Origin of the sequence: Klebsiella ornithinolytica (assembly GCF_030505655.1) — a bacterium.
Classification (GTDB): Bacteria; Pseudomonadota; Gammaproteobacteria; order Enterobacterales; family Enterobacteriaceae; genus Klebsiella; species Klebsiella ornithinolytica.
Genome location: NZ_CP130153.1, coordinates 1,426,962 through 1,484,632 on the forward strand (window position 1 = coordinate 1,426,962; position 57,671 = coordinate 1,484,632).

Below are 57,671 nucleotides of genomic sequence, written 5' to 3' on the forward strand. Positions count from 1 at the left end.
CCTGGTGATGCCGCGCGTGCTTGGTCGCCTGCCATATGGCCCGGATACCGTACCGGTACGCAGTTTCAACTATGTCGAAGAAGTGAAAGGCCCGGATCACAACAAATACCTGTGGACGAATGCGTCTTTTGCCTTTGCGGCCAATATGGTGAAAAGCTTCATCAATAATGGCTGGTGCGTGCAAATTCGCGGCCCGCAGGCCGGTGGCGCAGTGAAAGAGCTGCCGATCCACCTGTATGATCTCGGCACCGGCAACCAGGTGAAAATCCCGTCCGAAGTGATGATCCCGGAAACCCGCGAGTTTGAGTTCTCCAGCCTCGGCTTCATTCCGTTGTCATACTACAAAAACCGCGACTACGCATGCTTCTTCTCTGCCAACTCCGCCCAAAAACCCGCTCTGTATGACACTGCCGATGCCTCGGCCAACAGCCGCATTAACTCGCGTTTGCCATACATCTTCCTGCTGTCGCGCATCGCGCATTACCTGAAGCTTATTCAGCGTGAAAACATCGGTACCACCAAAGATCGCCGTCTGCTGGAGCTGGAGCTGAACACCTGGATTCGCGGCCTGGTGACGGAGATGACGGATCCGGGCGATGAGCTGCAGGCGTCTCACCCGCTGCGCGATGCGAAAGTGGTGGTGGAAGACATCGAAGATAACCCGGGCTTCTTCCGCGTCCGACTGTTCGCCATCCCGCACTTCCAGGTGGAAGGGATGGACGTCAACCTGTCGCTGGTTTCCCAGATGCCGAAAGCCAAATCGTAATTAAGGCAGGAAGCCGATGAAAACGGAGCAACCGTTATGGGGAAGAGGGATTATGGTCTCGCCCCAGCACTTCCAGCAACAGGCCGCATATGCTGCCTGGTCTGCCGAAGGTATCGCGCAGATGAGTCTCAGCCACCCCTGGGGGGTGATTGAGGCTGCATTTGAACAAAACATGCTGAAGCTGGGCCGTTTACAGGCCAGCAGGCTGCATATTCGTTTTCAGGATGGCACCCTGGTTGATAGTGATAATGCTGACGGCCTGCCTTCGGTGCTATCGCTTGAAGGGGAATCGCACGAAACCATCGTGGTACTGGCGTTACCGCTATGGCGCGCCAACGGCGGTAACTGCCTGAAGCCAGACGAGGCAGCTGAACGTCCGGTTCGCTATCGTCAGCGCTGGCATGATGTCCGCAACCAGTTTGGTGACGATAATCGCCAGATTGCGGTTCTGCAGCCTGAACTCAGTTTGCGCTTTGCCCATCAGAATAACAGCGACTATCTGACCTGCCCGGTGGCGCGTCTGCAGCAGGACTCACAGGGAGTCTGGACGCTGGATGACAGCTTTTTACCTCCGTTACTGAGTGTACGAAGTAGCCGTTGGCTGATGAAGCAGCTTGATCAACTGATGACTCAGCTTCGGGCGCGTCTGATACGTCTGATGGCCATGCGTCGTGAAAGTAACGAACGAATGGCCGACTTTGCTGTGGCGGACGTCTCCCTTTTCTGGCTCCTCAATGCGCTCAACAGCGCAGAACCGGTGCTGGCACAGTTCCAGCGTTTTCCACAAAGCGCCGTCGAGCGCCTGTTCCCGGAGCTGGCTCGTCTGGCGGGTGGCCTGCTGACCTTCTCCCTTGAGCACCAGGTTAGCGCAATCCCGGCTTACCAGCACGAACATCTGAATGCGGTTTTCCCGCCGCTGTTCGACCTGTTAAGCGATTTACTGGAAGCCAGCCTTCCATCCCGCGTGGTGTCCATTGAGCTGACGCATGACAAACGCCTGCGTCAATGGCTGGCTCGTCTGCAGGATCCTCGCCTGCTTGAAGGGGCGGATTATTACCTGTCCGTACGCTCGCCTGTTCCGGTGGCACAGCTGCAGGAGCAGTTCCCTCGCCAGTGCAAAGTGGGCAGCCCTGATTATGTCACAAACCTGGTGAATGCCTCCCGACAGGGCATCCCGCTCAAACCATTGCATCACGTCCCGGCAGCCATTCCTTTGCGTCTGGAAAACCAGTATTTCTCGCTCGATTTATCCCATCCGGCGGCACAAGAAATGCTGGAGAGCGGCAGTTGCATGTTCTACACCCCGGGCACGCTCGGTGAACCTGAACTTGAACTCTTTGCGGTACTGAGAACATGAGTAAAACCAAGCGTGGAGTGATCGCGCCCATTGATATTGATGCCCTGTTGCAGGACACGTGGCTACAGGTAGTCAGCCTGCGCCATGGGCCAACGTTCCAGGAGGGAGAAGGTTGGGTGCTGTGGGAGCGCTGCGTTGCAGATGTCGAGCGCGTTCAGCTGGTGCTGAAAGAGAAGGGGCTGGATGACGCAAGCTGCCAGCATATCCTTACTGCCCAATGTGCGCTGATCGATGAGGCTGTTAAAAGTCGTGGCCTGCAGGATGATGCCTGCGTTCAGTGGTATGACATTCCACTGCAGGGGCATTTTCTGGGCACGATGGAAGCGGGCGATACGCTGTGTGACCGCATGCGTGACGTATTGTATGCACCCGCATCAGAGAGTGCCGTTTTAACCTGCTTCCAACGGGTCATGATGCTGGGCTTTCTCGGTAGCTACCGTTCGTTGAACGATCCGGAGCGGCAGAAGCTGGTGAAAGCGCTCAGCGAACACGTGGCGCCTTTCACTTATCCGCAAACGCATCCGGTACTGGCTGAAAGCCGCAGCGGGCGAGGAGTCGGTAGCTGGTTTTCCTCATGGCCGGTTCGCATTGCCGTGAGCGTCATCGTGGTCGCTGCGCTGTGGTGGGGGCTGAACAACTGGCTGGATCAGATGCTGGCAACCCTGTTGCCTGGGGCGGTGAAATGAGTCCTGCGCAACAGCGGTGGCTTGCTCTCTGGGCAGCGCTTTTAACAGGGACGATCTGCCTGAGCTTTCTGCCTCTTTCGAGACTGGTTTCGATCCTTATCCTGCTGGTCGTCTGGGGGGGGATAGCGGCGCTGCTGTATGTGTCCTCTCGTCGTTCAGAACAAAATCATACTGCATGTCTCGATAATCTGCCGGAGGTGACATACCGCCAGCCTGTTGTGCTGGTTTGTGGTGATGTTCCCTGGACATGGCAAGAGGCGTCGCAGGTGCTGACCGTGACGCATGGCTGCTGGATCCGCGTTGAAGAACATCAGGATGTTGAGCAGGTAGCACGCCAACTGCTGTGGCTGCGTCCTGACTGGGGGCGTCAGCTGTCGGTGATGGTCAGTGTTTACCCGCAGAAACACGCAGACAGCGAAGCCCTGACCAGTCGTCTGTTGGTCCTGCGCTGGCAAATCAGCCGGCTGCGTAAAGAAACGGGTCATTCTGTGCCGCTGGTTCTGAATGGTCAGGTTGGCAGCGCGATGACGAATGATCTGCTCTGGCAGGCGGCTATCCCGGGGGAAGGGGTGAGGATCTGGCGTGAGTCTTCAGCGCCGAGTTCAATCGTTGCATGGGTCACCACCGGTGGGTCGCCTGCGATGCAGCAACAGGTGCTGATGAACAGCTTGATGAACTGGTTCCATCAGCACGTCAAAGCTGTCTTTATGGATGAAAACCCTGACGTTCCTGCCATTGCTCCTACCGCGGTGCTGTGGGGAATGGGACCGATCCTTGCCGGAAGTCTGGCGACATCTGCCTGGACGGCGTGGCTTTCCCGTCACACTGCGATGCAGCAGGTGGCCGGCTGGCAGCCGGTGGGCACGGACAGTACGGTTATCTCCCCGTTCCCGGATTTTATTCTGCCGCTGCTGCCAGAGGGGCGAGGCCTGACGCCGCGTGGGCGAGCCTTCCGTTGTGCACTCTGGATTTTCACGCTGGCAGCCATTGCTGCGCTGCTCAGTAGTGGCTGGAACAATCGCCAGCTGCTGCAGCGTGTGAGCTTCGATATTGCCCGCTATGACCGTATCCCGATGCATGATTTGGGACCAAAAGCCGATGCTGTTGCCGTCCTGCGTGACGATGCGGCAGAGCTGGATGACTGGGCGCGCAATGGCATACCGGCGCGGATGGGCCTCGGTCTGTATCAGGGAGAGCGTCTGCGAATGCCTGTGCTGGATGCGATCCGTTCCTGGGTGCCACCACCACCGCCACCTGAACCGCAGCCAAAACCCAAACCGGTACCGAAAATTGTCCGCCTCGACAGCATGTCGTTGTTCGATTCCGGCAAATCTGTGTTAAAGGCTGGCTCCACCAAAATGCTGGTCAACTCCCTGGTCGGCGTTAAGGCAAAGCCGGGCTGGCTGATCGTGGTCGCCGGTCATACCGATAACACCGGCACTCCACAACTGAATCAGCCGCTTTCTCTGAAACGTGCCGCAGCTGTGCGCGACTGGATGCGTGACACCGGCGACCTGCCGGAAAGCTGTTTTGCAGTGCAGGGCTATGGCGAAAGTCGTCCTGTCGCAACTAACGACACCGCGGACGGGCGCGCGCTCAACCGTCGTGTCGAAATCAGTCTGGTACCGCAGGCGAACGCCTGTCAGCTACCGGGCGAACCCACAGCGTCATCGCAGGATGATGACGTTTCTCAACATTAATGGAGTAAATCCGATGGCAATTCCTGTTTATCTTTGGCTGAAAGACGACGGCGGCGCGGACATCAAAGGGTCTGTGGACGTGCAGGACCGCGAAGGCAGCATCGAAGTGGTGGCACAACAGCATAACCTGTACATCCCGACCGACAACAACACCGGCAAGCTGACGGGTACCCGTATCCACACCCCGTTCCTGTTCACCAAGGAAATCGATTCGTCCAGCCCGTATCTGTACAAGGCGGTGACCACCGGTCAGACCCTGAAATCCGCGGAATTTAAGTGGTACAAAATCAACGACGCGGGCCAGGAAGTGGAGTACTTCAACACCAGACTCGAAAACGTGAAAGTGGTGAAAGTGAACCCGGTGATGCACGACATCAAGGATCCTGCTTACGAGAAGCATAACCACCTCGAACAGATCGAACTACGTTACGAAAAAATCACCTGGACCTACAAAGACGGCAACATCATTCATTCCGATTCCTGGAACGAACGCGCCACTGCGTAAGTCACGAGCGGGCAGAGCTTCTCTGTCCGCTTTTTTGTCTTTGCTGAATGTCTGCCGCCGACGGGCGTTGAGCAAAGAACCCACAATCTGCCAGCCGACCGTATGCGCTTTGGTCCCCTTCTCGGGAAACAGCGAGGGGCGGTAGCGTGTCCAGGAACCGACAAAGAGAGAGACTCATGGAAAATCCAGCCATCCTGCTGCGACGTCTGAACCCTTACTGTGCCCGTGCGATGGAAGGGGCAGCCTCGCTCTGTCAGACCCGCGCACATGCGGAAATTTTGCCGGAGCACTGGCTGCTGAAACTGCTGGAGCAGGGCGAGGGTGACCTCACCGTGCTGGCTCGGCGTTACGAATGGGATATGGAGGCGCTGTGGCAGGATTTGCTCGTCTGGCTGGACAAACAACCGCGCTCAGTGCGTCACCGACCGCAGCTCTCGGAAAACATCCAGACGCTGATGCAGGAAGCCTGGCTGACGGCCTCTCTTAATGGAGAAGAGCAAATCCGTAGCGTGCATCTGCTGATGGCGCTGGTCGAAAAGCCCAAACTGGCCCACTGTGATGGCCTGTGGCCATTGCTGACTCTGGGCCAGAGTCAGCTGGATCGCCTGCGTCCGTTACTCGATGCACAGTCCGACGAACGTCCGGACGTGCAGCAGGAAGCTGAACTGGCGCAGAGCCATGGCGGGGGAGTGGCGTTTGTCGGGCGCCCGGTTGGGGCAGAAGTGAAAGAGGGCGAGTTGTCCCCGGCGCTGCAGAACGCGCTGGATAAATTCACTCTCGATGTCACCGCCAAAGCGAAGGACGGCAAAATCGACCCGGTGTTTGGCCGCGACACGGAAATCCGCCAGATGGTCGACATTCTCTCCCGTCGTCGCAAGAACAATCCGATCCTGGTCGGTGAACCCGGCGTCGGCAAAACCGCCCTGGTGGAAGGTCTCGCACTCAGAATCGCCGAAGGCAATGTACCGGAAGCGCTCAAACCTGTTGTGCTGCGCGCGCTTGACCTTGGCCTGCTGCAGGCGGGGGCGGGCGTGAAGGGCGAATTTGAACAGCGGCTGAAAAACGTCATCGATGCCGTGCAGCAATCACCGGTGCCGATTTTGCTGTTCATCGACGAAGCGCACACTATCATCGGCGCGGGCAACCAGGCGGGGGGCGCAGATGCCGCCAACCTGCTGAAACCGGCGCTGGCGCGCGGCGAACTGCGTACCATCGCCGCCACCACCTGGTCTGAATACAAACAGTATTTCGAGCGTGACGCCGCCCTGGAACGTCGCTTCCAGATGGTGAAAGTTGACGAGCCCGACGATGACACCGCCTGCCTTATGCTGCGCGGCCTGAAGTCCCGCTATGCCGAACACCACAACGTGCACATTACCGATAATGCGGTGCGCGCCGCCGTCAGCCTTTCACGGCGCTACCTGACGGGCCGCCAGCTGCCGGACAAGGCCGTTGATCTGCTCGACACCGCCAGCGCCCGGGTGCGCATGAGTCTCGATACCGTACCGGAACCGCTGACCCACATTCGCTCGCAGATTACCTCGCTTGAAATGGAGAGGCAGTCGCTGCTGGAAGACATTGCGCTGGGTAGCCAGACGCACGGCGAACGCCTGGCCGCCATTGAGCAGGAAGAAAATGACCTTATCGTCGCGCTCGACGAACTGGAGACCCGGTACGGCGGAGAGCTGAAACTTACCGAACAGCTGCTGGAAAGTCGCCAGGATATCTCGCGCCAGAGCGAGATTCAGGCGCTGCAACAGCAGCTGAACGCCATGCAGCACAGCAACCCGCTGCTTTCTGCCGATGTGGATGTGCGCACCGTGGCTAACGTGATCGCCGACTGGACCGGCGTACCGCTGTCCTCGCTAATGAAAGACGAGCAGACTGGGCTGCTGACCCTGGAAAATGAAATCGGCAAACGTGTGGTCGGACAGGACGTGGCGCTGACTGCCATCGCGCAACGCCTGCGAGCAGCGAAAACCGGCCTCACGTCTGAAAACGGCCCACAGGGTGTGTTCCTGCTGGTCGGTCCGAGTGGTGTCGGTAAAACCGAAACCGCGCTGGCGCTGGCCGACGTGCTGTACGGCGGCGAAAAATCCTTAATCACCATCAATCTTTCCGAATACCAGGAGCCGCACACCGTTTCTCAGTTGAAAGGCTCACCGCCGGGCTACGTCGGTTATGGCCAGGGCGGCATCCTGACCGAAGCCGTGCGCAAACGCCCGTACAGCGTGGTGTTGCTGGATGAAGTGGAAAAAGCGCACCGCGACGTGATGAACCTGTTCTATCAGGTGTTCGACCGCGGTTTCATGCGCGACGGCGAAGGCCGTGAAATCGACTTCCGTAATACGGTGATCCTGATGACCTCCAACCTTGGCAGCGACCATCTGATGCAGCTGCTGGACGAACATCCGGAAGCGACCGAAGCGGATCTGCATGAATTGCTGCGCCCGATCCTACGCGATCATTTCCAGCCCGCGCTGCTGGCCCGTTTCCAGACGGTGATTTACCGCCCGCTTAATGAGCCCGCCATGCGCACCATCGTGGAAATGAAGCTGTCGCAGGTCAGCAAGCGCTTACATCGACACTACGGTCTGACCACGCACATCGAAGAGAGCCTGTACGACGCGCTGACCGCCGTCTGTCTGCTGCCGGATACCGGTGCACGTAACGTCGACAGCCTGCTCAACCAGCAAATTCTGCCGGTACTGAGTCAGCAGCTGCTGACCCACATGGCCGCCAGACAGAAACCACAGTCGTTATGCCTTAGCTGGAGTGAGGAAGAGGGTATCGGGCTGGAGTTTGACCGTACACAAGGAGTGCACGCATGAGCAGTAATCCCCCGATCAGATTCAGCCACAACCATCACCTGCTGTCGGTGAAGGGATGTGAGGCAGAGCTGGATGTGCTGGCCTTTGAAGGTGATGAAGCTCTGAGCACACCGTTCAGCTACCGGATTGAATTCACCAGCTGTGACCATGCCATCAGCAAAGAGATGATGCTGATGAAACCGGGCTCGCTGACGCTGCAGGCTCCGGTGAACCAGGGCTTTGGCATCAAAATGCAGCAGGCGGTCCGGGTGATTCAGGGCGTGGTGAGCGGGTTTGAGCGACTCAGCACCTCGAAAGACGAGACCTGTTATGCGCTGACGTTACAGCCACGCCTGGCACTGCTGGGGCGCTCGCACCAGAACGCGATTTACCAGGATATGTCGGTCCCGCAGATTGTGGAAAAAATCCTCCGCGAGCGCCATGGCCTGCGTGGTCAGGATTTCCTTTTCTCGCTCAGCAAAGAATATCCGCGCCGCGAGCAGGTGATGCAGTACGGCGAGGACGACCTGCATTTTATCACCCGTCTGCTGGGTGAGGTGGGTATCTGGTTCCGCTTCACCACCGACACCCGGCTGAACATTGACGTGGTGGAGTTTTACGACAGCCAGCAGGGATATGAGAAAGGCCTGACGCTACCCTCGGTTCCGCCGTCTGGCCAGCATTCAGATGGCGTGGATTCGGTGTGGGGGATGGAGAGCCACCACCACGTGGTGCAGAAGCAGGTCAGCACCCGCGATTACAACTACCGCCAGGCCACGGATGACATGAACACCCTGGTGGACGCGACCCGTGGCGACAATACGACTTACGGCGAGGCATACCACTATGCCGACAACTACCTGACCCAGGGCAGCGCATATGACCGCAATCCTGCCCCGGAGTCCGGGGCGTTTTATGCCCGCATTCGTCATGAGCGCTACCTGAATGGCCAGACGCAGATTCATGCCATCACCAGCTGCCCGACCCTCTCTCCGGGTCAGGTACTGAAAGTCACCGGCGGGTACGAAGTGGCAGACGTGTTTGCTCAGGGAGTGGTCATCACGGCGATGCACAGCCATGCGCGGCGGGATGAAGATTTTGGCGTCAGGTTTGACGGTATCCCGGACAGCACCGATTTTGGCTTCCGTCCTGACCCAGGCTCACGTCCGGTGATGGCCGGCACGCTGCCGGCCCGTGTCACCAGTACCACCGAAAACGACACCTACGGCCATATCGACAAAGACGGCCGCTATCGCGTCAACATGCTGTTTGACCGTGATAACTGGGAGACGGGGTTCGAGAGCCTGTGGGTGCGTCAGTCGCGCCCCTACGCAGGAGATACTTACGGCCTGCACCTGCCGCTGCTGGCGGGCACCGAAGTGGCGATTGGCTTTGAGGACGGCAACCCGGACAGGCCATATATCTCCGGCGTGCTGCATGATTCGGCGCACGGCGACCATGTCACCATCCGCAACAATAAACGCAACGTGCTGCGCACCCCGGCGAACAACAAAATTCGCCTCGACGATGAGCGCGGGAAAGAGCACATCAAGGTCTCCACCGAATACGGTGGCAAGAGCCAGCTGAACCTCGGCCATTTAGTGGACAGCGAAAAGCAGCCGCGCGGGGAAGGCTTCGAGCTGCGCACGGATTCATGGGGCGCCATCCGGGCGCAGAAAGGGATATTCATCAGCGCTGATGGCCAGGCGAAGGCGCAGGGCCAGGTGCTGGAGATGGATGCGGCACTGAGCCAGCTGCAGCAGGCGCTCAGCCAGGCCGAAGCCCTGAGCAGCGCCGTGGAAACCGCCAGAGCCGAACTGGCCGATATCCGGACCCAGAAGGCGCTGCTGGAGCAGGCGCTGACCGGGTTGAAACAGTCGGCGTTGTTACTTTCCGCCCCGGCAGGAATTGCCCAGAGCACGCCGAAAAGCGTGCAGCTGTCAGCGGGTGAGAATGTCATCAGCACCAGCGGCGGGCACACGGATTTCAGTGCGCTGCAGAGATTCACCGTGGCCGCCGGGGAGAGAATAAGTCTGTTTGCGCAAAAGCTGGGTATCAAAATGTTTGCCAGTAAAGGAAAGGTGGAGATACAGGCGCAGGGCGATGAGATGACGCTGGATGCGCTAAAAGATATCCGCATCAGCAGCAGCGAAGGCAAGCTGGTCATCAGCGCGAAGCAGGAAATCATTCTCACCAGCGGGGGCGGCTATATCCGCATTGCGGATGGCGTTGTGGAGTGTGCGGCCCCGGACAAAATCATCCAGCGGGCGGCGGTGTGGCAGAAGTTTGGCGGGCAGAGTATGAGCCAGGCGGCGCAGAGCTGGGAGAGCAGCGAATTCGAAATGGGGCCTGAAGTACGGTGGCCCTATTCTGAGAAACCTGTCGCGGGTCAGAAAATCAGCCTGACGCACAGCGATGGCACCGTGCAGGAGTTAATGACCGCTGCATCTGGTCGCGGGGAAAAACAGAGCTTAGTGGATCCTGCGTCAATGCAGATAAACCTGAAGGATGAGGACTAACGGATGAGTGAGACCGCTGAAAATAATAATGTCCTGCTGGGCTACGACAAGTTTGGCCATCCCCTCTATAAGGTCATTGCCACACCGAAAGACAAGGAGCAATGGCTCAAACTTTACAAGATGCCGGACAGAGTCATCCCGGTTGTGTTTTTACCGGGGGTGATGGGGAGTAATCTGATGAACCCCGATGACAATCAACCCGTCTGGACCGTCAACGGAATTACAAGCATGTTACCCTGGATAGGAAGAGGGCCAGCGAAAAGAAAAAAATTACTGGATCCCAGTAAAACCGTTGTCGATCCCAGTGGGAAGATTGAGACTGAAAGTCCTGAAGAGTATCTGCTTTTTAAATCCCGCCGGGAGCGGGACTGGGGCGAAGTGGGGGCGATGAGCTACGGCACCTTCCTGCCCTGGCTCCAGGAGGCGCTGAACGATAACCAGGCAATGTTAAAAAATAAGACCAGCAAAAATGGGCGACTGACCTTGCGTGAGAGGCTGCTGGATAAACCATTGGGGGCAGAAATCGGTGAGGGTAACCTGACCCCAGAGGAAGTGGCCTTAAGCTATCAGTACCTCTTTCCGGTCCATGCGGTGGGTTACAACTGGCTGCAGTCGAATGTGGATTCTGCAAAAGCACTGGCTAAGCGTATTGATAATATCATTACCGGTTACAAAGCCAGTGGACGCAAATGCGAAAAGGTGATCCTGGTGACCCATTCTATGGGGGGACTGGTTGCCCGTTACTATTCGGAACTGCTGGACGGTGATTACGGGCAGAAAAATATCCTGGGTATTGTACACGGGGTGATGCCGGATCGTGGCGCCCCGATGGCCTATAAGCGTATGAAAGCGGGAGAGGCAGGGACAGTTGGTTTAGTGATTGGCAGCAGCGGCGCGGAAATGACTCCTGTACTGGCACAATCGCCGGGTCCTCTACAACTCCTGCCTGGCAAGGGATACGGGATGGGCTGGTTTCACGTTGAGGGCCTTCAGCAGCCGTTGCCCCAGACAGATCCATACACGGAAATCTACACTCAGCGATCGGCGTGGTGGGGATTATGCGAGGAACGCTTTATTAATCCGGAAAATAAAAATATGGATAAAGTTCAACTTGATAAAGATTGGTTGTCCTTTAAAAATACGCTTTTTACAGACGTCCAGACTTTCGTAGAGGATCTTAATGGTCATTATCATGATAATACCTTTGCCTTTTATGGAAATGACGGGAAGAAATATCCTTCTTATGCAGAACTGCACTGGAAGGACATAAGTGGAAAACATACCCCGGAAGCCTACCGCTCGCAGGTCAGCGAACAGGGAGAAGTCTTCTACCCGGCAGACAAATTTAACCAGACCATCCGCTATGCAACGCTGGAAACACCCGACCAGGGTTATGTTACCCGCAAATATGAATTATCGCCCCCGGCGGAAGACGGCGACGGTACGGTACCGGTCAGAGCGGCCGTGATTAATTCTCCTAAGTTAAAGGCCCAGCTGGGGGTGGGCGTTGACCATGAGGGAGCGTATAAATCTGACAATACCATGGATGCGCGCTGGTTTACCCTGCGGTCAATTATCAGAATTGCACAGCTGGTGAAAAATACAGGGCTTGCTTACCATGAATAAGATAAAGAAAAAGGCAATTATCGTCGCCGCTTTAATCGTAGCGGGATATGGGCTGTATCAATATTTCCGTCCTTATAATCCTTCGCCACAAACACTGACGTCATCACAGCAGGAAGCCATGAACAAGATAAACGCTGAAATGAAACCCTACTGCGTAGGGCGTTATATGCTCGATCTGCCATCATCCTTTACGGCTTATAATGACTCTGCTCCGTTGGATGAAAATATCTGGGCAGCGGTAATATCCAGACCAGAAGATATGTATAAAACCTATCTGGTGACAAAGAAAATGTATCGTCCTGGTTTTGTACAGTTGCTGGCGAGACGGGAGGGGGAGTTACGTGAAGGCCATACTATCAGAAGTGAGAATATGCCATTTTTGAAAAAAATCTGGCAATTGCAAAATGGTTTGGATGGTGTGATTTTTGAAAGAAATACGAATGAAAGCGCTGCGGATGCAATGCGTGTTCTGGAAGGATATCTTTATACCAACGGCGTGGTTATCAAGCTACAGAAGCAGACAGTCAATGATTCAGCTTCACGTTATGAAAGGCAACGCAATGGAGACCCAATTCAGAACTATGTCGCAAGAGATGTCAGCCAGATGCAGTCACTGATAGCGAGGATTAGCGGCAGAGATAATGACGTTATTCCGACAAAGCCCGGTTCCTGTATCACCCATGCGTTTATTGCCACCGACCCGACGGCAAGAGATCGGGAGGACATTAACATAGGACTGATAAGCAATACTCTCGACAATATACGCGTTGTGGTTTCCAATGATAACTTTACGCGTGAAGAAAACACGGTGCTGGACAGAATGGGAGAAATAAAAAGCAATATTTCCCGTTCACGGGGAGATATAGAAAGAAAAGGGGCCTTTAGTGTGAACGGACTGCAGGCGCAGGAGTTTCTGGCAACAGGCTTGCAGGAGGACAACGATGAGCCACGATATCAATTTGAAATGTATATCAATGAAATGACGGCCAGTTATAAGGCCCCGGGCTTTATGCTGACCCTGGATAATCAACGCATGCCACCAACCTCCTACAGCAAGGAGGAAATTATCGCCTTCTGGGACGAGATCAGCCGCAGCGTACGCGTGCGCCCCGGAGCATTTTAACCGACAGGAAAGGATGGCAGATAAATAACAGGGAGGCTTAACAATGGATAAGTTCAGGCGGAAAGCCATTATTTTTGCTGTTTTGGTCGCGCTGGGGGGCGGAGTATATCAATATTTCCGTCCTTACAACCCTTCGCCACAAACACTGACGTCATCACAGCAGGTCGCCATGAATAAGATAAACGCTGAAATGAAACCTTACTGCGTAGGGCGTTATATGCTCGATCTGCCATCATCCTTTACGGCTTATAATGACTCTGCTCCGTTGGATGAAAATATCTGGGCAGCGGTAATATCCAGACCAGAAGATATGTATAAAACCTATCTGGTGACAAAGAAAATGTATCGTCCTGGTTTTGTGCAATTAATCGCTTTACGTGAAAAGGTGCTACAAAACAGTAAAACCATAGACGCCCAGGATATGCCCTTTTTAAAAAAAGTCTGGCCGTTACCGGATGGTATGGATGGTGTAATTTTTGAAAGGAATGAAAACGAAAGCGTTGCAGATGCCATGCGAATCCTGGAAGGATATCTGTATACCAACGGCGTAGTTATTAAATTCCAGAAGCAGACCATTAATGATTCGAGCTCTGTATATAATAAGCAACGAAGGGGGCGACCAGCCAGAAACTACGTCGCAAGAGATGTCAGCCAGATGCAGTCACTGATGGCGAGGATTAGCGGCAGAGATAATGACGTCATTCCGACAAAGCCCGGCTCCTGTATCACCCATGCGTTTATTGCCACCGACCCGACGGCAAGGGAGCGGGAGGATATTAACATAGGACTGATTAGTAATACTTTCGACAATATACGCGTTGTGGTTTCCAATGATAACTTTACGCGTGAAGAAAACACGGTGCTGGACAGAATGGGAGAAATAAAAAGTAATATTTCCCGTTCACGGGGAGGAATAGAAAGAAAAGGGGCCTTTAGTGTGAACGGGCTGCAGGCGCAGGAGTTTCTGGCAACAGGCTTGCAGGAGGACAATGATGAACCACGATATCAATTTGAAATGTATATCAATGAAATGACGGCCAGTTATAAGGCTCCAGGTTTTATGCTGACCCTGGATAATCAACGCATGCCACCAACCTCCTACAGCAAGGAGGAAATTATCGCCTTCTGGGACGAGATCAGCCGCAGCGTACGCGTGCGCCCCGGAGCATTTTAACCGACAGGAAAGGATGGCAGATAAATAACAGGGAGGCTTAACAATGGATAAGTTCAGGCGGAAAGCCATTATTTTTGCTGTTTTGGTCGCGCTGGGGGGCGGAGTATATCAATATTTCCGTCCTTACAACCCTTCGCCACAAACACTGACGTCATCACAGCAGGTCGCCATGAATAAGATAAACGCTGAAATGAAACCATACTGCGTCGGGCGCTATATGCTCGACCTGCCATCCTCCTTTACGGCTTATAATGACTCTGCACCGCTGGATGACAATATCTGGGCAGCGGTGACTTCCCGTCCTGAGGATACATATAAAACCTACCTGGCGACCAAGAAAATGTATCACCCGGGTTTTGTGCAGTTAATCGCTTTACGTGAAAAGGTGCTACAAAACAGTAAAACCGTAGACGCCCAGGATATGCCCTTTTTAAAAAAAGTCTGGCCGTTACCGGATGGTATGGATGGTGTAATTTTTGAAAGGAATGAAAACGAAAGCGTTGCAGATGCCATGCGAATCCTGGAAGGATATCTGTATACCAACGGCGTGGTTATCAAACTACAGAAGCAAACGGTAAATGATTCGAGCCCCGTATATAATCAGCAACGCAATGGTGATCCGATCCAAAATTACGTCGCAAGAGATGTCAGCCAGATGCAGTCACTGATGGCGAGGATTAGCGGCAGAGATAATGACGTCATTCCGACAAAGCCCGGCTCCTGTATCACCCATGCGTTTATTGCCACCGACCCGACGGCAAGGGAGCGGGAGGATATTAACATAGGACTGATTAGTAATACTTTCGACAATATACGCGTTGTGGTTTCCAATGATAACTTTACGCGTGAAGAAAACACGGTGCTGGACAGAATGGGAGAAATAAAAAGTAATATTTCCCGTTCACGGGGAGGAATAGAAAGAAAAGGGGCCTTTAGTGTGAACGGGCTGCAGGCGCAGGAGTTTCTGGCAACAGGCTTGCAGGAGGACAATGATGAACCACGATATCAATTTGAAATGTATATCAATGAAATGACGGCCAGTTATAAGGCTCCAGGTTTTATGCTGACCTTGGATAATCAACGCATGTCACCAACCTCCTACAGCAAGGAGGAAATTATCGCTTTCTGGGACGAGATTAGCCGTAGCGTACGCCTGCGCCCCGGAACGTTTTAACCGGTCAGAAAGAATGGCGGATAAATAACAATTTTCGCATTGCTGATGGTGTTGTGGAGTGCGCAGCGTCGGACAAAATTATCCAGCGGGCGGCGGTGAGGCAGAAGTTTGGCGGGCAGAGTATGAGCCAGGCGGCGCAGAGCTGGGAGAACACTGATTTTGTCATAACGCCTGAATTCAGGTGGTTATCGGATGACTCACCTGCGGCCGGCCTGAAGCTGGGTTTAGCAGGCGGCGATGGCACGGTGCCGGTAGAGTCGCTGAGCGTCATTTGCCGTAACAGCGAAATTAAAAGCATTCTGGCAACCGGGTTGAGCACCAGGGGGCCTACGACGTCAGTAGCCTGAAGGATATAAAAGACAGGCCAGCCCTGCTGTTTACCCTCAGGGCTATTGTGAAAATGGTTCAGGAGATCCCGATCCCATGAAGGCGATTCGGCAGCTTACAGCGTTATCTCTTATGGCGGGCAGTATATTTTTCATTGCCCAGGCTATGGCATCCACGCCAGTGCAGAAGGACAGTCCAGTGATAAATACTTTGTTTGCGCAAACCAAACCGCAGTGTATCGGGCGCTATGTTATTGATGTTCCAGATTCGTTTAACAATCAGATTCACGATATGATTTTTATCGATGATTTTAAAATTGAAAGCAAAACTCTCTACCCGCCCGCGTTTAAACAGCGGATGGAGTTAAGAGAGCAAGAGCTGAATGGTGCAATAAATAAACCAGGGAATAAACAAGAAAATGAACCTTACATCAAACAAATTATTCGACTCGAGGGTAATAAAGGCGTGATTTTTGATCGAAATGATTCAGGCTCTGCGGATTCATTCCGACATCTGGAAGCGCATGTTTATGTAAATGGTATTGCTTTTATTATCACTGCCAAGATTTTAGACTTGTCTGCTACTAAGTATGCGGAGGAGAAAAAAACATATCTCAATGCTGGTTTCTCCGAGCTGGAAACAAATACCAAGCCTGCCAAACTGGCAGCCATGCAGTCTCTGATATCACGGCTTAGCGGCAGAAAAGATGAGGATATTCCGTCGGCTAAAGGCGTGTGTATCCCCAATGGATTTATCAGGGATGATGGCGGGAAGCATAAAGAAAGTCTCACGTTCCGCTATGAAAATGATGACTTTGTTTTTGGTGTTGATATGGATAACACAATAAAGGGTTCAGAAGACACGTTGTTTAACCGCAGCGCGCAAATTAATGAAGCGCTTAAGACCTCCAATCAGTACACCATAAAAAAAGTAGCGCTCTCACCGAACGATATTCCAGCAGAGTCATGGCTGTTTGGTGGAACTCAAACTATCAGAAATACGGCAACGGGAAAGGATGAAAAGAACATATTCTATAATTTTATGCTTTATGCTAATGAACGTGATGCCACGCCGGATAAACCGAATCTTAATATTGGGTTCGGTAGTGAGTATAAAAAAACGCGCTACAGCGAAGCGCAGATGATTGAAATCTGGGACAGACTAGTAAATTCACTGCGTTATATATGTCTCTGATGAAATTGATCATGTTTTTCACATATTTCCACCCTATTTAAAAAAGGACAAATAATGAGCGTCGGCTATTTTTTAAGAGTGGGTGATAGCACCACCTGCGGTGGAAAGATCCTTACCGGCGATTCAACGTTTCAATGGTACGGTGTTTCTGCTGCCAGAGAAGGAGATATGGTTAACTGCGGTAAGCACTCCGGAACTTACAAAATATTAGGAGGCGTTGCCGATTCATTCGATGGAGGTCAGACCCTGGCGGGGTCACTTGACAGCTTTAGCTCCTGCCCGTGTCACGCAAAATTTATCTCCGGTATTCCGGATAGTTACGCTAAGGCGGATGCAGGAGGAGTGGAAAAGTCATCTCCGCAGTAAAAGAGGCTAAAATCTGTAATGGATAATTTATGGATTTAAGCGATAAAACAGGGGGGGAAATTGGCGGTGGCGTCGCAGGTGGGTGGTTAGCAGGTTTAGCAGTAGCGCCACTTTGCGGCCCGGGAGCTCCAGTTTGCGCAAGTGCGCTAGTATTATTAGATAACGCTGCGGGCGGTATAGTAAGTCGGTAGTGGCAGACAGCCTGGATGAGGAAATTGAGGAGTTTACAGCGTGGAAGATAAACTAATATTCTTCGACTTGTGCGGTGCACTATCAGATATCTTTGTCGATAACGAAATCGATTTTAAATATATTTCCTCGGTAGCTAAAGAATTCCCTGTCGATACAGTGGAAGAAATCTTGTTTGAATGGGTTGCCCCTGTTTGTTATACCAACCTCCTTACGCCAGCACCTTCTGTATGGTGCGGGTTTGATAAAAAAACGTTATGGATTGACATTTGTGAGTATCATAATAAAAAAGATTTTATTGCAAAGTACAAACATAAATTACTCGTGCCTATTCTTAAAATAACTTACCGGAAAGAATGGACAGCCCTGAAGCATGAAATGCTAATGCGATAAATAATAAATTATATGTAACTCATTATTTAATTCAATACATTAGCGAGAATCCTGACGCTCAGCTTATTAGGAATATTGCTCGTGGTTTTTTTAACTTCACCTTTGGTTTTTGAATAAAACACACAAATATCGAGTTTCACTATGGCATGGCCTATACCTGATATCCCTGAGAAAAAACCACTACCAGTACCAAGATATTGGCTCTGGATAATAGTGTTGATATTGATGTTAATTGCGGGTGCTATTTCCAGTTTATGGGTCTGGAATAAGGCGACTTACGCTGAAGTTTTCTTCTACGGTGCTCTGCCCGCCTTGTTGATTTGGTTATGCGTATTCGGGGTGCAGCTTAATCGCTACGAGCAGTCTGTCGTAGCCAGCCGAGCCTGGAATTTAGAAACGGAACAAACTAAAGCCGAATGGCGCAGCTGGAGTCGACAGCAGCTTGCCGTGGTTGGCAATGTTTTGTTTTCCCCCGAAGAGAAAGGAATGAAGATGCTATTGGGCGAATTGGAAAAGGTTCCAGCATTTCCTAAAAAGGCTCGGGCATTATTCAACTCCCGGCATAGCTTTCAGGATTTAATGAAAGAAACAGACCGGAAGCTGGAAAGACAGTACCCTGGCTATCGCCATTTTTTACACTCTGTTTATGTTTACCAGTCGCCAGATTGGGTTGACGAAAAACGCATTGAGTTGATTTCTCAACAATGGGATCTCATACCCAATTTAATCTACTCCATGAAGACTATAGATTCTTTCTATAATGAAAAGAATGTTGATGGGCTGATATTAATGCTTTGTCTTCAGGACTGGCCTCATCGACGCACAGGGCAGTCAAGTGAGTTTATTTCTGCTCAGCTTATTACGTCATCTGATTATGCTCGTCAGCATTCATTGTCTGTTATCGCTGGCATAACTCGTACGATGCCATTGGAAGCGGGGAAGCTTAACAATGAGTTAGATATGTTATTCGAATATGTTCAGCCCGATAAGCAGAGTCTGGAATACGTTTGGCTGTTGGGAGCAACTGAAAAAACAGCCACAGAAATAATGCAATATGCAACTCTTCATCACTGGCCGCTGCCGGAGAAAAGACCTCTGCATTCTATCGATCTCTCCTTTGGGCCTCCCGGAGAGATGGCCTTGCCACTTTCCCTTGTGATGCTGGCCGAGGCCGCCAATAAAACGGGTAAGGATCAGCTGTTGGTGAATCAAACACCACAGCAAACAGGGACACTTTGCTTGATTACCAGGGAGCTTTACGCATGACCGAACAAAAAATAATGCCAAATGCACGCTACGGTTCATGGGGATACTTCCTGCTGATTATCGGCCTGGCGGGGATAAGCGCATTTTTAATTTTTATCAATCAGGAGAGTTTGAACAACCTCGGGGTTTCAACCCAAAAAATCTGGACGATCTGGGGAGCCGTGTTCGCTGTCTTGTTCTTTGGGCTGATTGCTTCACCTGTCTGGTGGCGATGGAAGCAGAGAAAAAATCAGGCTGTCTTTAAGCCGCAGGTGTCAGGCGAGAAGCCAGCTCCTTCCTCAGTTGTGGTCAGTGACAGCGGTCCATTATTCTCCAGTCTTAAAAATCATCTTCGAACTCGTTACAGATTTTTCTGGCGCAACAAAGTCCGTCTGCTGCTCGTCACCGGCGACGAAACTGCCATCAATCAGTTAGTACCCAACCTGCGGGCCAGCCGGTGGCTGGAGGGTAACCGTACGGTCCTGATTTACGGCGGCAGCCTTGCGGCAGATATCGACGCGGAAAAATATGCATCACTTCGCAAATTGCGTCGTGGTCGCCCTCTGGACGGCATCGTGCGCGTGATTGGAGAAGGTCAAAATCTGACACCACAGGCAAGCGACAGCGACCTGCGCTGTCTGGAGAAAATCAGCGAGTTGCTGCGCTATTCCGCCCCGGTTTATATCTGGCAGCTGTGCGACAGTGCCTGGCCGCAGGACGGGCGTAAAACTCAGCCGGTTGGCGTGACATTACCGCTGCGGGCCATGCCGGAAGATGTCACCGGGCAGCTTAACAAATTGCTGCCACAGCTTCGTGAGCAGGGGCTTTCTCAGGTTGCGGATAATCGTGATTACGATTTTATGCTGCGCCTGGCTCAGCTGCTTGAGCAGGGCGGCAGCGAAGGCTGGAAAGCGCGTTTAGCACCGTGGTTGTACAGCGCACAGCAACGTGTTCCGCTGCGCGGCCTGATGTTCAGTCTGGCTTCTGCATTACCAGCGGATGGACAGAGCGTTGAAAGCGCTATTTCGTCAGTACACAAACAGGCTATGACGTTACCAGCCAGCTGGCAGGGTGTGATCGACGACTGCACTCGTGTTTGCGGTCGCCGTGTTGGCATGGCCTGGGAACAGACGCTGGCATGGGTGATGATAGCGGCGGTTGGTATCTGGGGGGCGGGAACGCTGCTCTCCTTTGCCCTGAACTACAGCCAGATTTCTTCCGTAGCGAATAAAGCCCATGATCTTGTCGAGCATCCTTCCGTTTCTGATTATCAGCTTACTGTATTGCACGAACTGCGTAACGATGCCGGTCGTTTGCAAAATCATATCCAGAATGGAACACCCTGGTATCAGCGCTTTGGTCTCGATCATAATCAGCAGCTGCTGAGTGCGATGCTGCCGTGGTACGGCGTGGCGAGCAATCGGCTGATCCGCGATCCGGCTAATACTGCTCTTACGCAAAAGTTGAACGCGCTGGCAAATTCTGCACCGAACAGCGACCTGCGCGCTCAATTGGCGAAACCAGGTTATGACCAACTGAAGGCCTGGCTGATGATGTCTCGTCCGGATAAAGTCGATGGTGCGTTCTATGCGCAAACCCTGAAAACCGTGCAGCCGACTCGGATGGGTATCTCCACCGGACTGTGGCAGAGCCTGTCGCCGGATTTATGGGCCTTCTATATCTCCGAATTACCAAAACAGCCGCAGTGGAAAATCACGCCAGATTCGCAGTTGGTAAGCCAAAGCCGTCAGGTGTTGTTGCAGCAGATTGGCCGCCGCAATGCAGAAAGCACGCTGTATGAAAATATGCTCAAATCCGTGCGGCGTAACTTTGCCGATGTATCGCTGGAAGACATGACCAGCGGCACTGATGCCCGCCGCCTGTTCACCACTGATGAAGTGGTACCGGGCATGTTCACCCGTCAGGCGTGGCAAGGTGGGATTCAGCAGGCTATCGAGAAAGCGGCGAATTCCCGACGCGATGAAATTGACTGGGTATTAAGTGATTCCCATAAGGCCGTCTCCGCTGACTTGTCGCCGGAAGCCCTGAAAGCACGTCTGACGCAACGTTACTTCACCGACTTTGCCGGCAGCTGGCTGAGCTTTCTCAACAGCCTGCACTGGAATCCGGCAAACAACATTGCTGACGTTACCGATCAACTGACGCTGATGAGTGATGTCCGTCAGTCGCCACTGATTGCCCTGATGAATACCCTCGCCTGGCAGGGACAGACCGGCCAGCAAAGCGAAGGCCTTTCGGATTCCATCATCAAATCGGCTAAAGATCTGGTAGGCGGGAAAGACAAACCTGCGATTGATCAGTCTGCGGCAGGGCCGCAGGGGCCGCTGGATGACACCTTTGGACCACTGCTTCAGCTTCTGGGTAAAAACAAAGCCAGTAACGTCATGTCGGCGGACAACTCCCTGAGCCTGCAAACCTATCTGACCCGCATTACCCGCGTGCGTTTACGCCTGCAGCAGGTGGCAAGCGCCTCCGACCCGCAGGAGATGATGCAGACCCTGGCCCACACCGTGTTCCAGGGTAAGAGCGTCGATCTGACCGACACCCAACAATACGGCAGCCTGGTGGCGGCAAGCCTTGGCGAAGAGTGGAGCGGTTTTGGCCGCACGATGTTTGTCCAGCCGCTGACCCAGGCCTGGGAAACGGTTTTACAACCCTCTGCGGCCAGCCTCAATGACCGCTGGAGCCGCTCCGTGGTGGCGAACTGGCGAACGGCTTTTGACGGTCGTTTCCCGTTCTCGGTGAGTAAAAGTGACGCTTCATTACCGATGCTGGCGGAGTTTATTCGTAAGGACAACGGGCGCATCGACCGCTTCCTGACCTCGGAGCTTAACGGCGTGCTGCACAAAGAGGGCAGCCAGTGGGTGCCGGATAGCGCGCACAGCCAGGGGCTGACCTTTAACCCGGCCTTCCTGAAAGCGGTTAATCAGCTGAGCCAGCTCTCCGACATTCTGTTTACCGACGGTAGTCAGGGGATAAGCTTCGAGCTGCAGGCCCGCCCGGCAGCGCAGGTGGTGGAAACCCAGCTGACGATTGATGGGCAGCAGCTGCACTACTTCAATCAGATGGCCGACTGGCAGTCCTTCCGCTGGCCGGGAGATTCGTACAAGCCGGGAACTATGCTCACCTGGACCACGGTCAACGCCGGTGCGCGCCTGTTTGGGGATTACAGCGGCACCTGGGGCTTTATTCGCTGGCTGGATCAGGGTAAGCGTCAACAGCTTGACCGCAGCCAGTGGATGATCAGTTTTACCGCCCCGGACGGTCGAACCCTGCAGTGGGTGCTGCGCTCGCAACTTGGAAAAGGCCCGCTGGCGCTGCTTGCCCTACGCGGCTTTACGCTGCCAGATCAGATTTTCAGCGTGGATAGCGCCGCTATGGCCCAGGCGCTGATGGCCAATACGGGGAACAGCGACATGGACGGAATGGAATAATGAGCACTTTGCCGAATCTGGTTGCCGCCTGTCAGGCGGATGAAGCCCTGCTGCGAGAGCAGGCACAATCACACACTGAAAACTGGCAATCCTGGCTTACTCCTGTCAGCGATGCGAATCCGACCGGGGAAGATCCTGGGTATGACGATGATTTCCAGCGTATTCGTGAGGAGGTTAACAAACTCTCCGGCATTGATACCGGACTGATTTGTCAGTTGGCGGAAAAGTTGCTGACCAGCGCGGCTAAAGATATCCGGGTTGCCACTTACTACTGTTGGGCTCGTCTGCATCAGGATGGTGAAGCAGGTTTTGTCGAAGGGCTTGAACTGTTGGTGGGATTACTGCAGCGCTATGGTAGGCAGCTTTACCCGCAGCGTGACCGCAGCCGTAAAGCAGCACTGGAGTGGTTGGCGGGTACCCGTGTCCTGGACAGTCTTTCACTTTACCCGGAAGTCGTGCGTGAAGATGCACAGCGTACCGCTGGGGCGCTGTTGCTCGTCAGTGACGGCCTGGAGACTGAGCCGGAAGCATCACGGCCGGAGCTGAATGCGCTGTACAGTGCACTGGAATCCCGTCTGATGAAGTCTGGGGGCGTGGATGCTGTGGTCCCGCAGAACGTTGGTAACAAGGCCCAGTCGCCAGCTTCATCATATACGACAGAACATGACGCGCCTGTCCTGAACCGTATCACCTCAGGCCAGGATTTGCTGGCCCAGGCCCGTACCCTGACGGGCTACCTGCGTGAACAGCCGGATGGCTGGCTTGCTGCTCACCGGCTGATGAAAAGCCTGCGTCATGACACCCTGAGCGCGATACCGGCACCGGATGCAGAGGGTAAGACTCGCATCGAACCGCCCCGGGCAGATCAGCGTGCCATGCTTAAACGGCTGTACCTGCAGCAAAGCTGGCTTGAAATTCTGGAGCAGGCGGACAGCACCTTCTCGCGTGGCGCTAACCATCTCTGGCTGGATTTGCAGTGGTACACGCATCAGGCCCTGATGAAATTGGGCCGGGATGTGCTGGCCGACATCATCGCCGCCGACCTGAAAGGCCTGCTGCGCCGCCTCACCGGGCTTGAAACCCTGGCCTTCAACGACGGTACACCGTTTGCTGATGAGGTCACGCTGAACTGGATAAACCAGAGCGTGCTGGACGATATGGTCGGCTGGCGGGATGAACCGATTATTGCTGCCAGTGAGACGGATAACGACATTTTGGCCCTTGAGCCGGAAGCGCTGGAGAAAGCGGACAGCGAAGGGCTTGATACAACGCTTCGCTGGTTGCAGACACGTCCGGGTATGGACTCCATAAAAGACAAATGGCTGCTGCGTCTGCTGATGGCTCGTGTGGCAGAGCAGAAGGGCAAAAATGAACTGGCGTTACATTTGCTGGGTGAACTCGATGGTGCGTCACAGTCCATTACCCTCACGCAGTGGACACCTGCGTTGTTGTTTGAAGTGAAATCCCGTCGCCTAAGACTGCTGCGCATGAAAGCCGCCCGCAGTGAAACCGATAAATCACGCCTTCAGACGGAGATGGAACTTCTTTTGTCCGGTCTGATTGCGCTCGATCCGGCCAGCAGTGCAGTGCTATGCGGGTAGCTATCCCACTTAAAATAAAGAAAAAAAACAGGTATTTATGGATGATTTAACCCTACGTTATTACGACGCTGAAATGCGCTACCTGCTGGAAGCTGGTGAAGAATTTGCCCGTGCTCACCCCGAGCAGGCGGCAATGCTCAATCTCGACAAAGCGGGCGCACGCGACCCATATGTGGAACGCCTGTTCGAAGGCTTTGCCTTTCTGATGGGCCGGCTGCGTGAAAAGCTTGATGACGACCTGCCTGAACTGACCGAAGGGCTGGTCAGCCTGCTGTGGCCGCATTACCTGCGCACCATTCCGTCAATGTCGGTGGTGGAGTTCACTCCTGACTGGCGTGAGATGAAAGAGCAGATGCGCATCGTCAAAGGCTTTGAGGTGAACTCACGGCCGATCGGTGAGAAGGGCACGCGCTGCCGGTACACCACTACCCAAGAAATCACCCTTCAGCCGCTGTCGCTGGATCACGCCCGCCTGTCGACTGACCCTGACGGACGTTCGGTCATCAGCCTGCGCTTTAACTGCAGCCATCTCGCCGACTGGAGCCGTGTCGATCTCAGCCAGCTCCCGTTCTATTTCAACGCAGACGCACCGCTGGCCTGCGCTATGCATGAAGCCTTTACCATGAACACGGCGCGCCTCTGGTTGCGGATGCCGGGCGACATGGACAGAAGACCGCTCGACGGGTATTTCAGCGCGCTGGGTTTTGGCGATGACGACGTTCTGTGGCCGAAAGGGAACAGCAGTTTTAGTGGTTATCAACTGCTGCTGGAATATTTCACCTTTCGCGAGAAGTTCATGTTCACCGGCCTGCGCGGGCTGGAGACTGTGGAATTCCCGGCTGAGCTCCCATGGTTTGAAATCGACGTGGTACTGGCTGAGCGCTGGGCGCATGACTTCAGCTTTACCGAAAAGCACCTGCGCCTGAACTGCGTGCCGGTGATTAACCTGTTCCCGCTGGAATCCGACCCGCTGACGCTTAATTCATTGCAGGCCGAATATATGTTGCGTCCAATGCGCGTGCAGGATGGCCATACCGAGATTTACGCCGTGGATTCGGTGATGTCATCAAGCCAGCATACCTACGTGCCGTTTTCGAGCTTCCGCCACAAAGGCGGAATGATGCGCCATGAAGCACCGGAGTATTACTACCACACGCGCGTGCGCCGTGGCCCGTCCGGGCTGCATAACACCTGGCTTATCCTCGGCGGTGAAGCCTTTGATAACCACACGGTACCGGAAGACGAAAGCCTGTCGCTGACGCTCACCGGCACCAACGGCCAGTTGCCCCGACGAGCACTGCAAAGCACGGTGCTCGATACGGTGATGAAAACCACCTCGGCCAGTATCGCCGTGCGTAACCTGTGTGCGCCAACGTTACCCTGTTATCCACCGGCGCAGGACCGTTTCCACTGGCGCGTGCTGAGTCACCTCGGCAGCGGATTTCTGTCGATGATGGATAATGCCGACGTGCTGCGAGGCACCCTGGCGCTGTATGAATGGACCGACAGCGAGATGAACCGCCGCCGGCTGGAAGCCATCATTGACGTGACGCACAGCGAAACAGAGCGCTTCGAACAGGGCTACCTGGTGCGCGGCGTGCAGATTGAGGTGACGCTGGACAGTCACGGCTTTGCCGGACGCGGCGATATCTGCCTGTTCGGCGAGATGCTGAGCCGCTTCCTGGCGCTCTACACCGATATCTATCTGTTTAACCGCCTGATTATCATTCTGCAACCAACCGGAGAGCGCCTGGAATGGGAAGAGAAGCACAACCGCCGTATTCCCGGCTGACTCCGCGGCTGGAGGCTGACCTCAACCGGATTAACTTTTACCGTTTCTGCCAGCTGCTGGAAAAACGGAATCCGGAGCGGCCGCTGATGGGCTCAACCAGCCATCCCGGTGACGATCCGGTGCGGTTTGCGCCGCATCCCGGAATGGGCTTCCCGGCGAGTGAACTGAAGGCCGTTGAATATGACGAGGATGATGACAGCAAGCTGCCGCGGGTACGCACCACCTTTATGGGGATGTACGGTGTTGACTCCCCGCTGCCGACGGCCTATCTCGATGACATCACTCAACGAAGGGAGGGCCATGAGGCGCTGCAGGGCTTCCTCGATATCTTCAGTCACCGCATCCTGACGCAGTTTTACCGCATCTGGCGTAAATACTCTTACCCGGCCACGTTTGAACCCGGCGGCACCGACACTATTTCACAGTCACTGCTTGGCCTTGTGGGGCTGGGCATTCCAGGCACGGCAAATCATATTGCCACACCGGTGTCGCGCTTTCTGGCGCTGCTTGGCGTGCTGAGACAACCGGGCAAAACCCAGGAAGGCATGCAGGCGCTGGTGACTCTTCTGGCCCCGAATACCAGCGTAAAGGTCAGCCCTTATTGTCTGCGACCTGTGGAAATTAGTCAGCCATTAGGTTTTTACGCTAATGATGACTTTCTGCTCGATGGCAACACGCCATTGGGGGATGAAGCCATGGATGCCAACAGCCAGCTGTTGATAGCGCTGTCGACAAACAATGAACAGGAAGTGCAGAGCTGGAAGCCGGATGGGCTGTTGTATCAGGACTTTCTGGTGATGCTGCGAGTGTATTTAGGCTGGCGTTTTAAGGCAAAAATCCGCCTGACGGTCAGTACCCGCCTCCTGACGCCTCCGCCGCTCGGCGACGGGGTATTCTGGTTGGGGATGAACGGCGTGCTGGGCGCTGAGGGAGATGAACTCCCTGAAGATATTCCTGAAAGCTTTACGACGGAGCTGGGCTATTACAGCGGCCTGCAGTCCGCAATACCAAAACAAGGAAACCGACGTGTTACGTACAAGTTTGACTAAACCCGCTCTCTGGCTGCTACCTCTGGTGGCGATCGGCCTGACAGGATGCGGCCTGACGCAAAGCGTCACCGACGGCACTAAATCTGCATTCACCTCCGTCTTTTATAAGAAAATTAAAATACTGCATCTGGATTTTACCGCGCGTGAAGCGCTGAATACCGACGCTCGCGAGAATAATTCGCTGTCAGAATCGGTCGTTGTTCGAATTTATCAGTTGAAGGACCGTAAAACCTTCGACAAGACCGTCTATCAACAACTGCTGAAGGACGGGGATACTGTCCTTAAAGCCGATTTGCTCGCCAGCCGCGATGTGGTGGTAAAACCCGGGGGCGACGCAAGTCTTGATATGCCGATGGAAGCTGATGCTCAGTTCGTGGCGGTGGTGGGGTTGTTCCGTTATCCGGATATGGAGAATAACACCTGGAAATTGGTCATTGAGCGAGAAGAGCTGGATCCGGATAAGCCTCGCATTCTGGAAGCCGGTAATAACCATCTGGTATTACAGCCGGTTAAGGACAAGTGATGTCTCAGGGACACAATACGCCTTCGCTGTATGAAATGCTGACAGGTAACTTCACCGGTGGCCTCGATCTCCATCAGGTCAACGAGCAAAACCAGGTGATTTTGTCGGTACTCGACAATATGCAGCGCATTCTCAACTGCCGTGCCGGGACGCTGGCGCATCTGCCGGACTACGGTCTGCCGGATATGACCAAAATCCTGCAAGGGATGCCAGGGACCGCGCATCAGCTGTTGAAGACCCTCTCCGACGTGCTGCTCAAATATGAGCCACGCCTGAAAAGCATTAACGTCATCCTGCTCGACCAGCACATTCCCGGTGAGCTCCGTTACGCCATTGATACCGAACTGAAAGGTCTCGGCCTTGTGCGCTACGGTACCGATTTCATGCCGGAAGGCCGGGTGCTGATTCGCCACCTCAAACAGCAAAACTATCTGGACACCAAAGCCCATATGCAGGGCTCTTTCATCTGACGAAGACTACAGGGACAGCATGTCAGCCAAAGCACGATTTCTAAAAAAACTGCAGGAGCAGCATCCCCGCAGTCGCGCGTTTGACAGCAAAAGCGAAGCCGATATTGCCGAGTTTTGTGAACGAATGGGACAACTTCAGGAAACAATGGAAAGCTGGCTTACCGATACGGGGATTTCCGCAGAGGCCGTTTCCGTGTTGCTGGTCGAGTTTTTGATTGGTGGCAGGGCGTTCAACGTGCCGGGGATCCACCTGCGGTATGAAAACCGGATGATGAAGTTCACGCCGGTGTTTTTGTACGGGCAGGGGGTTGTCGGCTGTGTGGAAGTGACGCTCTGCGCGCAGGGGCAGATAACCTCAATGTACCGCCTGTTTATGCGCTCAAGCGACGACGTGAGCTGGACCTGCAGCGTCAGCGGTAATATGGCGGCACCTCGCGTCACCTTTAACGAAGATGTCTTTTTCGACATGATTGGCGCGCTGCTGCCTGATTAATCCCCGCCTTTTTCTTATCCTCAGGGATGAAACCACTATGCACGATGTACAACCCCGCCCGGTGAAAACCGGCAGTGACCCACGTCAGCTTCCCGACTTTATTGCGCTGCGCGAAGAGATGGCCAGGCTGACGCATCCGGCGCGCCCGGATGTGAACTGGCCGCAGGTGGAGACGCTGTGTCTCTCTCTGTTTGAACTGAACGGCGTCGAGTTGCAGACCGGCGCGTGGTACACGCTTGCCCGCAGCCATCTGGCGCGTATAAACGGCCTGAATGAAGGGCTGACGATCCTGAATGCGCTACTGATCCACCAGTGGGCACAGCTTTGGCCGCAGTCGGTACATGCGCGTGTGGAGATCCTTAACGGTCTTTTTCAGCGTCTACAGAAGCTGTTCCGCACTTTTACGCTCGGGCACGGAGATCTACCGGCGCTGATGCAGGCCGAAGGACTGCTGCAGGGCATGAATGACATTCTGACTCGCCAGGAGCTGAAGCATGCCTGTCAGACGGGACCACTGATGCAGCAGATAAATAGCGTACTGACCCGTCTGGAAAACAGTTCAACACCGGACAGCACGCAGCCTGCGGTTACGCTTCCGCCACAGGCGCTGGCCGCAGTGCCTGCAGAAGCAGAAGCTCCCCCCGTCAGTCGCCTCGTGTACGTCAATCGCCCTGAACCTGAGGTGAGCGTACAGGTGGTGCGCGAAACACCGCCACCGCCGAAGCGCTGGCCGGTGTTTCTGGCGGGGGCTGGTTCCGCTCTGGTGGTCTGCGCGATTGCATTAGCAGGCTGGCACTATGCGCATCGGGTAGATGAGTCCGCAGGGGCGCTCGTTGCTTCCGTTGCTTCGCTGCCTCAGGCGCTGAACAGCAAGCAAATTCAGGCGATACAGCAAGATAAAGTGAGGCCAGACCTGGCAGCCTGGCTGAAAAGTGCGTCGTCGCAGCTCGACAGGCTGGCTGTGCTGCCGCCTGACTGGGCGTATCACTATGGTAACGGGCTGCTGGCACAAGCAAAGGCGCTGTGGCCTCAGAAGCCAGAAGTGGCTGAGCTGCAGCTGAAATGGCAGCAGCGGCAGGCCGAAAGCAAGCTTCCGCCAGACTCCCTCACCGGATGGCATAACGGTATGCAGCAGCTGCAGGCGCTGACTGACAAACTTAACGGCCTCGACGGGCAAAAGGGGAAATACATTACCGTCAGCGAACTGAAATCGGTGGTGTATGAAATGACCAGGAGCTTCAGCCAGACGGTTCCTCTGGAGGAACAGCTGCGCCTGATGCAAAGCCAGCAAGGAGACGCCGCGCTGGCGACGCAGCAGCAAATCCAGCGCCACCTGAATGGAGTGATTCAGGTGTATGGTGAACAGGGCAGTAAAGAGGGGTTTTAGTGAACGTCTGGCAACACCAGAATGGTGTCCCCTGCAGGAATCGAACCTGCAACTAGCCCTTAGGAGGGGCTCGTTATATCCATTTAACTAAGGGGACGAAGCGGCGGGAGTATAGCGTTTTTTTCCTTGTTCGTTAAGCATCTATGGGTTGACTGCTTAAACTCTCGCCACTTAAGGGTGTTTTTTCGCCTTGAGCCGCTCCTTTTTGTCGTTGCTCATGTCGTTACGGATCTGCGCGTGGCTGAGCAGCGCAAAAATAAAAGTGCCGCCGCAAATGTTGCCAGCCAGCGTCGGCAGTGCGAAAGGCCAGATGAAGTCTTGCCAGGGCAGCGAGCCGTTGAAGACCAGGTAGAAAATCTCAACGCTGCCGACAACGATATGGGTGGTATCGGCGAGCGCAATCAGCCAGGTCATCATAATGATCACCACGATTTTGGCCGCGCCGGCGGCGGGAAACATCCATACCATGGTCGCCACCAGCCAGCCGGAAATAATCGCATTGGCAAACATTTCAGACGGCGTATTTTCCATGACCTTTAAACTGATCTCCTGGAACGCGCCGCGGGTGGCATCGTCAAAAATCGGCATCATATTAAAGGCCCAGGCCGCAATTGCCGTACCGACCAGGTTACCTATAAGCACCACGCCCCATAGACGTAGCAGGAGGCCAATATTCCCGGGCGTCGGCTTATGCATGATAGGTAATACCGCGGTGACGGTATTCTCGGTAAACAGCTGCTGGCGAGCCATGATGACAATAACAAACCCGAAGGTATAGCCCAGATTCTCCAGTAAATAACCACCGGGAAGTTCGCTCAGGTGAACATGGAAAATCCCTTTCGCCACCATCGAGGCCCCCATCGACAGGCCGGCGGCTACCGCTGACCACAGAAGAGCAAGGGCATCGCGCTCCAGCTCTTTTTCTCCCTCCTGACGGATCTCTTCATGGGTGGCCATCGCACGTGAGGGCAGGCGCTTCTCGTTGACCTCAATCGGTTCGCCATCCTGTTTTTCATCGCTTTCAACCTCCACCTCTTCGCTATGAGGACGTTCGTGAGGTTTGGGATCTGTCGTCATGGCATTTCCTCCTGCATTTTTTCGTTCTCATAAGCGTAGAGATGTTTCACCCGACCGGCCCGGGATAACCTCCTAAATTTTTCCTAATGGCAAGAATAGCAATACGGATATTGCAAAATATGTATAGAATCAGGGCGCAACAATTATGCCAAAGAAGGCTATGCTGAAAGCAGGCACCAGATTGCAATTTGCTTCGGGCGATATCGTAATGGAGGCAGCAGTCCCCGGATAACCCACAGCAATAGCCAAAATTAACAGGGAGACACCTATGAATTTTCGCCTGTCGGCGCTTGCGCTTGGCGCCACATTGCTGGTGGGATGTGCCAGTTCCAGCTCTGGCGATCTGCCGCAGGGGCGTTCAGACCCGCTTGAAGGGTTTAACCGTACGATGTTCGACTTCAACTTTAATGTGGTGGATCCGTACGTGCTGCGTCCGGTTGCCGTCGCCTGGCGTGATTATGTCCCGCAGCCGGCGCGCAACGGGCTGAGTAACTTCACCAGCAACCTTGAAGAACCGGCGGTGATGGCGAACTACTTCCTGCAGGGCGATCCCTATAAAGGTATGGTGCACTTTACCCGCTTCTTCCTTAACACCCTTCTCGGGATGGGCGGTCTGATTGATGTCGCTGGGATGGCCAACCCGAAACTGCAGCGTGTTGAACCGCACCGCTTTGGTAGTACCCTGGGTCATTATGGCGTGGGTTACGGTCCTTATGTACAACTGCCGTTCTATGGCAGCTTTACGCTGCGTGATGAAGGCGGTGACATGGCTGATGGTCTGTATCCGGTGCTTTCCTGGCTGACCTGGCCGATGTCCATCGGTAAGTGGGCGGTTGAAGGGGTTGAGACTCGCGCTCAGTTGCTGGACTCCGATGGCCTGCTGCGCCAGTCTTCCGACCCGTATATCATGGTTCGCGAAGCCTACTTCCAGCGTCATGACTTTATTGCCAACGGCGGTAAACTGACGCCGGTCGAGAACCCTAACGCTCAGGCGATTCAGGGCGATCTGAAAGATATCGACTCGCAGTAAACGCGATTAAATATGACAATAAAAAAGGGTGAACTTGCGTTCACCCTTTTTTTATACTGCCAGACCGATCAGAAACGGTAGTTGAAGTTTGCGCCGTACAGCCAGGCTTTGCCTTCAGAACGGAAGGTGTAAGGACCTTCTTTAATTTCTACGTGCTGACCGTGCATGTATGAAACCCCCACGTCAACCGAAGCATCTTTGTTGAAGGCATAGGTGGTACCCGCGCTCAGCCACAGACGATCCTGATCCGGGATGGAGATAGAACGGGTGCTTGCCGGTACCGGGCTATCATCGAAGGCGATACCGGTACGGAAGGTCCAGTTATCGTCGTAGTAATAGGTGGTACCCAGCGCGATGCGGTAGGCATCTTTAAAGCTCTCATCTTTATAGAACAGCGTTTGGCCATCGGAACCAGTAGCTTTCAGCTCCTGGAACTGGCTCCAGCTGGTATAAGCAAGGCTATAGTGCACGGCCCATTTTGGCGCGACGCGGTTGTAACCTGACAATTCCCACATTTCTGGCAGGTTCAGCGTCAAAGAGCCCGGGATTGTCGAACCGCCGGTTGGGTAAGGGAAGCCCGGGACAGCCGTATTCATATTGCTACGATAATCACCGTCGAAATCGATTTTAACTTCAGACCGGTAGGTTAGGCCGTAGCGGTTGTTTTTGTCCACTTCATACAGAATACCCGCGTTCCAGCCAAATCCCCACTTATCACCTTTCAAGCGAGCAATCTGTTGATCCGCTGGAATCGCTGCGAGCTGCTGCGCTTTGGCAATCGCAGCTGGCCGCGCAGCAGCTGGTAAATTAGGCACCTGCTGCATAATCTGGCCCGCAGCGAGCATACCGGCATCGCCAGCATAACGTTCAATTTTCGCCTTGGCGTAGACTGCATCAAAGCCAAGACCAAAACTCCAGTGGTCGTTAAGGCGATAAGCACCGCTCAGGTTCAGGTTGACAGTTGTCAAATCTGTTTGGCCGCCCATGGTCCCGGCAGCATAATCGTCGGCGTACTCGGTAGCCAGACCGTAGTTAGAAGTAATTGAAGCCCCCCAGCCAAACCGATCGTTAATCGGGGCAACGTAATGTAAATTCGGCACCCATGCGGTTGGCGCAATATTATCGGCATTCAGACTTTTGCCAGATGGCGACTTGCCAGAAATATTCACATCGGGATCAATAAATATCGCGCCCGCAGACATCGTTGGGCGATCGAACATCATGATCAATGCTGGGTTACGGCTGGCATTGCCCGCGTCGTCAGCAATTGCACCTTCACCGGAATAGGCGCGGCCCAGACCTGATGAAGAGAATTCATTTAACTGAAAGCCTGCTGACCAGGCCTGTGTTGAAACAAGTGCTACAGCCACTGCGAGGGCAGATTGGGTAAAGCGGGTTTTCTGGCTCATGCCCATAACCTCATTGAGTTATTTTTATTTAAACTATGTTACATGCCGTAACAGAAGCGCGAAGTGTAGGGTCTGCTTTACGACAGAGAAATCAGACCAGTGCGCTGAGTATAGGTCTGACCAGATGAGATGTTGCAAGTTTGTTTATGAGATTTTTCAGTTGTGATACGAAAAAAGCGATCCAGTTAGCAAAATTGGCCTCGTTCGTATTATCTAAACAGGGCATTTTTTGTTTTGGATCATTTTTAAGTGTGATTTCGGTCACTTAGGACTTTTGTCGCCATTAACGACTGGAGGCCGGGAGGCGCCGCGCGTAAAATAACCTCATCAATTGTCTGGCACCTTGAGTGCATATACAGAGGAAATCTACGATGAGTAAATGTAGTGCTGATGAAACCCCGGTTTGCTGCTGTATGGATGTTGGCACCATTATGGACAACACCGATTGCACCGCCTCTTACAGCCGGGTTTTTGCCAATCGCGCCGAAGCGGAACAAACTCTCGCCGCGTTGACTGAGAGAGCACGTGGCGTGGAATCTGAACCGTGCAAAATTACCCCGACCTTTACCGACGTTGAAGGCGGTGTGCAGCTGGATATCGATTTTGTCTTCTGCTGTGAAGCCGAAACGCTGATTTTCCAGCTCGCTCTGCGTTAATTTCTCCTCAACGCCCCTCTCGTCAGGGGCGTTATCTCCTCCCTTCTATGTGTTTTGGCTCCCACTTTTTCTCTTCGCCGATTGGCTTAATGTAAAAAATTAGTTAAAACTGTTATCAGGTCAGACCACTTGGTTTTATCGGTTAACAGGGGAAAGTCATGAGTCAGGCATTACCGCTTGTCACCCGTCAAGGCGATCGCATTGCCATTGTCAGCGGTTTACGTACGCCGTTTGCCCGTCAGGCCACGGTATTTCACGGTGTTCCCGCCGTTGATTTGGGAAAAATGGTTATCAGCGAAATGCTGGCTCGTAGCGATATTCCCCCGGAAATGATTGAGCAGCTGGTATTTGGCCAGGTGGTGCAGATGCCAGAAGCGCCAAATATTGCGCGCGAAATTGTGCTTGGCACCGGCATGAGCGTACACACCGATGCCTACAGCGTAAGTCGCGCCTGCGCCACCAGTTTTCAGGCCATCGCCAACGTCGCGGAGAGCCTGATGGTGGGAACGATCCGCGCAGGTATTGCCGGCGGGGCAGACTCTTCATCCGTTCTGCCGATCGGCGTCAGTAAAAAGCTGGCCCGTACGCTGGTGGATGCCAATAAAGCGCGCACTCTCGGACAGCGCCTGAAGCTCTTCTCCCGTTTACGCCTTCGCGATCTTTTACCGGTCCCGCCTGCGGTTGCCGAGTATTCGACCGGGCTGCGGATGGGGGATACCGCTGAGCAAATGGCAAAAACATGGGGTATTACCCGTGAACAGCAGGACGCGCTGGCACACCGCTCGCACCAGCTAGCGGCGAAAGCCTGGGAAGAGGGGAAGCTGGCTTCTGAAGTGATGACTGCGTATGCGCCGCCGTTTCGTGAACCGCTGGAAAACGACAACAATATTCGTAAAAATTCAACCCTGGCTGATTACCAAAAGTTACGTCCGGCTTTTGACCGCAAGCATGGCACGGTCACTGCGGCAAACAGTACGCCGCTAACCGACGGTGCCGCGGCGGTGATCATGATGACCGAGTCTCAGGCCAAAGCGCTGGGCTTAACCCCGCTTGGCTACCTGCGCAGCTACGCCTTTACCGCCATCGATGTCCGCCAGGATATGCTGTTAGGGCCGGCGTGGTCAACGCCGCTGGCGCTCGAAAGGGCGGGGCTGACCCTGGCTGACTTAACGCTTATCGACATGCATGAGGCCTTTGCCGCGCAGACGCTGGCGAATCTTCAGTGCCTGGCCAGCGACCGCTTTGCTCGCGACGTGCTCGGGCGCTCGCAGGCGACCGGGGAAGTCGACGAAAGTAAATTCAATGTCCTCGGTGGTTCAATTGCCTACGGGCATCCTTTTGCAGCCACCGGCGCGAGGATGATTACCCAGACGCTACATGAACTGCGGCGCAGGGGGGGCGGATTTGGCCTGGTGACCGCCTGTGCGGCGGGTGGTCTCGGCGCGGCGATGATTCTGGAGGCGGAATAATGGACATGGCATCGGCATTTACCCTCGATATTCGTCCGGACAACGTTGCCGTCATCACGATCGATTCGCCCGGTGAAAAGATGAATACCCTGAAGGCCGAATTTGGCCAGCAGGTGCGGGCGATCGTTCGCCAGATTCGTGATAATAAAACCCTCCGCGGCGTGGTGCTGATTTCCGCAAAACCGGACAATTTTATCGCCGGCGCGGATATCAATATGATTGCCCGCTGCGCCACCGCTCAGGAAGCGGAAGCGCTCGCCCGCCAGGGGCAACAAATTATGGCGGAGATCCATGGCCTGGCGATTCCGGTCATTGCCGCTATCCACGGCGCCTGCCTGGGCGGCGGCCTTGAGCTGGCGTTGGCCTGCCATGGACGGGTATGCAGCGATGACGAGAAAACGCGTCTGGGTCTGCCTGAGGTCCAGCTGGGGCTGCTGCCGGGATCCGGCGGTACTCAGAGATTACCCCGACTGATCGGTGTCAGCGGCGCCCTGGAGATGATTTTGACCGGCAAGCAGCTTCGCGCGCGCCAGGCGTTAAAAGCGGGCCTGGTGGATGAGGTGGTTCCGCAATCAATTCTGCTGCAGACGGCGGTGGAACTGGCGCTGAAAGGGCGGCCGGCGAGCCGCAGTATGCCGATCCGTGAGCGGGTGCTGGCCGGACCGCTGGGCCGTAATCTGCTGTTTCGGCTGGTGGGGAAAAAGACCCGACAGAAAACCCAGGGCAACTATCCTGCCGCCGAGCGCATTCTGCAGGTGATTGAAAATGGATTAGCTCACGGCTGTAGCAGCGGCTATGCCGAGGAAGCACGTGCCTTTGGTGAGCTGGCGATGACCTCGCAATCTCAGGCGTTGCGATCGATATTCTTTGCCAGCACGGATTTGAAAAAAGATCGTGGTGCCGATGCGCAGGCCGGGCCACTGAATCGCATCGGCATTCTCGGTGGCGGTCTGATGGGCGGCGGAATTGCGTATGTTACCGCCTGCAAAGGCGGGCTTCCGGTGCGTATCAAAGATATTCAGGCTCGGGGGATTAACCATGCGCTGAAATACAGCTGGGATCTGCTGGACAAGCAGGTGCGCCGCCGCTACCTGCGCGCCAGTGAACGGGATCGTCAGCTGACGTTGATTTCCGGCACCACGGATTATCAGGGATTTGCCCATCGCGATGTGGTGATCGAGGCCGTCTTCGAGGATTTAGCTCTTAAACAGCGGATGGTGGCCGAGATCGAAGCACACTGTAGCCCGCAGACGATCTTTGCCTCCAATACCTCTTCGCTCCCTATCAGCGACATTGCGGCGCAGGCCAGTCGACCGGGACAGGTGATTGGCCTGCACTTCTTCAGTCCGGTCGAGAAAATGCCGCTGGTTGAAGTGATCCCCCATCAGCATACCGATTCGCAGACGATTGCGACGGTAGTCAAGCTGGCCAAAATGCAGGGGAAAACGCCGATCGTCGTGGCGGATAAAGCGGGTTTCTACGTCAACCGTATTCTGGCGCCTTACATCAACGAAGCGATGCGCTTACTCGTGGAAGGTGAGCCCCTTGATCATATCGATAAATCATTGGTGAAATTCGGTTTTCCTGTTGGGCCGATTCAACTGCTGGATGAAGTCGGAATTGATACCGGGACCAAAATTCTGCCGGTACTGGAAGCCGCGTGGGGAGAGCGTTTTAGCCCGCCTGCAAACATCATTGATGCGATCTTGAATGACGATCGCAAAGGTAGAAAAAATAGCCGCGGTTTCTATCTTTATGAGACAAAAGGGCGTACAAGCAAAAAACGACCCGATGCTGCGGTCTATTCGCTGCTGGGCGTTTCTGCCCCGCAGGCGCGCTTATCCGGCCAGCAGATAGCTGAGCGTTGCGTCATGATGATGCTTAACGAAGCCGCACGCTGCTTCGATGAGCAGGTCATCCGCGGCGCCCGCGATGGCGACATTGGCGCGGTGTTCGGTATTGGCTTCCCGCCGTTTCTTGGCGGCCCGTTCCGTTATATGGATCAACTCGGGGCGGGTGAAGTTGTTGCCATCTTGCAACGTCTGGCCGCTCAGTACGGCCCACGGTTTACCCCATGCGAGAATTTATTGCGCATGGCCGGGCAGGGGGCAACCTTTTGGCCCACTGCTGAACGGACGACCTAAGTTCTGGTCAAAGAAGATAAATCCGGCGATGAATGACGTGGTCTGTTGGCTGTTTTGTAAACAATCATTGACTATACTTACGCCATTGAGGTAAAAAACAGCGTTTCATTCGTTGGATGAATCAGGCACAATGCCCGGCCACCGGGTCGACTGCGTGCTATCCACGCAGGTAAGACTGCGGTGCTTCTGGTTAACAAAAGCGGTGCAATATGCAAGTTTTTATCATGCGTCACGGCGACGCTGCCCTCGATGCAGCCAGTGACTCGGTTCGTCCCTTAACCGTTTGTGGTTGTGATGAGTCCCGTCAGATGGCAACCTGGCTGAAAGGTCAAAAAGTGGATATTGAACGGGTTCTTGTCAGTCCTTACCTGCGTGCTGAACAGACGCTGGATGTGGTAAGAGAGTGCATGGACCTGCCTGAAAATGTCGACGTGATGCCGGAGCTCACGCCGTGTGGCGATGTTGGCATGGTCAGTGCCTGGCTTCAGACGCTGAACAATGAAGGTGTTTCAACGGTGCTGGTTGTTTCGCACCTGCCGCTGGTGGGGTACCTCGTCTCAGAGCTGTGCCCGGGAGAAACTCCCCCGATGTTCACCACTTCGGCTATTGCCTGTGTCACCCTTGATGCAGATGGCAAGGGCGAGTTCAACTGGCAGATGAGCCCCTGCAACCTGAAGATGGCGAAGGCTATCTGACTCCCCCCGGAGCGTCCGTATTACGGAAGCTCCGGCGGCTGCCACTCTTCAACTTCAATCAGCACCAGCAGTGCGGCGTCTCCGCCGTACTCTTTTGGCGCCTGATGAAAAGCCATGATGTGCGGATGTTGCGCAAGCCAGAGCGGCGTTTGCTGCTTGAGGATGTGTTTCCCGTGCCCGTGCATCACGCAGGCGCAAAAGACATGTTCGCGACGGCAGGCGGCGATCAGCGCCCCCAGCTCCTGCTTCGCCTGCTGCTGGGTCAACCCGTGCAGATCGAGAAACAGCTCCGGCGAATAATCCCCGCGGCGCAGTTTTTTCAGTTCAAAGTGGCTCACGTCCGGGCGAACATATTTGACCGCTCCTTCGGTATTCAGCAGCGGCTGAAACTCATCGGAAAAATAGTGGCTGTTATCGGCCTGCTCCTGAAGTAAGCGCTTTGGCGGTACTTCGGTGATTTTCTTGCGCAGCGGGCGGTGCACGATGGTGTCCTGCTTAATCTGACGCGTGCCGGTCATTAACTGGCGGAACAACGCCTGATCCTCGTCGCTTAGCGATGTTTTCTTTTTCATTGCCCACTCTCATCATTTCTTTTCGCTAGTTTACCCGACTCGGCCTCTGTTCAGGCAAGCAAAACGTATTTTTCCCCGTCCGCCTGACGTAAGAATGCTGATTTATCGCCGTCTTCGTGGCAAACTAGCCGCCGAATTTACAGTAGAGCGTGTCCTGGAGGATGGCGTGGATAAAATTTTTGTTGATGAAGCGGTCAATGAGCTGCATACCATTCAGGACATGCTGCGTTGGGCGGTCAGTCGTTTCAGCGCGGCGAATATCTGGTACGGACATGGCACGGACAACCCGTGGGATGAGGCGCTACAGCTGGTATTGCCCTCGCTCTACCTGCCGCTGGATATTCCGGAGGATATGCACTCCGCGCGTCTGACTTCCAGCGAAAAACACCGCATTGTTGAGCGCGTGATTCGCCGGATCAACGAACGTATTCCGGTTGCCTATTTGACCAATAAAGCCTGGTTCTGCGGCCATGAATTTTTCGTGGACGAACGTGTGCTGGTGCCGCGTTCCCCGATCGGCGAGCTTATCAATAATCACTTCGCCGGCCTGATTGACCATCAACCGCAGCACATTCTGGATATGTGCACCGGCAGCGGCTGCATTGCGATCGCCTGCGCTTACTCTTTCCCGGAAGCGGAAGTGGACGCGGTGGATATCTCCGTTGATGCGCTGGCCGTTGCCGAGCAGAACGTTGAAGCGCACGGCCTGATCCATCAGGTGACGCCGATTCGTTCCGACCTGTTCCGCGACCTGCCGAAAGTGCAGTACGACCTGATCGTCACCAACCCGCCGTACGTTGATGAAGAAGATATGTCCGACCTGCCGGGCGAATATCGTCATGAGCCGGTACTGGGTCTGGCTTCCGGCAGCGATGGTCTGAAGCTGACGCGCCGCATCCTCGGTAATGCGCCGGATTATCTCAGCGACGACGGTATTCTGATTTGTGAAGTCGGTAACAGCATGGTACATCTGATTGAGCAGTATCCGGACGTACCGTTTACCTGGCTTGAGTTTGAAAATGGCGGGGATGGCGTCTTCATGCTGACCAAACCGCAGCTGATCGCCGCCCGCGCGCATTTCGGCATTTATAAAGACTAAAAAACAACACGCAAACATGACGGAGCCGTGATGGCAGGAAACACAATTGGACAACTCTTTCGCGTCACAACCTTCGGCGAATCGCACGGTCTGGCGCTGGGCTGCATTGTTGACGGAGTGCCGCCGGGCATTCCGCTGACTGAAGCCGATCTGCAGCACGATCTGGATCGTCGTCGTCCGGGGACCTCACGCTACACCACGCAGCGTCGTGAACCGGATCAGGTGAAGATCCTCTCCGGCGTATTCGAAGGCGTGACGACCGGGACCAGCATTGGTCTGCTGATTGAGAATACCGATCAGCGTTCTCAGGACTATGGCGCGATTAAAGACGTTTTCCGTCCAGGGCATGCTGACTATACCTACGAGCAGAAATACGGCCTGCGCGATTATCGCGGCGGCGGACGTTCCTCAGCGCGTGAAACCGCGATGCGGGTGGCGGCCGGGGCGATTGCCAAGAAATACCTCGCGGAAAAATTCGGCATTGTGATTCGCGGCTGTTTGACCCAGATGGGCGATATTCCTCTGGCAATCAAAGACTGGGAACAGGTTGAACAAAACCCGTTCTTCTGCCCGGACCCGGATAAAATTGAAGCGCTTGATGAACTGATGCGCGGTCTGAAGAAAGAGGGCGACTCCATCGGAGCAAAAGTGACCGTGGTCGCTGATGGCGTGCCACCGGGACTCGGTGAGCCGGTATTCGACCGTCTGGATGCCGACATTGCCCATGCGCTGATGAGCATCAATGCGGTGAAGGGCGTGGAAATTGGCGATGGTTTTGAGGTGGTGAAACTGCGCGGTAGCCAAAATCGCGATGAAATCACTAAAAATGGTTTCCAGAGCAACCATGCGGGCGGCATTCTTGGCGGTATCAGCAGCGGTCAGCAGATCGTCGCGAATATCGCGCTGAAGCCGACCTCCAGCATCACCGTACCGGGTCATACGATTAACCGTCACGGTGAAGAAGTCGAGATGATCACCAAAGGGCGCCACGATCCTTGCGTGGGCATCCGTGCGGTGCCGATCGCGGAAGCAATGCTGGCGATCGTGCTAATGGATCACTTTATGCGTCAACGCGCGCAAAATGGCGACGTGACGACATCAATTCCACGCTGGTAATCGATGAAAAAAACCGTTATCGCTCTGCTGGCGCTGGTCGCCAGCTCTGCCTGCCTTGCGGCGACGCCGTGGCAAAAAATCACCCAGCCGATTAGCGGCAGCGCGCAGTCAATTGGCGCATTTGCCAACGGCTGTATCGTCGGCGCGCAGGCGCTGCCGCTGAGCGCGACCAGTTATCAGGTCATGCGCACCGACCAGCGCCGCTACTTCGGCCATCCGGACCTGATCCAGTTTATTCAGCGTCTGGGCAATCAGGTGCAGAGTCAGGGAATGGGGACGCTGCTGATTGGCGATATGGGGATGCCAGCGGGCGGACGCTTTAACGGCGGTCATGCCAGTCACCAGAGCGGGCTGGATGTTGATATTTTCCTTCAGCTCCCGCAGACGCGCTGGAGTTCAGCGCAGCTCCTGAAACCACAGGCGCTGGATCTGGTGGCTCGCGACGGCAAGCGCGTGGTGCCGTCGCTGTGGAGCCCGCAAATCAGCCATCTGATTAAGCTGGCGGCAGAAGATAACGACGTCACGCGCATCTTTGTTAATCCGGCAATCAAGCAGCAGCTCTGTCTGGATGCTGGCAACGATCGCGGGTGGCTGCGCAAAGTCCGGCCATGGTTCCAGCATCGTGCACATATGCACGTTCGTCTGCGCTGCCCGGCGGGCAGCCTGGAGTGCGAAGAACAGGCGCCACCGCCACCGGGCGATGGCTGCGGTGCCGAGCTACAAAGCTGGTTTGAACCCCCAAAACCCGGAACAACCTCTCCTGTGAAGAAGACGCCGCCTCCGCTGCCGCCTTCCTGCCAGGCGCTACTGGATGAGCATGTGCTGTAATGGAAAGCTTTATTGAGCTGTTTATGGTGTCGCCGACGGTACTGGTGGCGCTTTTTTTCGTGGCTGTTCTGGCGGGATTTATTGATTCCCTGGCGGGCGGCGGCGGGCTGTTGACGGTTCCGGCGCTGATGGCGGCAGGGCTGCCTCCGGCGCAGGCGCTGGCGACCAACAAGCTGCAGGCCTGCGGGGGATCGCTTTCCGCGTCGCTCTATTTTATCCGCCGCAAGGTGGTGAACCTGGCGGATCAGAAGCTCAATATCCTGATGACGTTTATCGGCTCAACCACCGGTGCGCTGCTGGTGCAGCACGTCCAGTCCGATATTCTGCGCCAGATCCTGCCGGTGCTGGTGATCGGCATTGGCCTGTACTTCCTGCTGATGCCAAAATTAGGCGAAGCAGACCGTCAGCGTCGGCTGTACGGCCTGCCGTTTGCCCTGATCGCCGGCGGCTGCGTAGGTTTTTATGATGGTTTCTTCGGTCCAGGCGCGGGCTCTTTCTATGCGTTGGCTTTCGTCACTCTTGCCGGGTTTAACCTCGCCAAATCCACCGCTCACGCCAAAGTGCTGAACGCGACCTCTAACGTCGGTGGGCTATTGCTGTTTATCATTGGCGGCAAAGTGATTTGGGCGACCGGTTTCGTGATGATGGCGGGGCAGTTTATTGGCGCCCGCGCCGGCTCACGTCTGGTTCTGAGTAAAGGACAATCGTTGATTCGTCCGATGATTGTGGTTGTCTCCGCCGTGATGAGCGCGAAACTTCTTTATGACAGCCACGGTGCTGAAATTCTTCAGTGGTTGGGAATTCATTAATGCAACAGCAACACCATTATCAGCAGCTGATCGCTATTTTTGACGGCTGCTTTGCCGATGATTTTAATACCCGTCTGATTAAAGGCGATGACGAACCGATCTATCTTCCGGCAGATAGCGACGTGCCGTATAACCGCATTGTGTTTGCCCATGGCTTTTACGCCAGCGGCCTGCATGAGATTTCCCACTGGTGCATCGCGGGCAAAGCGCGTCGCGAGCAGGTTGATTTCGGCTACTGGTACTGCCCGGATGGCCGTGATGCCATGACCCAGTGTCAGTTTGAAGATGTTGAGGTGAAACCGCAGGCGCTGGACTGGCTGTTTTGCGTGGCGGCAGGTTTTCCGTTCAACGTGAGCTGTGACAATCTGGAGGGCGACTTCGAGCCTGACCGCATTGCCTTTCAGCGGCGGGTTCATGCACAGGTTATGACCTTGCTGGAGCAAGGGATCCCTGAACGTCCGGCGCGGTTTATCCGCGCGTTACAAGAATATTATCAGACGCCGCCACTGACGGCAGAACAATTCCCGTGGCCGGAAGACCTGCAATAAAGCCACGTTTGACACTAGAAGAGGAAAGACAATGCTCGCGGAGTTTGAATCACGCATTCTGGCGTTGATTGATGAAATGGTAGACCACGCCAGTGATGATGAACTGTTTGCCAGCGGCTATCTGCGCGGCCACCTGACGCTGGCGGTAGCCGAGCTGGAAGGAGGGGACGATCACTCTGCGAAAGCCATCAACGATCGGGTGATTCGCAGCCTGGAGAAAGCGATCGGCGCAGGCGAACTGTCGCCGCCGGACCAGATTCTGGTGCAGGGAATGTGGAATAATTTGTATCAGCGGGCAAAGCAATAATCCCCTGACTGCCTGGCCTGAAAAACAGGCCAGGCCGCGTGACGCCGGGTATCGCCCTGATGTCGCGCGGCTTTTTGTCCCAACCGACGGCGATCGCCGCCGTTCGGCTTATTTCACCGCTTTTCCCTTCAGCAGCTTCCTCACCCATAATCGATTCGGATTCAGCGCCGCCAGCGTCTCTCGGTCCAGCGGCAGCGGTTCGTGGCTCATCTGCGCCGCCAGTATTTCCGCCGTCAGCGGGGCGGAGCATAGCCCGCGCGAACCCAGCGCCCCCAGCACGAACAGATTGCGGTAAACCGGTGCCGTCGGCGCCTGCGTCTGGTGTTCGGCCAGCGTCGCGTACTGCGATAACGTGGCGTCATAATCCGGTACATTGCCCACCATCGGTAGGTGATCGCGGGTGGCGCAGCGCACGCCGCAGCGGGCGTCATTTCCGCGGGTATCTACCTCCTGCACCCATGCTGCCTGCGGGAAGCAGTCGATCAGCCGTTGGCGGTTTTGCTGTTGATCATCGGCGCTAAAGGTCGCCTCCGTCTGTCCGCGGTGGTAGCTGGCCCCGATGCAGTGCTGCTGATAACGTGGGTTTTGTGGCGTCAGGTAGCCGTCGTAGCACAATACCTGGCGCAAAGCGGACAGCGCAGGCGTGGTCGGAATATGGCTCACCTGTCCTGCCACCGGATACGCCGGCAGCCGCGCAGTCTGAGGGAAGTCGGTCAGATGATGGCCGTTTGCCAGCACCACCACCTCATGACGCAGCTGCTCATTGAGCTGCCAGCCGTCATGGTCAGCAGCCAGCGTTGTGACCTTAACCTGATATCGGGTGCGCAGGCCCCGGGTTGCCGCCAGCGCAAAAAGTTCTGCCGTCAGCTGCTGCGGATAGAGCCAGCCCCCGGAGGGATAGGTGATTCCACCGCAGCCGGTTTCGACGCCGGCGATCTGCGCGACGGTTTGCGCGCTGACGGCCGCAGCAATCTCTTCCGGCAGGTCGAGTGCCAGCATCTGCGCGATTTTCTGTGCGCTCTTTTCGTCCCAGGCAAGCTGGGTGACGCCGCACCACTGATGGTCGAACATGATCGGAAGGGCGTCATACAGGCGGCGGGCGAAGGTAAATGCCGCCGGGAAGAAGCGGGCCAGCGCCGGATCGTGCTGGCTAAGCAGAGGATAGAGCGCTCCCTGGCGGTTACCGGATGCGCCTTCAGCCGGGGCGTTATCCGCGCAGTACAAGGTGACTTGCCAGCCGCGGCGGAGCAGCGCGAGCGCAAGCAGGGCGCTGGCGATACCGCCGCCGACAATCGCCGCATCGCGTTGCTGGCTACCGGTTCGTGCAAACCAGGGCGTGCGGGCGGGGATATTCAGCGTCCGGGTCATTTCACCGATCAGCATTTCGCGTTTGCGGCCGAACCCTTTATGTTTCTGCATGGTAAAGCCTGCTTCCTGCAGGCCGCGACGGACAAAACCGGCGGAGGTAAAGGTGGCCAGCGTGCCGCCCGGTCTGGCCAGGCGGGCCATTGCCCCGAACAGCTCCGGTGTCCACATATCCGGATTTTTCGCCGGTGCGAAACCATCAAGAAACCAGGCGTCGACCTGCTGATTCAGCGAATCATCGAGCTCGTGGGTCAGCGTGTTGATATCCCCGAACCACAAATCCAGCGTGATGCGTCCGTCATCCAGCAGCAGACGATGGCAGCCAGCGATCGCCAGCGGCCACTGCGCCTGTAATTGTTCTGCCCACGGCGCCAGTTCCGGCCAGTGCTGATGAGCCCGTCGTAGATCGGCGGAGGTCAGCGGAAATTTTTCGAAACTGATGAAATGTAACCTTTGCAGGGTAGCTTCAGGATTATCGCGGCGAAAAACATCAAACGCCTGCCAAAGTGTCAGGAAGTTGAGACCGGTGCCGAACCCGCTCTCGGCGACCACAAACAGCGGGTGTGGATGGGCCGGGAAGCGTGCATCGAGGCGGTTGCCGCCGAGGAAAACGTAGCGCGTCTCTTCCAGACCATTGTCATTGGAAAAGTACACGTCATCGAAATCTCGGGAAACAGGTGTACCCTCAGCGTTGAATTCCAGGTTGGCAGGTTGTATGGCGTTTTGTTTCACGTAAGTTACTCGAATCTCAAGGCGTAGAACGATCTTAACGATGTGTGCCGGGGGGCGCAAATTTATACACAAAATGGCTGATCGGACTTGTTCGGCGTACAAGTGTACGCTATTGTGCGACTCGAAACTTAAAATAGTGTGACTTACAGAGGTATTGAATGAAACGTGCAGTGATTACTGGCCTGGGCATCGTTTCCAGCATCGGTAACAACCAGCAGGAAGTCCTGGAATCTCTGCGTGAAGGGCGCTCGGGGATCACTTTCTCTCAAGAATTCAAAGATTCTGGTATGCGCAGCCACGTGTGGGGTAACGTTAAACTGGACACCACAGGTCTTATCGACCGCAAAGTGGTCCGTTTCATGAACGATGCCTCTATCTATGCTTATCTCTCTATGCAGCAGGCTGTAGCCGATGCTGGACTGAAAGAAGAAGTTTATCAGAACAACCCTCGCGTAGGCCTGATTGCCGGTTCCGGCGGTTCTTCAAAATCTCAGGTGTTTGGCGCAGATGCGATGCGTAGCCCACGCGGCCTGAAAGCAGTTGGTCCTTACGTTGTGACCAAAGCGATGGCTTCTGCGGTATCCGCTTGCCTCGCCACTCCGTTCAAAATCCACGGTGTGAACTATTCTATCAGCTCCGCTTGCGCGACTTCAGCTCACTGTATCGGCAGCGCGGTTGAACAAATTCAGCTTGGCAAACAGGACATCGTTTTTGCTGGCGGCGGCGAAGAGCTGTGCTGGGAAATGGCCTGTGAATTCGACGCCATGGGCGCACTGTCCACCAAATACAACGAAACGCCGGATAAAGCATCCCGCACTTATGATGCGCACCGCGACGGTTTTGTTATCGCCGGCGGCGGCGGTATGGTTGTGGTTGAGGAACTGGAGCATGCTCTGGCGCGCGGCGCGCACATCTATGCCGAAGTGGTCGGCTACGGCGCAACGTCTGACGGTGCGGACATGGTTGCTCCGTCTGGTGAAGGCGCAGTACGTTGTATGAAACAGGCAATGGCCGGTGTAGACACGCCGATTGACTACCTGAACTCCCACGGAACCTCGACTCCGGTCGGTGACGTGAAAGAACTGGGTGCCATTCGCGAAGTCTTCGGCGACCACAGCCCGGCTATCTCTGCGACCAAAGCGATGACCGGCCACTCTTTGGGCGCCGCGGGCGTGCAGGAAGCGATCTACTCTCTGCTGATGCTGGAACATGGCTTTATTGCGCCAAGCATTAACATCGAAGAGATGGATGAGCAGGCGGCGGGTCTGAACATCGTCACCAAACCGACTGAACAAGCGCTGACGACCGTGATGTCCAACAGCTTCGGTTTCGGCGGCACCAACGCCACGCTGGTGATGCGTAAACACACGGCATAATCGGCTGGTTATCCAACCGGTATGTCAAAAGGTAGCCTGCGGGCTAATGCGGGTCACTGAAAGGTGACCCGCATTTTTTTTGCTTATTCCATGCTGACCATTCCGCCGCTGAAAAACCTTTTGCAAGGATATCGCAACGTGACGGCCACGGGACGAGAACGCCGGTGCGCATCCAGGACCGGTCTTCAGGGTAAAAACACCAGGAGCGTTTTTGAACAACGTTAGCGTGGCCCCGGAGGGGGAATCCCATGGATGGGACGAATAAGGCGGCCAGAGGGCAGGTCGAGACAGGGGGGGGAGTCCGGCCCGGTCCGCCAGATGAAGCCGGAGTGGAGCATACCGCGCAGCGGCCGTTTTCAGCGCAATGCCGGGGGGCATGGGGGCGAGCGAAACGCCCGCCATGCCGTTCACCCGCAGCGGGTGTGAGAACAGTGGCGGATGCATCGTGCACGGAACATACCGCAAAAGTGAACGGAATATCCCACGGAACACATACTTCAGAGTACGAAACCCCTCTCGCGCAAACCAGCGTAAAAACGGCATCCCTGGCTCAACCGCGGCCTAAAGGAGAGAGACTCCTGCAGAGTGTTGAAAATCTGACAGCGCCGCATCAAAAACGGTAATCTCTTTGAGATGACGGATACTTATACCTTCGCCGGATCGTTCAACCGATCCTGAAACCATCGGCATTAGCCTGCGGGATCCCTTTTTGTCGGCTTGACAGAGCCGGACCTCTACAGGCAAACTGCTGCGAAACATTATCCCCCCGGTAATGCGTAAGCGTTTAACGTCAACCAACGCGCCTTAACCCTGATAATCAGGTGGAGGGGGCGTGGCTACTACCTCGCCTTACTCTGCGAACTGGAGTAAAGCATGTCCGCAGCGACTGAAACAACAAATACCTCGTCAGCGAATATTCCATTATTTCGTATTACCTTTGCCGTTTTTCTGACCTATATGACCGTCGGCCTGCCGCTACCCGTGATCCCGCTCTTTGTCCACCATGAGCTGGGCTTCGGCAATACGCTGGTCGGCGTAGCGGTGGGCATTCAGTTTCTGGCGACGGTGCTGACCCGTGGCTACGCCGGTCGTCTGGCCGATCAACATGGCGCCAAGCGTTCGGTGCTGCAGGGTATGCTTGCCTGCGCATTAGCCGGGGCGGCGTGGCTGCTGGCCGCGTTACTGCCGGTTTCCGTGCTGGTCAAATTTGCGCTGCTGGTACTGGGGCGTTTGATCCTCGGATTTGGTGAAAGCCAGCTGTTGACCGGAAACCTGAGCTGGGGACTGGGGCTGGTTGGCCCCGCGCGTTCAGGCAAGGTCATGTCCTGGAACGGGATGGCGATGTACGGCTCATTGGCCGTGGGCGCGCCGCTGGGACTGATGATCTACTCGCATTTTGGCGTTGTGGTTCTCGCCTGCGTCACGATGGGACTACCGCTGCTGGCGCTGGCAATCAATGGTACGGTCAGTAAAGTTCCGGCGCACGGCGGCGAACGGCCATCGCTATGGAGCGTCGTCGGTATGATCTGGCGTCCGGGCATCGGTCTGGGGCTGCAAGGGGTGGGGTTTGCCGTGATTGGTACCTTTGTCTCACTCTATTTCGCCAGCCGCGGCTGGGCGATGGCGGGCTTCACGCTGACCGCGTTTGGCGGCGCCTTTGTGCTGATGCGTATCCTGTTTGGCTGGATGCCGGATCGCTTTGGCGGCATAAAAGTGGCGATGGTGTCGCTGCTGATCGAAGCCATTGGCCTGACGCTGCTGTGGCTGGCGCCAGATGCCTGGGTTGCCCTGGCCGGTGCGGCGTTGACCGGTTGCGGCTGCTCGCTCATCTTCCCGTCCCTTGGCGTTGAAGTTGTCAAACGCGTACCGGCTCAGGTTCGCGGTACCGCGCTCGGCGGCTATGCGGCCTTTCAGGATATTTCATACGGTGTCACCGGCCCGCTTGCCGGGCTGCTCGCCACGTCGCTGGGCTACTCTTCTGTTTTTCTGGCGGGGGCAATATGCGCGGTTCTGGGCATTTTCATGACGCTGTTCTCCCTACGTCAATAACGTGATTCCCGGTCTTCAGCGAGGGAGACCGGGGGCTTTCCGTGGAAGGTAATACTTCACCTGAAACTCAAACATGTTGGTATAGAGAATGGAATAGTCGATCGGCTGATGCTGCTCATCAATCGCCTGAGTTTGCATTTTGATGATCGGATCTTTGGTACTGATATGCAGCAGCGTGGCCAGTTCCGGGGAGGGGAGTATCGGCACAATGGATTCGTAGCAACCGTCAATTCGTATCCCGCATTCGTTTTCTATATACGAGAACTTCGACTTTTTCATATGGGCGATGGTCAGGTCAGGAAAGCGCGTTGCCGAGAGCCAGGTTTCTTCTAATTGCATCGCAATGTTATCGATAAAACGCAATCTTTTAGCATAATATACAAGTTCACCGTGCTGTAACTGCAAACCTTTCGCGATTTCTTGCGAGGCGGTTTGCAATTCAAATTTGAGAATTTGACTAGAGGGCGTTTTGCCTTCGTTGCGGGCAATTTCGGTAAAACTGTCTAAATGCGTCACCGATGCCTGGAAATGTTTATTTCTAATCCAGGTCCCCGAACCGTGTCGCCGCTCGATTAAACCCTCCTCCTCCAGAGCCTTTAGCGCCTTACGTAGTGTATTTCGCGAAACATCATAAAGTTCTGCTAATTCTTTTTCTGATGGCAGAAGATCGCCAATGCTATAGAGCGGACTATTAATTTTGTTTTTCAGTAAATTAACTACATTTTTATAAACCACTTTTGAACCTCAATAATCCCTTTTAAAACATTGGGTTGTTGTTATGCATCGTTAAATTTACGCCAACACGTTCATTTTTTTCCTGGTTTCTGAACAACTTTTCTCTTGCTAACTGTGATCGCAACTGCGGATAAGAAAATTAACAATTATTACAGTGCTCGTCAATTGAGACTGATGAACAGGAAAGGGAAGGAAAATGAAAAATATATTGTTAGTTTGTGCTGCCGGGATGTCCACCAGTATGTTAGTGAAACGCATGCAGGAGCATGCTGCGGCGTCAGGGATTGCGGTAAATATCAATGCGCTGGCCATTTCTGAAGCCAAAGAAAAAATCAAAAAAAACGCAGTGGATGTGGTTTTATTAGGGCCGCAGGTTCGTTTCCAGAAAAGTGAAATAGAAGAGGTGGCTCACGGTAAAATGCCGGTTGCGGTTATTGGTATGAAATATTACGGGCAAATGGAAGGCCCGGCGGTGTTAGACAGTGCGCTTACCTTACTGGCCAATAAATAATTCTTTGTCTATTACCCCGGTTAACGCCTGAATTTCAGCGTCGTGCCGCCGGATACCTCTGCTCCAGTGCTGGGGCGCTATCGCAGATTATCGATAAAAATAAGGGTTCATCATGAGTTTTATGAATGCCTTTGAACGCGGCATGGAGAAAATCCTTGTCCCCGTGGCTATAAAACTAAATTCTCAGATTCACGTATCGGCGATTCGGGATGCATTTATTTTATCCTTCCCAATCGTGATGGCCAGTTCGCTGATTATCTTAATTAACTTTGCAATATTGTCTCCTGATGGTTTTATTGCCAGCATTTTACATTTGGGAACAATATTCCCGAATCTTGCTGACGCGCAGCAAATTTTTACCCCGGTGATGAATGGCTCAGTCAATATTATGGCAATATTGATTACCTTTCTCGTCGCGCGCAATATCGCGATTAGCTTCCAGCAGGACGATCTGCTGTGCGGACTAACGGCGATTGGCGCCTTTTTTGTGGTCTATACACCTTATATCATCATCGATGGTCAGGCTTATCTGACGACAAAATATCTCGGGCCGCAGGGGCTGTTTGTAGCCATTATCGTTGCGCTGATCTCCAGCGAGGTCTTTTGCCGGCTGGCGCGTAACCCGAAAGTGGCCATTACGATGCCGGCAGCGGTACCGCCGGCGGTGGCGCGCTCGTTCAAGGTGCTGCTGCCGATCTTCTTTGTGATGATTTTCTTTTCCATCATGAACTACCTGCTGACCCGCATCTCGCCGAACGGCCTTAACGATCTGATCTATACGCTGATTCAGGCGCCGCTGAAGGATATGGGGACCAACATTATCACCGTTCTGATTCTGGGGCTGGTGGCAAACTTCCTGTGGGTGCTGGGGATCCACGGGCCCAATACCGTTGCGGCGATTCGGGAAACTATTTTCTCGGAAGCGAATCTGGAAAACCTCTCCTATGCGGCCTCACACGGCACCACATGGGGGGCGCCTTATCCGATAACCTGGACCGGCATCAACGATGCGTTCGCCAACTGCGGCGGCTCGGGGATGACGCTGGGGCTGCTGCTGGCCATCTTCATCGCTTCGCGGCGTAAGGATTATCGCGATCTGGCGAAAATGGCCTTCGTACCGGGTTTGTTCAATATCAACGAACCGGTGATGTTTGGTTTACCGATCGTCCTGAACCCGATTCTGGTGATTCCGTTTATCCTGGTTCCTTTCATTAACTCGTTGATTGGTTACTTCTTTATTAGCATGGAGTTTATTCCGCCGATTGCCTATGCGGTTCCGTGGACCACGCCAGGTCCGCTGATTGCCTTCTTTGGGACCGGCGGTAACTGGTTAGCGCTCTTTGTCGGCATTCTGTGCCTCGCTGTTTCAACGCTGATCTATTTACCGTTTGTGATTGCGGCGAACAAGGTGAATACCGCAGCGGCCGCTGAGTAATAAAAACGTGGGGAAATAAATATGTTTGCTGATGAAAGCACGGTGATGGAACTGCTTATCCATGCCGGACAGGCCCGCTCGGATGCAATGGAGGCCATCGCCGCCTCGCGCCGCCGGGAATGGGAGACCGTTGAGACGCTAATGGCCAGCTCAGAAATGGCCTGCCGGGAGGCGCACAAGATACAAACGGCGCTGATTGGTCTGGATGAAGGCTGCGGGAAAATGACCGTCAATCTCATTCTGGTTCACGCGCAGGACCATTTAATGACCGCGATGCTGTGCCAGGACTTAGCCAAAGAAATTATTGCGCTGCGACAAGAAATCTCTGCCTGACTTTCCCTGCCTTCAGTCATCCGGCTGAAGGCGTATTATAAAAATATGCAAGGTACTCTATGTATTCAAGTCAATTGAAGGTTAGCTTATTGTCTCTATCGGTACTTCTGGCTATTTCGTCACCCGCTGTTTTAGCAGCGAAATTAACGATTGAACAACGTCTTGAATTGCTGGAATCAGAATTATCAGCCAATAAAAAAGAATTGCAAAAAACACAATCACAATTATCGACATATAAAGATAAAGTGGCCGTGTTGCAAAAAAGTATAAAAGAGAATGAACAAAGAAATGTCACCGCGGGTTACCCGACGGCGACCTCTCCGGTGGCAGAAAATATCGCCAATGAAAATAATGAAATCAGCCAACGGGCGGCGCCGGCAGAAGTCAAAGCGACACAGCAGGTGGCGGTCATTAATACCGACGGCAAGAAGGCGAAAGTTGAGAGCGTGACCATGAAGGATCTCAGCAAATTCGTCAAAGAGGATATTGGCTTCAGCTATCAGGGTTATCTACGTTCCGGCTGGGGCACCTCAAATCACGGGTCGTCGCAGACCTATGCGGCGGGTTCGCTGGGCCGTTTTGGTAATGAAATGAGCGGCTGGTTTGATTTGACCTTAAATCAGCGGGTTTATAACCAGGATGGGAAAACCGCCAACGCCGTCGTGACCTACGATGGTAATGTTGGTGAGCAGTATAACGATGCCTGGTTTGGCGACACCAATAACGAAAATATTCTTCAGTTCAGCGATATCTATCTCACCACCAAAGGATTCCTGCCGTTTGCGCCGGAGGCTGATTTTTGGGTAGGTAAACACAAGCTGCCGGAGTATGAAATCCAGATGCTTGACTGGAAATCGTTGACCACCGATGTTGCAGCCGGTGTCGGGATCCAGAACTGGGCGCTGGGCGTCGGGCAGCTTGACGCGTCTCTCAGCCGCAATGATGTGGATGTTTATTCGCGTGATTTCACGCAGACCACACAAATGAACACCAATTCGGTGGATCTGCGCTATCGCAACATTCCGCTGTGGAAAAACGGCTCGCTGTCGTTGATGGGCAAATATGCATTTGCAAACAAGAATGATGAACAGGAGAAAAACGAGGAGAACAATAGCTACTTTACGCTCAAGGATAGCTGGATGGCCACCGGGATCATCCGTCAGGAGCTGGCGCGTAAGGGCTTTAATGAATTTACGCTCCAGGTGGCGAATAACTCTTATGCCAGCAGTTTCTCGAACTTCTCCGGCGCCAGTAACTCCATGGCTCACGGGCGCTACTACTATGGCGATCATACTAACGGCGTCGCTTTACGTTTGATTTCACAGGGCGAAATGTACCTGGCCGATCGCGTGATTATGGCCAATGCGCTGGTCTGGTCGCACGGGAACGATATCTACAGTTACGAAAGCGGCGCGCATAGCGATTTTGACAGCTTCCGCGCGGTGATTCGTCCGGCGTGGATTTGGGATACCTGGAATCAGACCGGGGTGGAGTTAGGCTGGTTTGCGCAGAAAAACAAAACGGAGCAAGGCAAGGATTTGAAAGAATCGGCGTATAAAACGACGCTCTATCATGCGCTGAAAGTCGGGCCGAGTCTGTTAGGTTCGCGACCGGAAATTCGTTTCTACGGGACCTATATCAATATTCTGGATAACGGCCTGTCACAGTACCGGTTCAACGACGACAGCAAAGATGAATTGATGCTGGGCGTGCAGGCCGAGGTGTGGTGGTAATTGCCTCATCAAGACACCAACGCCCGTATCGTGCGGGCGTTTGAGTATAAAGATAACCGCCACCGATACCCTGTCTGCCGGCCAGCAACGCGGAATTACATCACCAGCCAGAGCAGAGCGATAAGCAGTATCAATACCAGAACAATCACTCCCGGCTTTTTGAGCCGCCCGACGAGCGAAGAGGGTTCCGGCGGCAGCGCGGGAATGGCCAACGTTTCTTGCGCCCGGGCGACACGAAGCACAAAGACCTTATTCAGCAGCGTCAGAATCTGCGTTGCGCTCAACGCCGTTTGCGGCGTGACGTGCCAGTTGTGTTGGGCGAAATCGACGATCTTTTGCCACTCCTGCGCTTCCAGCGGCTGCTTCAGCGCCGCCTGCAGAGAGGTCAGGGTTGGGGCTGACTGCGCGCTGAGCGTCTGTCGCGCCTGTAGCCAGTAGGAGAGGGGAGTGAAGTGGGTTGCCGGAATCAGCTCACCGGTTTTTACACCGCACAGCTCCAGCATTGACTGCCAGATCAGTTTCCCGGGTTCGCCGGTTGCGGCGGCAAGACGGCTTACCTGCTGATTAAGCGTGTTGTGCTCCGCGGGCAACAGCGGGCGCAGAGTCGGCTGGCGCTGCTGCGGCTGAGGGATCGACAGCTGGCCGTTTTGCAGGAGCTGCAGCATATTTTGCAACTGCTCCTGCGTCAGCGCATGCAGCGTCGTTTGCCCATAATGCTGGCGAATATAATCGCTCACTGCCTGACGGTTGTTCCCCTGACTCAGCAACTCGCTCAACTGCGCCAGAATCTGGCGCTGATGGTGATTTTGCTGCGCCACTGATACGCGTTGATTCAGGTTGTTTTCGGCAGCGCTAAAGTGGCACGCCAGCAGCGGCGCATCGCCTTTGAGCCCCAGATCGTGCTTGATTCCCGCCCACACTTCCGCGTTCTGCTGCGAAGTTAACGCGACCAGGCGCGTAATCAGTCGCTCGAGAACGGTACGTTGTTGCATGGTTAGCGCGGGCTCTCCGGCGACGGAAGCGCCGGTTCCCGGGGGACGATCGGACATACCTGAAACGGGTTGTGTCATATTAATCCTTTCCGTATTGCTGTACAGAGGCCCGGTGATGATGTTCCTGGCGGCGAGATTATGGCACACTTCCCCGGTTTACTCTCGTTCTCAGACAGGTACTGAACCGTGAAAATCCTCGTTGATGAAAATATGCCCTATGCCCGCGAGCTTTTTAGTCGCCTGGGCGAAGTCGAGGCGGTCCCCGGCCGTCCCGTCCCCGTCGACGCGCTGACCGGCGCCGATGCGTTGATGGTTCGCTCGGTCACGAAAGTCAATGAAGCGCTGCTCGCCGGCAAGGCAATTAAATTCGTGGGCACCGCGACAGCCGGTACCGATCATGTCGATCAGACGTGGCTGCAGCAGGCCGGAATTGGCTTTTCTGCCGCGCCCGGTTGCAATGCGATAGCGGTCGTAGAATATGTTTTCTCGGCGCTGCTGATGCTGGCTGAGCGCGACGGTTTCGCGCTGACCGATCGTACCGTCGGCATCGTCGGCGTTGGCAACGTCGGTGGGCGCCTGCAAAAGCGTCTGGAAGCGCTGGGGATCAAAACGCTGTTGTGCGATCCGCCGCGTGCCGACCGGGGAGATGAAGGCGACTTCCGTACCCTGGATGAGCTGGTAGAGGAAGCGGACGTTCTGACGTTCCACACGCCTTTATATAAAGAAGGTCGTTACAAAACCCTGCATCTGGCGGATGAGGCGCTGATTCGCCGTCTGAAACCGGGAAGCGTACTGATCAATGCTTGCCGCGGACCGGTGGTGGATAACGGCGCGCTGCTGGCCTGTCTGCAAAGCGGGCAGGCGTTGAGCGTCGTGCTTGATGTCTGGGAACCTGAGCCGGATTTGAACCTTGCGCTGCTGGATCGCGTAGATATTGGCACCGCGCACATCGCGGGCTACACCCTCGAAGGCAAAGCGCGTGGGACGACGCAGGTGTTTGAAGCCTACAGCGCCTTTATCGGCCATCCGCAACAGGTGGCGCTGGACACGTTGCTGCCCGCCCCGGAGTTTGGCCGCATTACCCTGCACGGCGCGCTCGATCAGCCAACGCTGAAACGATTGGTGCATTTGGTGTATGATGTGCGCCGCGATGATGCGCCGCTGCGAAAAGTGGCCGGCGTGCCGGGTGAGTTTGACAAGCTGCGCAAAAATTATCAGGAACGCCGCGAATGGTCATCACTGTACGTGCAGTGCAGCGATGTGCAGGCGGCGACGCTGCTGCGTCAGCTCGGTTTTAATGCCGTACATCACCCCATTCGTTAATGTCTTCTTAATGACCCTGTTGGATACTCCGGCAGGGTCGCTTTTCTCTGGAGTAAACCACCATGTCTGAAGGCTGGAATATTGCCGTACTGGGCGCAACGGGCGCCGTCGGCGAAGCCCTGCTCGACACCCTTGCTGAACGTCAGTTCCCGGTGGGTGATATCTATGCGCTGGCGCGCAATGAGAGCGCGGGAGAGCATCTGCGTTTTAGCGGTAAGTCGGTGATCGTGCAGGATGCTGCCGTATTTGACTGGACCCAGGTACAGCTGGCCTTTTTTGCCGCCGGCGTTGAAGCGACGGCGGCCTATGTTGATGAGGCGACCAATGCCGGTTGTCTGGTTATCGATCTCAGCGGTCTGTTTGCGCTGGAGCCGGACGTACCGCTGGTTGTGCCGGAAGTGAACCCGTTTGTGCTGGCCGATTATCGCAATCGCAACGTCATCGCCGTCGCCAACAGCCTGACCAGCCAGCTGCTGACGGCGCTGAAACCGCTGATCGATGAAGGCGGCCTGTCGCGTATCAGCGTGACCAGCCTGATCTCCGCTTCCGCATACGGTAAAAAAGCCGTTGATGCGCTGGCGGGGCAGAGCGCGAAGCTGCTCAACGGTATGCCAATCGATGATGAAGATTTCTTTGGCCGTCAGCTGGCGTTTAACATGCTGCCGCTGCTGCCGGATCGTGAAGGTAGCGTGCGCGAAGAGCGCCGTATTGTCGATGAAGTTCGTAAGATCCTCCAGGATGAAGGATTGATGGTTTCAGCCAGCGTCGTGCAGTCGCCGGTGTTCTACGGTCATGCGCAGATGGTGAACTTCGAAGCGATGCGTCCGCTGGCGGCAGAAGAGGCTCGCGATGCCTTCACTCGCGGCGAAGATATTGAGCTCTCCGCCGAGCGCGAATTCCCGACTCAGGTCGGCGATGCTTCAGGTACTGCGCAACTCTCCGTCGGCTGTGTACGCAATGATTACGGCATGCCGGAACAGATTCAGTTCTGGTCCGTTGCCGATAACGTCCGCTTCGGCGGCGCGCTGATGGCGGTGAAAATCGCGGAGAAACTGGTGCAGGAGTATTTGTACTGATGTCTGAGATGGAGCAGCAGCCGGTCTATAAAATCGCGCTGGGCATCGAGTACGACGGCAGCAAATATTACGGCTGGCAGCGGCAAAACGAAGTTCGCAGCGTGCAGGAGAAGCTGGAAAAGGCGCTCTCGCAGGTGGCAAATGAACCGATTAACGTATTCTGCGCCGGTCGCACCGACGCCGGTGTTCATGGCACCGGCCAGGTTGTGCATTTTGAGACCCACGCGCTGCGCAAAGACGCGGCCTGGACGCTGGGGGTCAATGCGAATTTGCCGGGCGATATCGCCGTCCGTTGGGTGAAACATGTCCCGGACGATTTTCACGCCCG

The 57,671-nt window shown here is 54.8% G+C and carries 49 protein-coding genes, 1 tRNA gene and 1 pseudogene (2 of these 51 cut by a window edge); 44 read left to right on the top strand and 7 right to left on the bottom strand.

The features are described from left to right. From tssC to Q1L34_RS06930, 24 genes and pseudogenes are all read left to right on the top strand, one after another. Positions 1-766: the 3' portion of a type VI secretion system contractile sheath large subunit gene (gene tssC / locus Q1L34_RS06815; RefSeq protein WP_463667032.1), read on the top strand. The gene continues 725 nt to the left of window position 1, outside the view; the window shows 766 of its 1,491 coding nt (coding positions 726-1,491); its start codon lies off the left edge, out of view; its stop codon occupies positions 764-766. 16 nt (positions 767-782) lie between these two features. Then, complete coding sequence (tssK, locus tag Q1L34_RS06820; protein ID WP_086816050.1) at positions 783-2,123, top strand: type VI secretion system baseplate subunit TssK; 1,341 nt, start codon at positions 783-785, stop codon at positions 2,121-2,123. After that, positions 2,120-2,809: a type VI secretion system protein TssL, short form gene (tssL, locus tag Q1L34_RS06825; protein WP_004865354.1), complete on the top strand. Its 690-nt coding sequence runs from the start codon at positions 2,120-2,122 to the stop codon at positions 2,807-2,809. The genes tssK and tssL overlap by 4 nt, the downstream gene beginning before the upstream one ends. After that, positions 2,806-4,509 carry an OmpA family protein gene (locus tag Q1L34_RS06830; RefSeq protein ID WP_137056035.1) on the top strand — a complete coding sequence of 568 codons (1,704 nt, stop codon included), beginning with the start codon at positions 2,806-2,808 and terminating at the stop codon, positions 4,507-4,509. The genes tssL and Q1L34_RS06830 overlap by 4 nt, the downstream gene beginning before the upstream one ends. 13 nt (positions 4,510-4,522) lie before the next feature. Beyond that, complete coding sequence (gene hcp / locus Q1L34_RS06835) at positions 4,523-5,014, top strand: type VI secretion system effector Hcp (RefSeq protein WP_004865348.1); 492 nt, start codon at positions 4,523-4,525, stop codon at positions 5,012-5,014. Positions 5,015-5,190: 176 nt separating this feature from the next. Further along, on the top strand, positions 5,191-7,845 hold the full coding sequence (gene tssH, locus Q1L34_RS06840; protein ID WP_204111681.1) for a type VI secretion system ATPase TssH: 2,655 nt from the start codon (positions 5,191-5,193) through the stop codon (positions 7,843-7,845). Further along, the gene (locus tag Q1L34_RS06845; RefSeq protein ID WP_097358249.1) at positions 7,842-10,343 is read left to right on the top strand and encodes a DUF2345 domain-containing protein; all 2,502 of its coding nucleotides are present in this window, start codon (positions 7,842-7,844) and stop codon (positions 10,341-10,343) included. Before tssH ends, Q1L34_RS06845 begins: the two co-directional genes overlap by 4 nt. Before the next feature lie 3 nt (positions 10,344-10,346). Further along, on the top strand, positions 10,347-11,969 hold the full coding sequence (locus Q1L34_RS06850; RefSeq protein ID WP_327204413.1) for a lipase family alpha/beta hydrolase: 1,623 nt from the start codon (positions 10,347-10,349) through the stop codon (positions 11,967-11,969). Further along, the gene (locus Q1L34_RS06855) at positions 11,962-13,092 is read left to right on the top strand and encodes a T6SS immunity protein Tli4 family protein (RefSeq protein WP_327204414.1); all 1,131 of its coding nucleotides are present in this window, start codon (positions 11,962-11,964) and stop codon (positions 13,090-13,092) included. The genes Q1L34_RS06850 and Q1L34_RS06855 overlap by 8 nt, the downstream gene beginning before the upstream one ends. A 43-nt stretch (positions 13,093-13,135) precedes the next feature. Beyond that, a complete protein-coding gene (locus tag Q1L34_RS06860; RefSeq protein WP_182952273.1) occupies positions 13,136-14,266 on the top strand; it encodes a T6SS immunity protein Tli4 family protein in 1,131 nt (376 codons plus the stop codon). Between the two features lie 43 nt (positions 14,267-14,309). Next, the gene (locus Q1L34_RS06865) at positions 14,310-15,440 is read left to right on the top strand and encodes a T6SS immunity protein Tli4 family protein (protein WP_327204415.1); all 1,131 of its coding nucleotides are present in this window, start codon (positions 14,310-14,312) and stop codon (positions 15,438-15,440) included. A 233-nt stretch (positions 15,441-15,673) separates the two neighbouring features. Beyond that, positions 15,674-15,867: pseudogene (locus tag Q1L34_RS28465) on the top strand (acetyltransferase); the annotation flags it as partial. Beyond that, entirely contained in the window at positions 15,864-16,961 is a 1,098-nt protein-coding gene (locus Q1L34_RS06875) for a T6SS immunity protein Tli4 family protein (RefSeq protein WP_327204416.1), read from the top strand. The pseudogene Q1L34_RS28465 and the gene Q1L34_RS06875, both read left to right, overlap by 4 nt. A 54-nt stretch (positions 16,962-17,015) precedes the next feature. Beyond that, positions 17,016-17,327, top strand: a complete 312-nt coding sequence (locus tag Q1L34_RS06880; protein WP_004865314.1) for a PAAR domain-containing protein — start codon at positions 17,016-17,018, stop codon at positions 17,325-17,327. A gap of 231 nt (positions 17,328-17,558) precedes the next feature. Beyond that, positions 17,559-17,909 (top strand): DUF7079 family protein, encoded by a 351-nt coding sequence (locus tag Q1L34_RS06885; protein ID WP_097357943.1) that lies wholly within the window; start codon positions 17,559-17,561, stop codon positions 17,907-17,909. Positions 17,910-18,050: 141 nt separating this feature from the next. Then, on the top strand, positions 18,051-19,175 hold the full coding sequence (locus Q1L34_RS06890) for a hypothetical protein (protein ID WP_327204417.1): 1,125 nt from the start codon (positions 18,051-18,053) through the stop codon (positions 19,173-19,175). Beyond that, the gene (locus tag Q1L34_RS06895; RefSeq protein ID WP_099844070.1) at positions 19,172-22,609 is read left to right on the top strand and encodes an ImcF-related family protein; all 3,438 of its coding nucleotides are present in this window, start codon (positions 19,172-19,174) and stop codon (positions 22,607-22,609) included. Before Q1L34_RS06890 ends, Q1L34_RS06895 begins: the two co-directional genes overlap by 4 nt. Further along, positions 22,609-24,210, top strand: coding sequence for a type VI secretion system protein TssA (gene tssA / locus Q1L34_RS06900; RefSeq protein ID WP_099844068.1), 1,602 nt, complete (start codon positions 22,609-22,611; stop codon positions 24,208-24,210). The genes Q1L34_RS06895 and tssA overlap by 1 nt, the downstream gene beginning before the upstream one ends. A 37-nt stretch (positions 24,211-24,247) precedes the next feature. Continuing rightward, a complete protein-coding gene (gene tssF, locus Q1L34_RS06905; protein WP_099844066.1) occupies positions 24,248-26,002 on the top strand; it encodes a type VI secretion system baseplate subunit TssF in 1,755 nt (584 codons plus the stop codon). Further along, positions 25,966-27,051 carry a type VI secretion system baseplate subunit TssG gene (gene tssG / locus Q1L34_RS06910; RefSeq protein ID WP_327204418.1) on the top strand — a complete coding sequence of 362 codons (1,086 nt, stop codon included), beginning with the start codon at positions 25,966-25,968 and terminating at the stop codon, positions 27,049-27,051. The genes tssF and tssG overlap by 37 nt, the downstream gene beginning before the upstream one ends. Continuing rightward, positions 27,029-27,574 (top strand): type VI secretion system lipoprotein TssJ, encoded by a 546-nt coding sequence (gene tssJ / locus Q1L34_RS06915; RefSeq protein ID WP_004865293.1) that lies wholly within the window; start codon positions 27,029-27,031, stop codon positions 27,572-27,574. The genes tssG and tssJ overlap by 23 nt, the downstream gene beginning before the upstream one ends. Beyond that, a complete protein-coding gene (gene tssE, locus Q1L34_RS06920) occupies positions 27,574-28,044 on the top strand; it encodes a type VI secretion system baseplate subunit TssE (protein ID WP_306124909.1) in 471 nt (156 codons plus the stop codon). The genes tssJ and tssE overlap by 1 nt, the downstream gene beginning before the upstream one ends. Before the next feature lie 19 nt (positions 28,045-28,063). After that, a complete protein-coding gene (locus tag Q1L34_RS06925; protein WP_325995650.1) occupies positions 28,064-28,537 on the top strand; it encodes a hypothetical protein in 474 nt (157 codons plus the stop codon). A gap of 37 nt (positions 28,538-28,574) precedes the next feature. After that, a complete protein-coding gene (locus tag Q1L34_RS06930; protein ID WP_162660910.1) occupies positions 28,575-29,924 on the top strand; it encodes a VasL domain-containing protein in 1,350 nt (449 codons plus the stop codon). 22 nt (positions 29,925-29,946) lie between these two features. Here Q1L34_RS06930 and Q1L34_RS06935 read toward each other — a convergent pair. Both Q1L34_RS06935 and Q1L34_RS06940 read right to left on the bottom strand, forming a co-directional pair. Next, a tRNA-Arg gene (locus Q1L34_RS06935) sits at positions 29,947-30,021 on the bottom strand. Between the two features lie 74 nt (positions 30,022-30,095). Further along, positions 30,096-31,001 carry a formate/nitrite transporter family protein gene (locus tag Q1L34_RS06940; RefSeq protein ID WP_004865281.1) on the bottom strand — a complete coding sequence of 302 codons (906 nt, stop codon included), beginning with the start codon at positions 30,999-31,001 and terminating at the stop codon, positions 30,096-30,098. Positions 31,002-31,269: 268 nt separating this feature from the next. Between Q1L34_RS06940 and mlaA the strand changes: the two genes are divergently transcribed. Then, positions 31,270-32,031 carry a phospholipid-binding lipoprotein MlaA gene (mlaA, locus tag Q1L34_RS06945; RefSeq protein WP_015583753.1) on the top strand — a complete coding sequence of 254 codons (762 nt, stop codon included), beginning with the start codon at positions 31,270-31,272 and terminating at the stop codon, positions 32,029-32,031. Positions 32,032-32,099: 68 nt separating this feature from the next. Here mlaA and fadL read toward each other — a convergent pair whose 3' ends face one another. Further along, the gene (gene fadL, locus Q1L34_RS06950; RefSeq protein WP_113990923.1) at positions 32,100-33,446 is read right to left on the bottom strand and encodes a long-chain fatty acid transporter FadL; all 1,347 of its coding nucleotides are present in this window, start codon (positions 33,444-33,446) and stop codon (positions 32,100-32,102) included. Between the two features lie 365 nt (positions 33,447-33,811). Here fadL and Q1L34_RS06955 point away from each other — a divergent pair, with 365 nt between their 5' ends. From Q1L34_RS06955 to sixA, 4 genes are all read left to right on the top strand, one after another. Next, positions 33,812-34,096, top strand: coding sequence for a YfcZ/YiiS family protein (locus Q1L34_RS06955; protein WP_004865274.1), 285 nt, complete (start codon positions 33,812-33,814; stop codon positions 34,094-34,096). 158 nt (positions 34,097-34,254) lie between these two features. After that, complete coding sequence (gene fadI, locus Q1L34_RS06960; protein WP_327204419.1) at positions 34,255-35,565, top strand: acetyl-CoA C-acyltransferase FadI; 1,311 nt, start codon at positions 34,255-34,257, stop codon at positions 35,563-35,565. Continuing rightward, a complete protein-coding gene (gene fadJ / locus Q1L34_RS06965; RefSeq protein ID WP_327204420.1) occupies positions 35,565-37,709 on the top strand; it encodes a fatty acid oxidation complex subunit alpha FadJ in 2,145 nt (714 codons plus the stop codon). Before fadI ends, fadJ begins: the two co-directional genes overlap by 1 nt. A gap of 209 nt (positions 37,710-37,918) precedes the next feature. Next, on the top strand, positions 37,919-38,404 hold the full coding sequence (gene sixA / locus Q1L34_RS06970; RefSeq protein ID WP_015583757.1) for a phosphohistidine phosphatase SixA: 486 nt from the start codon (positions 37,919-37,921) through the stop codon (positions 38,402-38,404). A gap of 20 nt (positions 38,405-38,424) precedes the next feature. On the opposite strand, the gene smrB is transcribed toward sixA, so the two are convergent. After that, a complete protein-coding gene (gene smrB, locus Q1L34_RS06975; protein WP_015583758.1) occupies positions 38,425-38,976 on the bottom strand; it encodes an endonuclease SmrB in 552 nt (183 codons plus the stop codon). A 166-nt stretch (positions 38,977-39,142) separates the two neighbouring features. On the opposite strand from smrB, the gene prmB reads away from it, so the two are divergent. From prmB to Q1L34_RS07005, 6 genes are read left to right on the top strand one after another with little or no spacing between them, the layout of a single operon-like run. Continuing rightward, positions 39,143-40,075 (top strand): 50S ribosomal protein L3 N(5)-glutamine methyltransferase, encoded by a 933-nt coding sequence (prmB, locus tag Q1L34_RS06980; RefSeq protein WP_015583759.1) that lies wholly within the window; start codon positions 39,143-39,145, stop codon positions 40,073-40,075. Between the two features lie 30 nt (positions 40,076-40,105). After that, a complete protein-coding gene (gene aroC, locus Q1L34_RS06985; RefSeq protein ID WP_004865259.1) occupies positions 40,106-41,191 on the top strand; it encodes a chorismate synthase in 1,086 nt (361 codons plus the stop codon). 3 nt (positions 41,192-41,194) lie between these two features. After that, the gene (gene mepA / locus Q1L34_RS06990; RefSeq protein ID WP_004865256.1) at positions 41,195-42,019 is read left to right on the top strand and encodes a penicillin-insensitive murein endopeptidase; all 825 of its coding nucleotides are present in this window, start codon (positions 41,195-41,197) and stop codon (positions 42,017-42,019) included. Continuing rightward, positions 42,019-42,828 (top strand): sulfite exporter TauE/SafE family protein, encoded by an 810-nt coding sequence (locus Q1L34_RS06995; protein WP_004865251.1) that lies wholly within the window; start codon positions 42,019-42,021, stop codon positions 42,826-42,828. Before mepA ends, Q1L34_RS06995 begins: the two co-directional genes overlap by 1 nt. Further along, a complete protein-coding gene (locus tag Q1L34_RS07000) occupies positions 42,828-43,376 on the top strand; it encodes an elongation factor P hydroxylase (protein ID WP_004865249.1) in 549 nt (182 codons plus the stop codon). Before Q1L34_RS06995 ends, Q1L34_RS07000 begins: the two co-directional genes overlap by 1 nt. A gap of 31 nt (positions 43,377-43,407) precedes the next feature. Next, complete coding sequence (locus Q1L34_RS07005; RefSeq protein WP_004865246.1) at positions 43,408-43,683, top strand: YfcL family protein; 276 nt, start codon at positions 43,408-43,410, stop codon at positions 43,681-43,683. 108 nt (positions 43,684-43,791) lie between these two features. Here the strand turns inward: Q1L34_RS07005 and mnmC are convergent, their stop codons facing one another. Further along, a complete protein-coding gene (mnmC, locus tag Q1L34_RS07010) occupies positions 43,792-45,780 on the bottom strand; it encodes a bifunctional tRNA (5-methylaminomethyl-2-thiouridine)(34)-methyltransferase MnmC2/FAD-dependent 5-carboxymethylaminomethyl-2-thiouridine(34) oxidoreductase MnmC1 (RefSeq protein ID WP_044349059.1) in 1,989 nt (662 codons plus the stop codon). Positions 45,781-45,938: 158 nt separating this feature from the next. Here mnmC and fabB point away from each other — a divergent pair, with 158 nt between their 5' ends. Next, the gene (gene fabB, locus Q1L34_RS07015; RefSeq protein WP_004865242.1) at positions 45,939-47,156 is read left to right on the top strand and encodes a beta-ketoacyl-ACP synthase I; all 1,218 of its coding nucleotides are present in this window, start codon (positions 45,939-45,941) and stop codon (positions 47,154-47,156) included. A gap of 873 nt (positions 47,157-48,029) precedes the next feature. Continuing rightward, complete coding sequence (locus Q1L34_RS07020) at positions 48,030-49,205, top strand: MFS transporter (protein WP_004865239.1); 1,176 nt, start codon at positions 48,030-48,032, stop codon at positions 49,203-49,205. A gap of 15 nt (positions 49,206-49,220) precedes the next feature. Here the strand turns inward: Q1L34_RS07020 and Q1L34_RS07025 are convergent, their stop codons facing one another. Then, positions 49,221-49,940, bottom strand: a complete 720-nt coding sequence (locus tag Q1L34_RS07025; protein WP_004865235.1) for a GntR family transcriptional regulator — start codon at positions 49,938-49,940, stop codon at positions 49,221-49,223. A 196-nt stretch (positions 49,941-50,136) separates the two neighbouring features. On the opposite strand from Q1L34_RS07025, the gene Q1L34_RS07030 reads away from it, so the two are divergent. From Q1L34_RS07030 to Q1L34_RS07045, 4 genes are all read left to right on the top strand, one after another. Next, complete coding sequence (locus Q1L34_RS07030; protein WP_327204421.1) at positions 50,137-50,451, top strand: PTS sugar transporter subunit IIB; 315 nt, start codon at positions 50,137-50,139, stop codon at positions 50,449-50,451. Between the two features lie 112 nt (positions 50,452-50,563). Beyond that, entirely contained in the window at positions 50,564-51,886 is a 1,323-nt protein-coding gene (locus Q1L34_RS07035) for a PTS sugar transporter subunit IIC (protein WP_327204422.1), read from the top strand. A 21-nt stretch (positions 51,887-51,907) separates the two neighbouring features. Continuing rightward, positions 51,908-52,219: a PTS lactose/cellobiose transporter subunit IIA gene (locus tag Q1L34_RS07040; RefSeq protein ID WP_004865228.1), complete on the top strand. Its 312-nt coding sequence runs from the start codon at positions 51,908-51,910 to the stop codon at positions 52,217-52,219. A gap of 59 nt (positions 52,220-52,278) precedes the next feature. Further along, entirely contained in the window at positions 52,279-53,952 is a 1,674-nt protein-coding gene (locus Q1L34_RS07045) for a carbohydrate porin (RefSeq protein WP_075808309.1), read from the top strand. Positions 53,953-54,047: 95 nt separating this feature from the next. On the opposite strand, the gene flk is transcribed toward Q1L34_RS07045, so the two are convergent. Continuing rightward, positions 54,048-55,022 carry a flagella biosynthesis regulator Flk gene (gene flk / locus Q1L34_RS07050; RefSeq protein WP_327204423.1) on the bottom strand — a complete coding sequence of 325 codons (975 nt, stop codon included), beginning with the start codon at positions 55,020-55,022 and terminating at the stop codon, positions 54,048-54,050. Positions 55,023-55,130: 108 nt separating this feature from the next. On the opposite strand from flk, the gene pdxB reads away from it, so the two are divergent. The 3 genes from pdxB to truA all read left to right on the top strand — a co-directional run. After that, positions 55,131-56,267, top strand: a complete 1,137-nt coding sequence (gene pdxB / locus Q1L34_RS07055; protein WP_048023246.1) for a 4-phosphoerythronate dehydrogenase PdxB — start codon at positions 55,131-55,133, stop codon at positions 56,265-56,267. Between the two features lie 62 nt (positions 56,268-56,329). Beyond that, a complete protein-coding gene (locus tag Q1L34_RS07060; RefSeq protein ID WP_015583767.1) occupies positions 56,330-57,343 on the top strand; it encodes an aspartate-semialdehyde dehydrogenase in 1,014 nt (337 codons plus the stop codon). Continuing rightward, positions 57,343-57,671: the beginning of a tRNA pseudouridine(38-40) synthase TruA gene (truA, locus tag Q1L34_RS07065; protein WP_015583768.1), read on the top strand. 484 nt of this gene lie beyond the right edge of the window; 329 of the gene's 813 nt are visible here — the first part of the coding sequence; its start codon is at positions 57,343-57,345; its stop codon lies beyond the right edge, outside the window. The genes Q1L34_RS07060 and truA overlap by 1 nt, the downstream gene beginning before the upstream one ends.

What these genes read in the sequence shown, in the direction of transcription:
- tssK (WP_086816050.1), top strand. Translation starts at nt 783, where the DNA reads ATGAAAACGGAGCAACCGTTATGGGGAAGAGGGATTATGGTCTCGCCC.
- tssL (WP_004865354.1), top strand. Translation starts at nt 2,120, where the DNA reads ATGAGTAAAACCAAGCGTGGAGTGATCGCGCCCATTGATATTGATGCC.
- Q1L34_RS06830 (WP_137056035.1), top strand. Translation starts at nt 2,806, where the DNA reads ATGAGTCCTGCGCAACAGCGGTGGCTTGCTCTCTGGGCAGCGCTTTTA.
- hcp (WP_004865348.1), top strand. Translation starts at nt 4,523, where the DNA reads ATGGCAATTCCTGTTTATCTTTGGCTGAAAGACGACGGCGGCGCGGAC.
- tssH (WP_204111681.1), top strand. Translation starts at nt 5,191, where the DNA reads ATGGAAAATCCAGCCATCCTGCTGCGACGTCTGAACCCTTACTGTGCC.
- Q1L34_RS06845 (WP_097358249.1), top strand. Translation starts at nt 7,842, where the DNA reads ATGAGCAGTAATCCCCCGATCAGATTCAGCCACAACCATCACCTGCTG.
- Q1L34_RS06850 (WP_327204413.1), top strand. Translation starts at nt 10,347, where the DNA reads ATGAGTGAGACCGCTGAAAATAATAATGTCCTGCTGGGCTACGACAAG.
- Q1L34_RS06855 (WP_327204414.1), top strand. Translation starts at nt 11,962, where the DNA reads ATGAATAAGATAAAGAAAAAGGCAATTATCGTCGCCGCTTTAATCGTA.
- Q1L34_RS06860 (WP_182952273.1), top strand. Translation starts at nt 13,136, where the DNA reads ATGGATAAGTTCAGGCGGAAAGCCATTATTTTTGCTGTTTTGGTCGCG.
- Q1L34_RS06865 (WP_327204415.1), top strand. Translation starts at nt 14,310, where the DNA reads ATGGATAAGTTCAGGCGGAAAGCCATTATTTTTGCTGTTTTGGTCGCG.
- Q1L34_RS06875 (WP_327204416.1), top strand. Translation starts at nt 15,864, where the DNA reads ATGAAGGCGATTCGGCAGCTTACAGCGTTATCTCTTATGGCGGGCAGT.
- Q1L34_RS06880 (WP_004865314.1), top strand. Translation starts at nt 17,016, where the DNA reads ATGAGCGTCGGCTATTTTTTAAGAGTGGGTGATAGCACCACCTGCGGT.
- Q1L34_RS06890 (WP_327204417.1), top strand. Translation starts at nt 18,051, where the DNA reads ATGGCATGGCCTATACCTGATATCCCTGAGAAAAAACCACTACCAGTA.
- Q1L34_RS06895 (WP_099844070.1), top strand. Translation starts at nt 19,172, where the DNA reads ATGACCGAACAAAAAATAATGCCAAATGCACGCTACGGTTCATGGGGA.
- tssA (WP_099844068.1), top strand. Translation starts at nt 22,609, where the DNA reads ATGAGCACTTTGCCGAATCTGGTTGCCGCCTGTCAGGCGGATGAAGCC.
- tssF (WP_099844066.1), top strand. Translation starts at nt 24,248, where the DNA reads ATGGATGATTTAACCCTACGTTATTACGACGCTGAAATGCGCTACCTG.
- tssG (WP_327204418.1), top strand. Translation starts at nt 25,966, where the DNA reads ATGGGAAGAGAAGCACAACCGCCGTATTCCCGGCTGACTCCGCGGCTG.
- tssE (WP_306124909.1), top strand. Translation starts at nt 27,574, where the DNA reads ATGTCTCAGGGACACAATACGCCTTCGCTGTATGAAATGCTGACAGGT.
- Q1L34_RS06925 (WP_325995650.1), top strand. Translation starts at nt 28,064, where the DNA reads ATGTCAGCCAAAGCACGATTTCTAAAAAAACTGCAGGAGCAGCATCCC.
- Q1L34_RS06930 (WP_162660910.1), top strand. Translation starts at nt 28,575, where the DNA reads ATGCACGATGTACAACCCCGCCCGGTGAAAACCGGCAGTGACCCACGT.
- Q1L34_RS06940 (WP_004865281.1), bottom strand. Translation starts at nt 31,001, where the DNA reads ATGACGACAGATCCCAAACCTCACGAACGTCCTCATAGCGAAGAGGTG.
- mlaA (WP_015583753.1), top strand. Translation starts at nt 31,270, where the DNA reads ATGAATTTTCGCCTGTCGGCGCTTGCGCTTGGCGCCACATTGCTGGTG.
- fadL (WP_113990923.1), bottom strand. Translation starts at nt 33,446, where the DNA reads ATGGGCATGAGCCAGAAAACCCGCTTTACCCAATCTGCCCTCGCAGTG.
- Q1L34_RS06955 (WP_004865274.1), top strand. Translation starts at nt 33,812, where the DNA reads ATGAGTAAATGTAGTGCTGATGAAACCCCGGTTTGCTGCTGTATGGAT.
- fadI (WP_327204419.1), top strand. Translation starts at nt 34,255, where the DNA reads ATGAGTCAGGCATTACCGCTTGTCACCCGTCAAGGCGATCGCATTGCC.
- fadJ (WP_327204420.1), top strand. Translation starts at nt 35,565, where the DNA reads ATGGACATGGCATCGGCATTTACCCTCGATATTCGTCCGGACAACGTT.
- sixA (WP_015583757.1), top strand. Translation starts at nt 37,919, where the DNA reads ATGCAAGTTTTTATCATGCGTCACGGCGACGCTGCCCTCGATGCAGCC.
- smrB (WP_015583758.1), bottom strand. Translation starts at nt 38,976, where the DNA reads ATGAAAAAGAAAACATCGCTAAGCGACGAGGATCAGGCGTTGTTCCGC.
- aroC (WP_004865259.1), top strand. Translation starts at nt 40,106, where the DNA reads ATGGCAGGAAACACAATTGGACAACTCTTTCGCGTCACAACCTTCGGC.
- mepA (WP_004865256.1), top strand. Translation starts at nt 41,195, where the DNA reads ATGAAAAAAACCGTTATCGCTCTGCTGGCGCTGGTCGCCAGCTCTGCC.
- Q1L34_RS06995 (WP_004865251.1), top strand. Translation starts at nt 42,019, where the DNA reads ATGGAAAGCTTTATTGAGCTGTTTATGGTGTCGCCGACGGTACTGGTG.
- Q1L34_RS07000 (WP_004865249.1), top strand. Translation starts at nt 42,828, where the DNA reads ATGCAACAGCAACACCATTATCAGCAGCTGATCGCTATTTTTGACGGC.
- Q1L34_RS07005 (WP_004865246.1), top strand. Translation starts at nt 43,408, where the DNA reads ATGCTCGCGGAGTTTGAATCACGCATTCTGGCGTTGATTGATGAAATG.
- fabB (WP_004865242.1), top strand. Translation starts at nt 45,939, where the DNA reads ATGAAACGTGCAGTGATTACTGGCCTGGGCATCGTTTCCAGCATCGGT.
- Q1L34_RS07020 (WP_004865239.1), top strand. Translation starts at nt 48,030, where the DNA reads ATGTCCGCAGCGACTGAAACAACAAATACCTCGTCAGCGAATATTCCA.
- Q1L34_RS07030 (WP_327204421.1), top strand. Translation starts at nt 50,137, where the DNA reads ATGAAAAATATATTGTTAGTTTGTGCTGCCGGGATGTCCACCAGTATG.
- Q1L34_RS07035 (WP_327204422.1), top strand. Translation starts at nt 50,564, where the DNA reads ATGAGTTTTATGAATGCCTTTGAACGCGGCATGGAGAAAATCCTTGTC.
- Q1L34_RS07040 (WP_004865228.1), top strand. Translation starts at nt 51,908, where the DNA reads ATGTTTGCTGATGAAAGCACGGTGATGGAACTGCTTATCCATGCCGGA.
- Q1L34_RS07045 (WP_075808309.1), top strand. Translation starts at nt 52,279, where the DNA reads ATGTATTCAAGTCAATTGAAGGTTAGCTTATTGTCTCTATCGGTACTT.
- flk (WP_327204423.1), bottom strand. Translation starts at nt 55,022, where the DNA reads ATGACACAACCCGTTTCAGGTATGTCCGATCGTCCCCCGGGAACCGGC.
- Q1L34_RS07060 (WP_015583767.1), top strand. Translation starts at nt 56,330, where the DNA reads ATGTCTGAAGGCTGGAATATTGCCGTACTGGGCGCAACGGGCGCCGTC.